The sequence below is a fragment of the Mycobacterium marinum genome, assembly GCF_003391395.1.
GTDB lineage: Bacteria > Actinomycetota > Actinomycetes > Mycobacteriales > Mycobacteriaceae > Mycobacterium > Mycobacterium marinum.
Genome location: NZ_CP024190.1, coordinates 4,833,936 through 4,891,606 on the forward strand (window position 1 = coordinate 4,833,936; position 57,671 = coordinate 4,891,606).

The 57,671-nt window shown below is 62.7% G+C and carries 45 protein-coding genes, 1 tRNA gene and 6 rRNA genes (2 of these 52 cut by a window edge); 17 read left to right on the forward strand and 35 right to left on the reverse strand.

Translation table 11 applies throughout. The features are described 5' to 3' along the window. The 4 genes from CCUG20998_RS20185 to CCUG20998_RS20200 all read left to right on the forward strand — a co-directional run. Window positions 1-176 carry the final stretch of an adenylate/guanylate cyclase domain-containing protein gene (locus tag CCUG20998_RS20185; protein ID WP_020730049.1) on the forward strand. Its footprint begins 1,465 nt before the window's first position, so only the last 176 of its 1,641 coding nucleotides appear in the window; its start codon lies off the left edge, out of view; the stop codon is at window positions 174-176. Window positions 177-307: 131 nt separating this feature from the next. Continuing rightward, window positions 308-1,927, forward strand: coding sequence for an adenylate/guanylate cyclase domain-containing protein (locus CCUG20998_RS20190; protein WP_038580358.1), 1,620 nt, complete (start codon window positions 308-310; stop codon window positions 1,925-1,927). 82 nt (window positions 1,928-2,009) lie between these two features. After that, entirely contained in the window at window positions 2,010-3,497 is a 1,488-nt protein-coding gene (locus CCUG20998_RS20195) for a DNA-3-methyladenine glycosylase 2 family protein (protein ID WP_050674600.1), read from the forward strand. Then, window positions 3,494-4,012, forward strand: coding sequence for a methylated-DNA--[protein]-cysteine S-methyltransferase (locus CCUG20998_RS20200; protein ID WP_020730048.1), 519 nt, complete (start codon window positions 3,494-3,496; stop codon window positions 4,010-4,012). Before CCUG20998_RS20195 ends, CCUG20998_RS20200 begins: the two co-directional genes overlap by 4 nt. 42 nt (window positions 4,013-4,054) lie before the next feature. On the opposite strand, the gene rrf (CCUG20998_RS20205) is transcribed toward CCUG20998_RS20200, so the two are convergent. The 3 genes from rrf (CCUG20998_RS20205) to CCUG20998_RS20215 all read right to left on the reverse strand — a co-directional run bounded on the left by rrf (CCUG20998_RS20205) (window position 4,055) and on the right by CCUG20998_RS20215 (window position 9,170). Beyond that, window positions 4,055-4,168, reverse strand: a 5S ribosomal RNA gene (gene rrf / locus CCUG20998_RS20205). A 91-nt stretch (window positions 4,169-4,259) separates the two neighbouring features. Beyond that, window positions 4,260-7,364, reverse strand: a 23S ribosomal RNA gene (locus CCUG20998_RS20210). 275 nt (window positions 7,365-7,639) lie between these two features. Further along, window positions 7,640-9,170: ribosomal RNA gene (locus CCUG20998_RS20215) — 16S ribosomal RNA — on the reverse strand. A 486-nt stretch (window positions 9,171-9,656) separates the two neighbouring features. On the opposite strand from CCUG20998_RS20215, the gene CCUG20998_RS20220 reads away from it, so the two are divergent. Next, a complete protein-coding gene (locus tag CCUG20998_RS20220; protein WP_020730048.1) occupies window positions 9,657-10,175 on the forward strand; it encodes a methylated-DNA--[protein]-cysteine S-methyltransferase in 519 nt (172 codons plus the stop codon). Between the two features lie 42 nt (window positions 10,176-10,217). Here CCUG20998_RS20220 and rrf (CCUG20998_RS20225) read toward each other — a convergent pair. The 4 genes from rrf (CCUG20998_RS20225) to murA all read right to left on the reverse strand — a co-directional run bounded on the left by rrf (CCUG20998_RS20225) (window position 10,218) and on the right by murA (window position 16,877). After that, window positions 10,218-10,331 (reverse strand): 5S ribosomal RNA (rrf, locus tag CCUG20998_RS20225). Between the two features lie 91 nt (window positions 10,332-10,422). Continuing rightward, window positions 10,423-13,527 (reverse strand): 23S ribosomal RNA (locus tag CCUG20998_RS20230). Between the two features lie 275 nt (window positions 13,528-13,802). Beyond that, window positions 13,803-15,333 (reverse strand): 16S ribosomal RNA (locus tag CCUG20998_RS20235). The 16S, 23S and 5S rRNA genes sit together here, the layout of an rRNA operon. Before the next feature lie 290 nt (window positions 15,334-15,623). Then, window positions 15,624-16,877, reverse strand: coding sequence for a UDP-N-acetylglucosamine 1-carboxyvinyltransferase (murA, locus tag CCUG20998_RS20240; protein WP_012395668.1), 1,254 nt, complete (start codon window positions 16,875-16,877; stop codon window positions 15,624-15,626). A gap of 70 nt (window positions 16,878-16,947) precedes the next feature. Here murA and CCUG20998_RS20245 point away from each other — a divergent pair, with 70 nt between their 5' ends. After that, window positions 16,948-17,541, forward strand: a complete 594-nt coding sequence (locus tag CCUG20998_RS20245; protein ID WP_036456210.1) for a cob(I)yrinic acid a,c-diamide adenosyltransferase — start codon at window positions 16,948-16,950, stop codon at window positions 17,539-17,541. Between the two features lie 90 nt (window positions 17,542-17,631). Here the strand turns inward: CCUG20998_RS20245 and CCUG20998_RS20250 are convergent, their stop codons facing one another. From CCUG20998_RS20250 to argS, 21 genes are all read right to left on the reverse strand, one after another. Then, the gene (locus CCUG20998_RS20250) at window positions 17,632-18,075 is read right to left on the reverse strand and encodes a DUF2550 domain-containing protein (RefSeq protein ID WP_103653987.1); all 444 of its coding nucleotides are present in this window, start codon (window positions 18,073-18,075) and stop codon (window positions 17,632-17,634) included. 7 nt (window positions 18,076-18,082) lie between these two features. Then, on the reverse strand, window positions 18,083-18,448 hold the full coding sequence (locus CCUG20998_RS20255; RefSeq protein WP_012395670.1) for a F0F1 ATP synthase subunit epsilon: 366 nt from the start codon (window positions 18,446-18,448) through the stop codon (window positions 18,083-18,085). Window positions 18,449-18,484: 36 nt separating this feature from the next. Beyond that, a complete protein-coding gene (gene atpD / locus CCUG20998_RS20260) occupies window positions 18,485-19,936 on the reverse strand; it encodes a F0F1 ATP synthase subunit beta (RefSeq protein WP_011741624.1) in 1,452 nt (483 codons plus the stop codon). A 28-nt stretch (window positions 19,937-19,964) separates the two neighbouring features. Further along, a complete protein-coding gene (locus CCUG20998_RS20265; RefSeq protein ID WP_020730045.1) occupies window positions 19,965-20,879 on the reverse strand; it encodes a F0F1 ATP synthase subunit gamma in 915 nt (304 codons plus the stop codon). 18 nt (window positions 20,880-20,897) lie between these two features. Further along, a complete protein-coding gene (gene atpA, locus CCUG20998_RS20270; protein ID WP_020730044.1) occupies window positions 20,898-22,547 on the reverse strand; it encodes a F0F1 ATP synthase subunit alpha in 1,650 nt (549 codons plus the stop codon). 61 nt (window positions 22,548-22,608) lie between these two features. Then, window positions 22,609-23,946: a F0F1 ATP synthase subunit B/delta gene (locus CCUG20998_RS20275; protein ID WP_020730043.1), complete on the reverse strand. Its 1,338-nt coding sequence runs from the start codon at window positions 23,944-23,946 to the stop codon at window positions 22,609-22,611. 6 nt (window positions 23,947-23,952) lie between these two features. Then, window positions 23,953-24,465 (reverse strand): F0F1 ATP synthase subunit B, encoded by a 513-nt coding sequence (locus CCUG20998_RS20280; protein WP_020730042.1) that lies wholly within the window; start codon window positions 24,463-24,465, stop codon window positions 23,953-23,955. A gap of 41 nt (window positions 24,466-24,506) precedes the next feature. Then, window positions 24,507-24,752, reverse strand: a complete 246-nt coding sequence (locus CCUG20998_RS20285) for a F0F1 ATP synthase subunit C (protein ID WP_011741629.1) — start codon at window positions 24,750-24,752, stop codon at window positions 24,507-24,509. 90 nt (window positions 24,753-24,842) lie between these two features. After that, the gene (gene atpB, locus CCUG20998_RS20290) at window positions 24,843-25,595 is read right to left on the reverse strand and encodes a F0F1 ATP synthase subunit A (RefSeq protein WP_020730041.1); all 753 of its coding nucleotides are present in this window, start codon (window positions 25,593-25,595) and stop codon (window positions 24,843-24,845) included. After that, window positions 25,588-26,088, reverse strand: a complete 501-nt coding sequence (locus CCUG20998_RS20295; RefSeq protein ID WP_036456208.1) for an ATP synthase subunit I — start codon at window positions 26,086-26,088, stop codon at window positions 25,588-25,590. Before CCUG20998_RS20295 ends, atpB begins: the two co-directional genes overlap by 8 nt. Window positions 26,089-26,338: 250 nt before the next feature. Next, the gene (rfe, locus tag CCUG20998_RS20300) at window positions 26,339-27,520 is read right to left on the reverse strand and encodes a UDP-N-acetylglucosamine--decaprenyl-phosphate N-acetylglucosaminephosphotransferase (protein ID WP_011741632.1); all 1,182 of its coding nucleotides are present in this window, start codon (window positions 27,518-27,520) and stop codon (window positions 26,339-26,341) included. A 78-nt stretch (window positions 27,521-27,598) separates the two neighbouring features. After that, window positions 27,599-28,249: an L-threonylcarbamoyladenylate synthase gene (locus CCUG20998_RS20305; RefSeq protein ID WP_011741633.1), complete on the reverse strand. Its 651-nt coding sequence runs from the start codon at window positions 28,247-28,249 to the stop codon at window positions 27,599-27,601. A 52-nt stretch (window positions 28,250-28,301) separates the two neighbouring features. Then, window positions 28,302-29,150: a peptide chain release factor N(5)-glutamine methyltransferase gene (prmC, locus tag CCUG20998_RS20310; RefSeq protein ID WP_020730039.1), complete on the reverse strand. Its 849-nt coding sequence runs from the start codon at window positions 29,148-29,150 to the stop codon at window positions 28,302-28,304. Further along, entirely contained in the window at window positions 29,147-30,220 is a 1,074-nt protein-coding gene (prfA, locus tag CCUG20998_RS20315; RefSeq protein ID WP_020730038.1) for a peptide chain release factor 1, read from the reverse strand. Before prfA ends, prmC begins: the two co-directional genes overlap by 4 nt. 87 nt (window positions 30,221-30,307) lie before the next feature. Then, the gene (rpmE, locus tag CCUG20998_RS20320) at window positions 30,308-30,553 is read right to left on the reverse strand and encodes a 50S ribosomal protein L31 (RefSeq protein ID WP_011741636.1); all 246 of its coding nucleotides are present in this window, start codon (window positions 30,551-30,553) and stop codon (window positions 30,308-30,310) included. Window positions 30,554-30,744: 191 nt separating this feature from the next. Further along, window positions 30,745-32,610, reverse strand: a complete 1,866-nt coding sequence (gene rho, locus CCUG20998_RS20325) for a transcription termination factor Rho (protein WP_020730037.1) — start codon at window positions 32,608-32,610, stop codon at window positions 30,745-30,747. Between the two features lie 266 nt (window positions 32,611-32,876). After that, window positions 32,877-33,821 carry a homoserine kinase gene (gene thrB / locus CCUG20998_RS20335; protein WP_020730036.1) on the reverse strand — a complete coding sequence of 315 codons (945 nt, stop codon included), beginning with the start codon at window positions 33,819-33,821 and terminating at the stop codon, window positions 32,877-32,879. A gap of 55 nt (window positions 33,822-33,876) precedes the next feature. Beyond that, window positions 33,877-34,959, reverse strand: a complete 1,083-nt coding sequence (gene thrC / locus CCUG20998_RS20340; RefSeq protein WP_012395683.1) for a threonine synthase — start codon at window positions 34,957-34,959, stop codon at window positions 33,877-33,879. After that, window positions 34,956-36,281, reverse strand: a complete 1,326-nt coding sequence (locus CCUG20998_RS20345; protein ID WP_020730035.1) for a homoserine dehydrogenase — start codon at window positions 36,279-36,281, stop codon at window positions 34,956-34,958. Before CCUG20998_RS20345 ends, thrC begins: the two co-directional genes overlap by 4 nt. 3 nt (window positions 36,282-36,284) lie before the next feature. Continuing rightward, window positions 36,285-37,619, reverse strand: a complete 1,335-nt coding sequence (lysA, locus tag CCUG20998_RS20350) for a diaminopimelate decarboxylase (protein ID WP_231389775.1) — start codon at window positions 37,617-37,619, stop codon at window positions 36,285-36,287. A gap of 80 nt (window positions 37,620-37,699) precedes the next feature. Then, a complete protein-coding gene (argS, locus tag CCUG20998_RS20355; protein ID WP_020730034.1) occupies window positions 37,700-39,352 on the reverse strand; it encodes an arginine--tRNA ligase in 1,653 nt (550 codons plus the stop codon). Between the two features lie 134 nt (window positions 39,353-39,486). Between argS and CCUG20998_RS20360 the strand changes: the two genes are divergently transcribed. The 4 genes from CCUG20998_RS20360 (at window position 39,487) to CCUG20998_RS28220 (ending at window position 41,686) form a co-directional block, all read left to right on the forward strand. Then, window positions 39,487-39,562: transfer RNA gene (locus CCUG20998_RS20360), tRNA-Arg, on the forward strand. A gap of 119 nt (window positions 39,563-39,681) precedes the next feature. After that, on the forward strand, window positions 39,682-39,810 hold the full coding sequence (locus CCUG20998_RS29010) for a hypothetical protein (RefSeq protein ID WP_020730033.1): 129 nt from the start codon (window positions 39,682-39,684) through the stop codon (window positions 39,808-39,810). Between the two features lie 640 nt (window positions 39,811-40,450). Further along, a complete protein-coding gene (locus CCUG20998_RS20370) occupies window positions 40,451-40,741 on the forward strand; it encodes a hypothetical protein (protein WP_020730032.1) in 291 nt (96 codons plus the stop codon). Beyond that, window positions 40,742-41,686, forward strand: coding sequence for a hypothetical protein (locus CCUG20998_RS28220; protein ID WP_020730031.1), 945 nt, complete (start codon window positions 40,742-40,744; stop codon window positions 41,684-41,686). Between the two features lie 535 nt (window positions 41,687-42,221). Here CCUG20998_RS28220 and CCUG20998_RS20385 read toward each other — a convergent pair. Continuing rightward, window positions 42,222-42,752, reverse strand: coding sequence for a PE family protein (locus tag CCUG20998_RS20385; protein WP_036456206.1), 531 nt, complete (start codon window positions 42,750-42,752; stop codon window positions 42,222-42,224). 503 nt (window positions 42,753-43,255) lie between these two features. On the opposite strand from CCUG20998_RS20385, the gene adhE reads away from it, so the two are divergent. Continuing rightward, window positions 43,256-45,925, forward strand: a complete 2,670-nt coding sequence (adhE, locus tag CCUG20998_RS20390) for a bifunctional acetaldehyde-CoA/alcohol dehydrogenase (protein ID WP_020730029.1) — start codon at window positions 43,256-43,258, stop codon at window positions 45,923-45,925. Here the strand turns inward: adhE and CCUG20998_RS20395 are convergent. The 4 genes from CCUG20998_RS20395 to CCUG20998_RS20410 all read right to left on the reverse strand — a co-directional run bounded on the left by CCUG20998_RS20395 (window position 45,891) and on the right by CCUG20998_RS20410 (window position 49,429). Further along, the gene (locus CCUG20998_RS20395) at window positions 45,891-46,298 is read right to left on the reverse strand and encodes a PPOX class F420-dependent oxidoreductase (protein WP_020730028.1); all 408 of its coding nucleotides are present in this window, start codon (window positions 46,296-46,298) and stop codon (window positions 45,891-45,893) included. The genes adhE and CCUG20998_RS20395 overlap by 35 nt on opposite strands. Before the next feature lie 65 nt (window positions 46,299-46,363). Next, a complete protein-coding gene (locus tag CCUG20998_RS20400) occupies window positions 46,364-46,723 on the reverse strand; it encodes a YciI family protein (RefSeq protein ID WP_020730027.1) in 360 nt (119 codons plus the stop codon). Continuing rightward, window positions 46,716-47,588: a haloalkane dehalogenase gene (locus CCUG20998_RS20405; protein ID WP_172607300.1), complete on the reverse strand. Its 873-nt coding sequence runs from the start codon at window positions 47,586-47,588 to the stop codon at window positions 46,716-46,718. The genes CCUG20998_RS20400 and CCUG20998_RS20405 overlap by 8 nt, the downstream gene beginning before the upstream one ends. 50 nt (window positions 47,589-47,638) lie before the next feature. Further along, entirely contained in the window at window positions 47,639-49,429 is a 1,791-nt protein-coding gene (locus tag CCUG20998_RS20410; protein WP_020730025.1) for a CocE/NonD family hydrolase, read from the reverse strand. 141 nt (window positions 49,430-49,570) lie between these two features. On the opposite strand from CCUG20998_RS20410, the gene CCUG20998_RS20415 reads away from it, so the two are divergent. Continuing rightward, window positions 49,571-50,218, forward strand: coding sequence for a TetR/AcrR family transcriptional regulator (locus tag CCUG20998_RS20415; protein ID WP_036456204.1), 648 nt, complete (start codon window positions 49,571-49,573; stop codon window positions 50,216-50,218). A gap of 9 nt (window positions 50,219-50,227) precedes the next feature. Here CCUG20998_RS20415 and CCUG20998_RS29095 read toward each other — a convergent pair whose 3' ends face one another. Further along, complete coding sequence (locus CCUG20998_RS29095) at window positions 50,228-50,740, reverse strand: PE family protein (protein WP_020730023.1); 513 nt, start codon at window positions 50,738-50,740, stop codon at window positions 50,228-50,230. Window positions 50,741-50,870: 130 nt separating this feature from the next. Beyond that, window positions 50,871-51,776, reverse strand: a complete 906-nt coding sequence (locus tag CCUG20998_RS20425) for a LysR family transcriptional regulator (protein WP_012395697.1) — start codon at window positions 51,774-51,776, stop codon at window positions 50,871-50,873. Window positions 51,777-51,866: 90 nt separating this feature from the next. Between CCUG20998_RS20425 and CCUG20998_RS20430 the strand changes: the two genes are divergently transcribed. From CCUG20998_RS20430 to CCUG20998_RS20450, 5 genes are all read left to right on the forward strand, one after another. Continuing rightward, entirely contained in the window at window positions 51,867-53,195 is a 1,329-nt protein-coding gene (locus CCUG20998_RS20430) for an EamA family transporter (protein WP_020730022.1), read from the forward strand. After that, window positions 53,134-53,724, forward strand: a complete 591-nt coding sequence (locus CCUG20998_RS20435; protein WP_231389744.1) for a TMEM175 family protein — start codon at window positions 53,134-53,136, stop codon at window positions 53,722-53,724. Before CCUG20998_RS20430 ends, CCUG20998_RS20435 begins: the two co-directional genes overlap by 62 nt. Before the next feature lie 197 nt (window positions 53,725-53,921). Continuing rightward, entirely contained in the window at window positions 53,922-55,508 is a 1,587-nt protein-coding gene (locus tag CCUG20998_RS20440; RefSeq protein ID WP_020730020.1) for an adenylate/guanylate cyclase domain-containing protein, read from the forward strand. A gap of 165 nt (window positions 55,509-55,673) precedes the next feature. Beyond that, a complete protein-coding gene (locus CCUG20998_RS20445; RefSeq protein WP_012395701.1) occupies window positions 55,674-56,015 on the forward strand; it encodes a DUF732 domain-containing protein in 342 nt (113 codons plus the stop codon). Window positions 56,016-56,222: 207 nt separating this feature from the next. Then, on the forward strand, window positions 56,223-57,671 hold the 5' portion of the coding sequence (locus CCUG20998_RS20450) for a DUF2254 domain-containing protein (RefSeq protein ID WP_373145600.1). It continues 54 nt past the right edge of the window; only the first 1,449 of its 1,503 coding nucleotides appear in the window; the start codon lies at window positions 56,223-56,225; its stop codon lies off the right edge, out of view.

The window sequence follows — 57,671 nt, forward strand, 5'->3', positions numbered from 1 at the left end:
CCGTCAACGAGGCCGCCCGCCTGTGTGAACTCGCCAAAGACCACCCGGGCCGGTTGCTGGCGTCAGGGGCCGCACTCGACGGCGCCAGCCACGACGAACGTGCGCGCTGGTCTGTCGGCAAGACCGTGACACTACGCGGCCACGACCAACCCACCCGCCTGGCCGCACCCATCTGAAACCTGGCCGCGCTGGGAGTCCAGTTCCATACGGCCACCCCAACTCACCTGTCCACACCGAGACGGACCCGGCGATGTGGCGAATAAATTCCGGCCTCAAACAGCCGTCAAGGAACTAGGCTTGCGCCACCATGGTCGCCACAAACACGGTAGTCCAGCGCTTGCGTCGAGCGTTGGAGAAGATTACCCAGCAGAGCGACCAGCTAACAGAAAACTATGCGTACGGCTCCCGGCTGCTCGGACAGTTGACGGAGACTCCACAACGCCGGCGAGTCCGCATCCAGCTCATGCTGACCTCATCCATCATGGCCGCGAACCTGGTCGCGATAGGTGTCGCGTTGCTGCTGGTGTTCGTGGCCATCCCGGAGCCCAACGTCATTACCGAGGCGCCGAGATGGCTCACCTTCGGCGTCGGAGCCGGATATGACGTGACGGCATTTGTGGTCGGAAGCTTCTGGATTACCTCCAACACCGTTCGGGCCCTGCGTTGGTATATCGAGGGCCGCCCGCCCAACCGCGCCGAGAGTCGTGAAACCTTCCTGGTTCCGTCCCGAATCGCGGCTGTCCACCTGTTCTTGTGGGGACTGGGGACGTTGTTGTTCACCACCCTCTACGGCCTGATCGACATCCGCTTTATCCCGAAATATCTCTTCTCGGTCAGCTTTTGCGGAATCTTGGTGGCCACCGGCAGCTACCTACTCACCGAGTTCGCCTTGCGGCCGCTGACCGCTCAAGCTCTTGAAACAGGCCCCCCACCCCGACGGATCGTCTCGGGCATCATGGGGCGAACCATCCTGATCTGGCTGCTCGGTTCGGGCGTGCCGGTCGTGGGCATCGCTTTACTGGCGGTCTTCGAAATAGCGCTGTTGCACCTCACCGAGGTGGAATTCGCCGTGGGCGTATTGATTGCGTCCAGTGCAACCCTGGTCTTCGGGTTGTTGCTGATCGCTATCTCGGCGTGGCTGACGGCTACCCCGGTACGGGTCGTGCGGGCCGCACTCAAGCGCGTCGAACGAGGGGACCTACGGGGAGATGTTGTGGTCTTCGACGGCAGCGAACTCGGCGAGCTGCAGAGCGGCTTCAACTCCATGGTCGAGGGGCTGCGTGAGCGCGAACGCGTCCGCGACCTTTTCGGCCGCCACGTCGGACGCGAAGTTGCCGCGGCCGCGGAACGAAAGCCGCCGCAGCTGGGCGGCGAAGAGCGTTATGTCGCGGTTGTTTTCGTCGATATCATCGGCTCGACACAACTGGTGAGCAACCGGCCGGCCACAGACGTGGTGCAGTTGCTCAACCGATTTTTCGCGGTGATCGTCGATGAGGTGGAGCGTCACCGCGGCCTGGTCAACAAATTCGAAGGTGACGCCTCCCTGGCCATCTTCGGTGCGCCAAATCCACTCGAGTGCCCCGAAGTCGCGGCATTGAGCGCCGCACGGGCCATCGCCGGGCGACTCTGCACCGAGGTGCCGGAGTGCCGGGCGGGCATCGGCGTGGCCGCAGGACAAGTGGTCGCCGGCAATGTCGGCGCCAATGAGAGGTTCGAATACACCGTGATCGGTGGACCGGTGAACGAGGCGGCCCGGCTGTGTGAACTGGCCAAATCGTATTCCGCCCGCCTAGTGGCATCCTCGGAAACGGTAGCCGGCGCAACCGAAACCGAACGTGCCCATTGGAATTTGGCGGAGACGGTGACACTTCGCGGCCGCGACCGGCCGACCCGCCTGGCCATCCCCGCCAGCAGCCCACGCCCGTAGCCGTCGCCGGAGACCGCTGTCAGCTCACTTTGATGTCGTTTTTCCGCCAGTCATGACGCTGCGCAGGTGTAATCCTCTAAGGGTGCACGAAGACTTCGAACGCTGCTATCGGGCGGTCCAATCCAAGGACGCTCGGTTTGACGGCTGGTTCGTGACCGCGGTGCTGACCACCCGGATCTACTGCCGGCCGAGTTGCCCCGTTCGCCCACCGTTCGCCCGCAACGTGCGGTTTCTTCCAACAGCTGCGGCAGCTCAACGTGAGGGCTTCCGGGCCTGCAAACGTTGCTGCCCTGACGCGTCACCGGGTTCGCCGGAATGGAACGTGCGCGGCGACATCGTCGCGAGGGCGATGCGGTTGGTTGCCGACGGCACCGTGGACCGCGAAGGTGTCACCGGGCTTGCCGCGCGTCTGGGCTACACCACACGCCAGCTGGAACGCCTGCTGCAGGCTGAGGTCGGCGCCGGTCCCCTCGCGCTGGCCCGCGCCCAACGGATGCAGACCGCACGGGTGCTGATCGAGACCACCGATCTGCCCTTCGGCGACGTGGCGTTTGCGGCCGGGTTCTCCAGTATCCGGCAGTTCAATGACACCATCCGCCTGGTTTGCGACAGCACACCAACGGCGTTGCGTCGACACGCTGCCGCGCGGTTCGGCGCACCCGCCGCCTCGCCGGGAACGGTATCCCTGCGCCTGCCGGTGCGAACCCCCTTTGCCTACCAGGGTGTCTTCGGCCACCTCGCCGCCGGCGCCGTGCCGGGTTGTGAGGAGGTCCGTGATGGTGCCTATCGACGCACGCTGCGACTGTCGTCCGGCAATGGCATCGTCACGCTGACACCCGCGCCCGACCACGTCCGGTGTCTACTGGTGCTCGACGATTTCCGCGACCTCGCGGCCGCCACGGCCAGATGCCGGCGCCTGCTCGATCTTGATGCCGACCCGGAGGCTGTTGTGGAGGCCCTCAGTGGCGACCCCGCTCTGGGCCCGGTAGTAGCCACGGCACCTGGGCAGCGCATACCCCGCACCGTGGACGAGGCAGAACTCGCCGTGCGCGCCGTGCTCGCACAACAGGTGTCGACCAAGGCTGCGCGTACCCACGCGGCCCGCCTGGTCACCGCCTACGGCCGACCGATCCACGATCAAGGCGGAACCTTGACTCATACCTTCCCGTCGGTGCAGGACCTGGCCGAAATCGACCCGATCCATCTGGCCGTCCCCAAGACCCGACAGCGCACCTTGAGCATGATGGTCGACGCCATCGCCGACCGAAGGGTGAACCTGGACGCCGGATGCGACTGGACTCGGGCGCGAGAGCAGCTGCTCGATATCCCCGGAGTCGGCCCGTGGACCGCGGAAGTCATTGCCATGCGCGGGCTGGGCGACCCGGACGCGTTTCCGGTCGCAGACCTTGGCGTCCGGCTCGCCGCGAAACAGTTGGGCCTGCCCCAGCGTCAACCGGGTCTACTGGAGCGCAGTGCGCGCTGGCGTCCCTGGCGTTCGTATGCAACCCAACACCTTTGGACCACACTCGAGCATTCGGTAAACGATTGGCCACCACGGGAGGTTGCATGACTCACTACCGCATCATTGATAGCCCAATAGGGCCGCTGACCCTGGCCGGGTATGACGGCGTGTTGACCAATCTGCGGATGGTCGACCAGACCTACGAACCCAGCCGCGTCGGCTGGGAAGTTGATGATGAGGCGTTCGCCGATGCGGTGAGCCAACTCGACGCCTATTTCGCTGGTGAGCGTTTCGACTTCGATCTGGCGTTAGACCTGCGTGGGACCGAGTTCCAGCGACGTGTCTGGCGGGCACTGCTGACGATTCCCTACGGCGAAACCCGTTCCTATGGCGAAATTGCGGAGCGGATTGGTGCGCGGGGTGCGGCTCGTGCGGTTGGGCTGGCCAATGGCCGTAATCCGGTAGCGGTGATTGTTCCGTGTCATCGTGTGATTGGTGCCAGTGGGGGGCTTACTGGCTATGGGGGTGGCCTTGATCGGAAGCAGGCGTTGTTGGAGTTGGAGAGGGCGTGTGTGCCGGCGGATCTGACTGTGCGGGCGGATCTGACGTTATTCGATTGTTGACATGCAAAAACACCCCCAGAGTATGGGGGTGTTTTTGTGTATGTTCGGCGGTGTCCTACTTTTCCACCCGAGCTGGGCAGTATCATCGGCGCTGACAGGCTTAGCTTCCGGGTTCGGAATGGGACCGGGCGTTTCCCTGTCGCTGTGGCCGCCGTAACTCTATTTAAATTTGTGCTGATGGGGGGTGTGGTGTTCTTCGACAGTAATTGTCTAAGAACATGGATATGTGGTTGCGAGGCGTTTTTGTGTTGGTAAGTTTTCGGCCGGTTAGTGCCAGTTCCCTTCACACATTACTGTGCTTCCAGGTCTGACCTATCGAACCCGTGGTCTGCGGGGGGCCTTATCCCACCAAGTGGGTGAGAAACCTGATCTTGGAGAAGGTTTCCCGCTTAGATGCTTTCAGCGGTTATCCTTTCCGAACGTGGCTATCCAGCGGTGCCCCTGGTGGGACAACTGGTGTACCAGAGGTTCGTCCGTCCCGGTCCTCTCGTACTAGGGACAGGTTTCCTCAAGTTTCTGACGCGCGCGGCGGATAGAGACCGAACTGTCTCACGACGTTCTAAACCCAGCTCGCGTGCCGCTTTAATGGGCGAACAGCCCAACCCTTGGGACCTGCTCCAGCCCCAGGATGCGACGAGCCGACATCGAGGTGCCAAACCATCCCGTCGATATGGACTCTTGGGGAAGATCAGCCTGTTATCCCCGGGGTACCTTTTATCCGTTGAGCGACACCCCTTCCACTCAGAGGTGCCGGATCACTAGTCCCGACTTTCGTCCCTGCTTGACTTGTAGGTCTCGCAGTCAAGCTCCCTTGTGCACTTACACTCGTCACCTGATTGCCGTCCAGGTTGAGGGAACCTTTGGGCGCCTCCGTTACATTTTAGGAGGCAACCGCCCCAGTTAAACTACCCGCCAGGCACTGTCCGTGAACCCGATTCAGGGTTCGACGTTAGGTGTCCAATACGATCAGAGTGGTATTTCAACAATGACTCCGCCCCAACTGGCGTTGGAGTTTCACAGTCTCCCACCTATCCTACACAAACCGAACCGAACACCAATACCAAGTTGTAGTGAAGGTCCCGGGGTCTTTTCGTCCTGCCGCGCGTAACGAGCATCTTTACTCGTAGTGCAATTTCGCCGAGTCTATGGTTGAGACAGTTGGGAAGTCGTTACGCCATTCGTGCAGGTCGGAACTTACCCGACAAGGAATTTCGCTACCTTAGGATGGTTATAGTTACCACCGCCGTTTACTGGGGCTTAAATTCTCCGCTTCACCCTTACGAGTTAACGGGTCCTCTTAACCTTCCAGCACCGGGCAGGCGTCAGTCCGTATACATCGTCTTGCGACTTCGCACGGACCTGTGTTTTTAGTAAACAGTCGCTCCCCACTGGTTTCTGCGACCGAATCCCGCTCCCACCGCAAGGGTGTTCACGGTATTCCGGTCCCCCTTCTCCCGAAGTTACGGGGGCATTTTGCCGAGTTCCTTAACCATAGTTATCTCGTACGCCTTGGTATTCTCTACCTGACCACCTGTGTTGGTTTGGGGTACGGGCCGTGTGTGTGCTCGCTAGAGGCTTTTCTTGGCAGCAGAGGATGACCGAATTCGCCTCAATCGGCTATGCATCACCTCTCAGGATTAATGAGCGACGGATTTGCCTATCGCTCTCCCTACGGGCTTGCCCCAGTATTACCACTGACTGGTACGGCTGCCTTCCTGCGTCACCCCGTCGCTTGACTACTACCAACGAAGGTTCCACGCAGCCCCGGAACTCCACGCCCCCGAAGGGGAATGATCGATCCGGTTTTGGGTGGTTAGTACCGCTGATTCATCACGGGCGCGCACACACGGGTACGGGAATATCAACCCGTTGTCCATCGACTACGCCTGTCGGCCTCGCCTTAGGTCCCGACTCACCCTGGGCGGACTGGCCTGGCCCAGGAACCCTTGGTCTTTCGGCGGGCAAGGTTCTCACTTGCCTTATCGCTACTCATGCCTGCATTCTCACTCCCCCATCCTCCACCACCGGTTACCCGGCAGCTTCGCTGAATGAGGGACGCTCCCCTACCCAACCTTGCGGTTGTCGCGGCTTCGGCGGTGTGCTTGAGCCCCGCTACATTATCGGCGCACAATCACTTGACCAGTGAGCTATTACGCACTCTTTCAAGGGTGGCTGCTTCTAAGCCAACCTCCTGGTTGTCTCTGCGACTGCACATCCTTTTCCACTTAGCACACGCTTTGGGGCCTTAGCCGGCGATCTGGGCTGTTTCCCTCTCGACGTACGGAGCTTATCCCCCGCCGTCTCACTGCCACGCTTCACACCACGGCATTCGGAGTTTGGCTGACGTCAGTAACCTAGTAGGGCCCATCGGCCATCCAGTAGCTCTACCTCCGTGGTGAAACACGCAACGCTGCACCTAAATGCATTTCGGGGAGAACCAGCTATCACGGAGTTTGATTGGCCTTTCACCCCTACCCACAGCTCATCCCCTCAGTCTTCAACCTAAGTGGGTTCGGGCCTCCACGCGGTCTTACCCGCGCTTCACCCTGGCCATGGGTAGATCACTCCGCTTCGGGTCCAGAACATGCCACTACACCCCTTACGGGGATACGCCCTATTCAGACTCGCTTTCGCTGCGGCTACCCCACTCGGGTTAACCTCGCGACATGTCCCTGACTCGCAGGCTCATTCTTCAAAAGGCACGCCATCACCCCACGAGGAGGCTCTGACGGATTGTAGGCGCACGGTTTCAGGTACTCTTTCACTCCCCTCCCGGGGTACTTTTCACCATTCCCTCACGGTACTAATCCGCTATCGGTCATCGAGTAGTATTTAGGCTTACCGGGTGGTCCCGGCAGATTCACAGCAGATTCCACGGGCCCGCTGCTACTCGGGAGTTGATACTAGGCAGGTGCCGGGTTTTCACGTACCGGGCTCTCACCGTCTACGGCAGACCATCCCAGGCCATTTCCGTTAACTGCGACACTTTCTGACTGCCTCTCAGCCAGGTAGAGCTGAGACATATCATTCCCACAACCCCGCACACACAACCCCTACCCGGTTAAACATGCGTGCGGTTTAGCCATTTTCCGCGTTCGCTCGCCACTACTTACGGAATCACAATTGTTTTCTTTTCCTACGGGTACTGAGATGTTTCACTTCCCCGCGTTCCCCCCCGCACCCTATATATTCAGGTGCGGGTAACACGACATCACTCGTGCTGGGTTTCCCCATTCGGAAATCCTCGGATCCACGCTAGGTTGACAGCTCCCCGAGGCATATCGCAGCCTCCCACGTCCTTCATCGGCTCTCGATGCCAAGGCATCCACCATGCGCCCTTAGACACTTATAAACACAAAAACCAAAGAATAAAATTGCACAACAGAACACGCCACCAAAAGGCAGCGCATCCAATTGATGCTCGCAACCACTATCCAATTCTCAAACACCACACCCCACCACCAAGATGGTGGGACAACATCCCGAAACCAACAGAGATGTTGCCTCAGGACCCAATAGTGTGTCTGGCTTGCTTGTTGTTGTGCACCCGGCTTCCGTCCACTACAGACGAGAACCCCTCACGGCTTACACCCCACCAATTGGAGTGTTTCTCGTGGTGCTCCTTAGAAAGGAGGTGATCCAGCCGCACCTTCCGGTACGGCTACCTTGTTACGACTTCGTCCCAATCGCCGATCCCACCTTCGACAGCTCCCTCCCAAAGGGTTAGGCCACTGGCTTCGGGTGTTACCGACTTTCATGACGTGACGGGCGGTGTGTACAAGGCCCGGGAACGTATTCACCGCAGCGTTGCTGATCTGCGATTACTAGCGACTCCGACTTCACGGGGTCGAGTTGCAGACCCCGATCCGAACTGAGACCGGCTTTAAAGGATTCGCTTAACCTCGCGGCATCGCAGCCCTTTGTACCGGCCATTGTAGCATGTGTGAAGCCCTGGACATAAGGGGCATGATGACTTGACGTCATCCCCACCTTCCTCCGAGTTGACCCCGGCAGTCTCTCACGAGTCCCCACCATTACGTGCTGGCAACATGAGACAAGGGTTGCGCTCGTTGCGGGACTTAACCCAACATCTCACGACACGAGCTGACGACAGCCATGCACCACCTGCACACAGGCCACAAGGGAACGCCTATCTCTAGACGCGTCCTGTGCATGTCAAACCCAGGTAAGGTTCTTCGCGTTGCATCGAATTAATCCACATGCTCCGCCGCTTGTGCGGGCCCCCGTCAATTCCTTTGAGTTTTAGCCTTGCGGCCGTACTCCCCAGGCGGGGTACTTAATGCGTTAGCTACGGCACGGATCCCAAGGAAGGAAACCCACACCTAGTACCCACCGTTTACGGCGTGGACTACCAGGGTATCTAATCCTGTTCGCTCCCCACGCTTTCGCTCCTCAGCGTCAGTTACTGCCCAGAGACCCGCCTTCGCCACCGGTGTTCCTCCTGATATCTGCGCATTCCACCGCTACACCAGGAATTCCAGTCTCCCCTGCAGTACTCTAGTCTGCCCGTATCGCCCGCACGCTCACAGTTAAGCCGTGAGATTTCACGAACAACGCGACAAACCACCTACGAGCTCTTTACGCCCAGTAATTCCGGACAACGCTCGCACCCTACGTATTACCGCGGCTGCTGGCACGTAGTTGGCCGGTGCTTCTTCTCCACCTACCGTCAATCCGAGAAAACCCGAACCTTCGTCGATGGTGAAAGAGGTTTACAACCCGAAGGCCGTCATCCCCCACGCGGCGTCGCTGCATCAGGCTTGCGCCCATTGTGCAATATTCCCCACTGCTGCCTCCCGTAGGAGTCTGGGCCGTATCTCAGTCCCAGTGTGGCCGGACACCCTCTCAGGCCGGCTACCCGTCGTCGCCTTGGTAGGCCGTTACCCCACCAACAAGCTGATAGGCCGCGGGCCCATCCCACACCGCAAAAGCTTTCCACCACAGGACATGAATCCCGTGGTCCTATCCGGTATTAGACCCAGTTTCCCAGGCTTATCCCGAAGTGCAGGGCAGATCGCCCACGTGTTACTCACCCGTTCGCCACTCGAGTATCTCCGAAGAGACCTTTCCGTTCGACTTGCATGTGTTAAGCACGCCGCCAGCGTTCGTCCTGAGCCAGGATCAAACTCTCCAAACAAAAACCCCTCGATAACGAGGTGAATTCACAATCAGAGATACCTGACAAGACGCCAATCAACTGGCATCTAAAAAAACGACTACTCCCTCACACGGGGGTGATAAGGTGTAGTCAAAAAACAACAACAAAACATAACACCAAACACACTATTGAGTTCTCAAACAACATTTCTTACTTGCACTCGCCCCTCTTCGGGGCAACCCTGCCAGCTTAATACAGATCCGGCAGGAAAGTCAAACCCGGATTTTCGATCTTCTCAGTGAAGTCCGCGCCTTCGAGCTTGGCCTTGGCTACTGTACCCGCTCAATCTCCGCTCCCAAAATCCCCAGGTACTCGACGAAAAGTGGGTAGCCACGGTCGAATTCCGGAGGGGACTGGTAAGGCCCCCACCATGGCCCGTAGGCCTCCCCGCTCGCACCTCACCGCTATTGGTTGCGCGGGGTGCGGCTTGTGCGGTTGGAACGATTGGCCACCACGGGAGGTTGCATGACTCACTACCGCATCATTGATAGCCCAATAGGGCCGCTGACCCTGGCCGGGTATGACGGCGTGTTGACCAATCTGCGGATGGTCGACCAGACCTACGAACCCAGCCGCGTCGGCTGGGAAGTTGATGATGAGGCGTTCGCCGATGCGGTGAGCCAACTCGACGCCTATTTCGCTGGTGAGCGTTTCGACTTCGATCTGGCGTTAGACCTGCGTGGGACCGAGTTCCAGCGACGTGTCTGGCGGGCACTGCTGACGATTCCCTACGGCGAAACCCGTTCCTATGGCGAAATTGCGGAGCGGATTGGTGCGCGGGGTGCGGCTCGTGCGGTTGGGCTGGCCAATGGCCGTAATCCGGTAGCGGTGATTGTTCCGTGTCATCGTGTGATTGGTGCCAGTGGGGGGCTTACTGGCTATGGGGGTGGCCTTGATCGGAAGCAGGCGTTGTTGGAGTTGGAGAGGGCGTGTGTGCCGGCGGATCTGACTGTGCGGGCGGATCTGACGTTATTCGATTGTTGACATGCAAAAACACCCCCAGAGTATGGGGGTGTTTTTGTGTATGTTCGGCGGTGTCCTACTTTTCCACCCGAGCTGGGCAGTATCATCGGCGCTGACAGGCTTAGCTTCCGGGTTCGGAATGGGACCGGGCGTTTCCCTGTCGCTGTGGCCGCCGTAACTCTATTTAAATTTGTGCTGATGGGGGGTGTGGTGTTCTTCGACAGTAATTGTCTAAGAACATGGATATGTGGTTGCGAGGCGTTTTTGTGTTGGTAAGTTTTCGGCCGGTTAGTGCCAGTTCCCTTCACACATTACTGTGCTTCCAGGTCTGACCTATCGAACCCGTGGTCTGCGGGGGGCCTTATCCCACCAAGTGGGTGAGAAACCTGATCTTGGAGAAGGTTTCCCGCTTAGATGCTTTCAGCGGTTATCCTTTCCGAACGTGGCTATCCAGCGGTGCCCCTGGTGGGACAACTGGTGTACCAGAGGTTCGTCCGTCCCGGTCCTCTCGTACTAGGGACAGGTTTCCTCAAGTTTCTGACGCGCGCGGCGGATAGAGACCGAACTGTCTCACGACGTTCTAAACCCAGCTCGCGTGCCGCTTTAATGGGCGAACAGCCCAACCCTTGGGACCTGCTCCAGCCCCAGGATGCGACGAGCCGACATCGAGGTGCCAAACCATCCCGTCGATATGGACTCTTGGGGAAGATCAGCCTGTTATCCCCGGGGTACCTTTTATCCGTTGAGCGACACCCCTTCCACTCAGAGGTGCCGGATCACTAGTCCCGACTTTCGTCCCTGCTTGACTTGTAGGTCTCGCAGTCAAGCTCCCTTGTGCACTTACACTCGTCACCTGATTGCCGTCCAGGTTGAGGGAACCTTTGGGCGCCTCCGTTACATTTTAGGAGGCAACCGCCCCAGTTAAACTACCCGCCAGGCACTGTCCGTGAACCCGATTCAGGGTTCGACGTTAGGTGTCCAATACGATCAGAGTGGTATTTCAACAATGACTCCGCCCCAACTGGCGTTGGAGTTTCACAGTCTCCCACCTATCCTACACAAACCGAACCGAACACCAATACCAAGTTGTAGTGAAGGTCCCGGGGTCTTTTCGTCCTGCCGCGCGTAACGAGCATCTTTACTCGTAGTGCAATTTCGCCGAGTCTATGGTTGAGACAGTTGGGAAGTCGTTACGCCATTCGTGCAGGTCGGAACTTACCCGACAAGGAATTTCGCTACCTTAGGATGGTTATAGTTACCACCGCCGTTTACTGGGGCTTAAATTCTCCGCTTCACCCTTACGAGTTAACGGGTCCTCTTAACCTTCCAGCACCGGGCAGGCGTCAGTCCGTATACATCGTCTTGCGACTTCGCACGGACCTGTGTTTTTAGTAAACAGTCGCTCCCCACTGGTTTCTGCGACCGAATCCCGCTCCCACCGCAAGGGTGTTCACGGTATTCCGGTCCCCCTTCTCCCGAAGTTACGGGGGCATTTTGCCGAGTTCCTTAACCATAGTTATCTCGTACGCCTTGGTATTCTCTACCTGACCACCTGTGTTGGTTTGGGGTACGGGCCGTGTGTGTGCTCGCTAGAGGCTTTTCTTGGCAGCAGAGGATGACCGAATTCGCCTCAATCGGCTATGCATCACCTCTCAGGATTAATGAGCGACGGATTTGCCTATCGCTCTCCCTACGGGCTTGCCCCAGTATTACCACTGACTGGTACGGCTGCCTTCCTGCGTCACCCCGTCGCTTGACTACTACCAACGAAGGTTCCACGCAGCCCCGGAACTCCACGCCCCCGAAGGGGAATGATCGATCCGGTTTTGGGTGGTTAGTACCGCTGATTCATCACGGGCGCGCACACACGGGTACGGGAATATCAACCCGTTGTCCATCGACTACGCCTGTCGGCCTCGCCTTAGGTCCCGACTCACCCTGGGCGGACTGGCCTGGCCCAGGAACCCTTGGTCTTTCGGCGGGCAAGGTTCTCACTTGCCTTATCGCTACTCATGCCTGCATTCTCACTCCCCCATCCTCCACCACCGGTTACCCGGCAGCTTCGCTGAATGAGGGACGCTCCCCTACCCAACCTTGCGGTTGTCGCGGCTTCGGCGGTGTGCTTGAGCCCCGCTACATTATCGGCGCACAATCACTTGACCAGTGAGCTATTACGCACTCTTTCAAGGGTGGCTGCTTCTAAGCCAACCTCCTGGTTGTCTCTGCGACTGCACATCCTTTTCCACTTAGCACACGCTTTGGGGCCTTAGCCGGCGATCTGGGCTGTTTCCCTCTCGACGTACGGAGCTTATCCCCCGCCGTCTCACTGCCACGCTTCACACCACGGCATTCGGAGTTTGGCTGACGTCAGTAACCTAGTAGGGCCCATCGGCCATCCAGTAGCTCTACCTCCGTGGTGAAACACGCAACGCTGCACCTAAATGCATTTCGGGGAGAACCAGCTATCACGGAGTTTGATTGGCCTTTCACCCCTACCCACAGCTCATCCCCTCAGTCTTCAACCTAAGTGGGTTCGGGCCTCCACGCGGTCTTACCCGCGCTTCACCCTGGCCATGGGTAGATCACTCCGCTTCGGGTCCAGAACATGCCACTACACCCCTTACGGGGATACGCCCTATTCAGACTCGCTTTCGCTGCGGCTACCCCACTCGGGTTAACCTCGCGACATGTCCCTGACTCGCAGGCTCATTCTTCAAAAGGCACGCCATCACCCCACGAGGAGGCTCTGACGGATTGTAGGCGCACGGTTTCAGGTACTCTTTCACTCCCCTCCCGGGGTACTTTTCACCATTCCCTCACGGTACTAATCCGCTATCGGTCATCGAGTAGTATTTAGGCTTACCGGGTGGTCCCGGCAGATTCACAGCAGATTCCACGGGCCCGCTGCTACTCGGGAGTTGATACTAGGCAGGTGCCGGGTTTTCACGTACCGGGCTCTCACCGTCTACGGCAGACCATCCCAGGCCATTTCCGTTAACTGCGACACTTTCTGACTGCCTCTCAGCCAGGTAGAGCTGAGACATATCATTCCCACAACCCCGCACACACAACCCCTACCCGGTTAAACATGCGTGCGGTTTAGCCATTTTCCGCGTTCGCTCGCCACTACTTACGGAATCACAATTGTTTTCTTTTCCTACGGGTACTGAGATGTTTCACTTCCCCGCGTTCCCCCCCGCACCCTATATATTCAGGTGCGGGTAACACGACATCACTCGTGCTGGGTTTCCCCATTCGGAAATCCTCGGATCCACGCTAGGTTGACAGCTCCCCGAGGCATATCGCAGCCTCCCACGTCCTTCATCGGCTCTCGATGCCAAGGCATCCACCATGCGCCCTTAGACACTTATAAACACAAAAACCAAAGAATAAAATTGCACAACAGAACACGCCACCAAAAGGCAGCGCATCCAATTGATGCTCGCAACCACTATCCAATTCTCAAACACCACACCCCACCACCAAGATGGTGGGACAACATCCCGAAACCAACAGAGATGTTGCCTCAGGACCCAATAGTGTGTCTGGCTTGCTTGTTGTTGTGCACCCGGCTTCCGTCCACTACAGACGAGAACCCCTCACGGCTTACACCCCACCAATTGGAGTGTTTCTCGTGGTGCTCCTTAGAAAGGAGGTGATCCAGCCGCACCTTCCGGTACGGCTACCTTGTTACGACTTCGTCCCAATCGCCGATCCCACCTTCGACAGCTCCCTCCCAAAGGGTTAGGCCACTGGCTTCGGGTGTTACCGACTTTCATGACGTGACGGGCGGTGTGTACAAGGCCCGGGAACGTATTCACCGCAGCGTTGCTGATCTGCGATTACTAGCGACTCCGACTTCACGGGGTCGAGTTGCAGACCCCGATCCGAACTGAGACCGGCTTTAAAGGATTCGCTTAACCTCGCGGCATCGCAGCCCTTTGTACCGGCCATTGTAGCATGTGTGAAGCCCTGGACATAAGGGGCATGATGACTTGACGTCATCCCCACCTTCCTCCGAGTTGACCCCGGCAGTCTCTCACGAGTCCCCACCATTACGTGCTGGCAACATGAGACAAGGGTTGCGCTCGTTGCGGGACTTAACCCAACATCTCACGACACGAGCTGACGACAGCCATGCACCACCTGCACACAGGCCACAAGGGAACGCCTATCTCTAGACGCGTCCTGTGCATGTCAAACCCAGGTAAGGTTCTTCGCGTTGCATCGAATTAATCCACATGCTCCGCCGCTTGTGCGGGCCCCCGTCAATTCCTTTGAGTTTTAGCCTTGCGGCCGTACTCCCCAGGCGGGGTACTTAATGCGTTAGCTACGGCACGGATCCCAAGGAAGGAAACCCACACCTAGTACCCACCGTTTACGGCGTGGACTACCAGGGTATCTAATCCTGTTCGCTCCCCACGCTTTCGCTCCTCAGCGTCAGTTACTGCCCAGAGACCCGCCTTCGCCACCGGTGTTCCTCCTGATATCTGCGCATTCCACCGCTACACCAGGAATTCCAGTCTCCCCTGCAGTACTCTAGTCTGCCCGTATCGCCCGCACGCTCACAGTTAAGCCGTGAGATTTCACGAACAACGCGACAAACCACCTACGAGCTCTTTACGCCCAGTAATTCCGGACAACGCTCGCACCCTACGTATTACCGCGGCTGCTGGCACGTAGTTGGCCGGTGCTTCTTCTCCACCTACCGTCAATCCGAGAAAACCCGAACCTTCGTCGATGGTGAAAGAGGTTTACAACCCGAAGGCCGTCATCCCCCACGCGGCGTCGCTGCATCAGGCTTGCGCCCATTGTGCAATATTCCCCACTGCTGCCTCCCGTAGGAGTCTGGGCCGTATCTCAGTCCCAGTGTGGCCGGACACCCTCTCAGGCCGGCTACCCGTCGTCGCCTTGGTAGGCCGTTACCCCACCAACAAGCTGATAGGCCGCGGGCCCATCCCACACCGCAAAAGCTTTCCACCACAGGACATGAATCCCGTGGTCCTATCCGGTATTAGACCCAGTTTCCCAGGCTTATCCCGAAGTGCAGGGCAGATCGCCCACGTGTTACTCACCCGTTCGCCACTCGAGTATCTCCGAAGAGACCTTTCCGTTCGACTTGCATGTGTTAAGCACGCCGCCAGCGTTCGTCCTGAGCCAGGATCAAACTCTCCAAACAAAAACCCCTCGATAACGAGGTGAATTCACAATCAGAGATACCTGACAAGACGCCAATCAACTGGCATCTAAAAAAACGACTACTCCCTCACACGGGGGTGATAAGGTGTAGTCAAAAAACAACAACAAAACATAACACCAAACACACTATTGAGTTCTCAAACAACATTTCTTACTTGCACTCGCCCCTCTTCGGGGCAACCCTGCCAGCTTAATACAGATCCGGCAGGAAAGTCAAACCCGGATTTTCGATCTTCTCAGTGAAGTCCGCGCCTTCGAGCTTGGCCTTGGCTACTGTACCCGCTCAATCTCCGCTCCCAAAATCCCCAGGTACTCGACGAAAAGTGGGTAGCCACGGTCGATGTGGAACACGTCGTGAACCTCGGTATCTCCGTCAGCGACCAAGCCCGCCAACACCAAACCGGCGCCGGCGCGGATGTCGGAACACCAGACTGGAGCGCTCGACAACTGAGGCAGACCACGCACCACGGCATGGTGTCCGTCGGTGCGGGCGTCCGCTCCCAGCCTGATCATCTCTTCAACGAATCGGAACCTGGCCTCGAACACGTTCTCGGTGATCATCGACGTGCCGTCGGCGATCGACGCCAGCGCGATCGCCATTGGCTGCAGATCGGTCGGAAACCCCGGAAACGGCAAGGTCGCGACATTGACAGCCTTGGGCCGCTCGTACTGCACGATGCGAAAACTGTCGTCGGTCTGCGTAACGGTGGCACCGGCGTCGTACAACTTGTGCAAAACCAGCTGCAGATGCGATGGATCAATACCCGTCACGGTGATGTCGCCACGGGTCATCGCCGCAGCGATACCCCAGGTAGCGGCGACGATGCGGTCGCCAATCACACGGTGCTCGGTCGGGTGCAATCGGGGAACGCCGGTAATCGTCATCGTCGGCGAGCCGGCACCCTCGATCTGCGCCCCCATCTGATTGAGCATCGTGCACAGGTCAACCACATCGGGCTCGCGCGCCGCATTGTGGATGGTCGTCACGCCCTCGGCGACCACCGCGGCCATCAAGATGTTCTCGGTAGCCCCGACCGAGGGGAATTCCAGCTGAATCTCCGCGCCGCGCAGGGTGTCTGCCTGGGCCACCACACACCCATGCTCGATATTGCACTGCGCGCCCAGTTGACGCAGGCCAGCCTGGTGCATGTCCAACGGCCGGGACCCGATCGCATCTCCGCCCGGCAGCGCAACCTTGGCCCGTTTACATCGTCCGACCAGGGGGCCGAGCACACATACGGAAGCCCGAAACTGCCGCACTGCGGCGAAGTCTGCGTCGTATTTCGGCTCGTCGGGCGAGGTAATGCGGGCCACATCTCCGTCGAGTTCGACGGTGGCGCCGAGCCCGCGCAACACCTCTGCCATCAGCGGCACATCGAGGATGTCGGGGCAGTTGGTGATTGTGCTGGTTCCCTCGGCCAGCAGCGTCGCCGCCATGAGCTTGAGCACACTGTTTTTAGCGCCCCCAACAGCGACTTCGCCTGACAACCGGTTCCCACCGGTGACCACGAATCGCTCCGCCACCCGCGTCAGTCTAGTGAAGCGCTATCAGCTTGTCAGTCAACCAGGTAAGTCATCCGGGTACCGTTTGATCATGGCGATCCATCTGACCCGTATCTACACCCGGACCGGCGACGACGGAACTACAGGATTGAGTGACTTCTCCAGGGTTTCCAAGAACGATCCGCGCCTGGTGGCCTACGCAGACTGTGACGAAGCCAACTCCGCGATCGGCGTTGCAGTCGCGATGGGCAGCCCCGATCCACAACTCGCCGACGTGTTGCGGCAGCTCCAAAACGACTTGTTCGACGCCGGCGCGGACCTATCGACACCGCTGAAACGCTCCCAAGACCAGCCAGAGCACGCTGCGCTGCGCATCACCGAGGCCTACATCCAACGGCTCGAGGGCTGGTGTGACAAATATAACGAGACCCTGCCCGCCTTGAATTCCTTTGTGCTGCCGGGTGGTTCGCCTTTGTCCGCACTGCTGCACGTCGCCCGGACAGTCGCACGGCGGGCCGAGAGGTCAGCCTGGGCCGCTGTCGAAGCGGACCCCGAAGGCGTCAGTGCGCTGCCCGCGAAATATCTGAACCGGCTCTCGGATCTACTGTTTATTCTGGCGCGAGCCGCCAACCCGGACGGCGACGTGCTGTGGCGACCGGGCGGCAACAGGCCCGGCGCCGGATAGATCAGAAGCTAAGCGCTCCAACAGGAACTGCCGACCGGCGCGTCGAGCAGCCACTGTTCGGGCCGCTACTTACCGCGCGAACGAGAGCCGTCAGCGGCTTCGCTTTTGGGCACGAGGCGAAGGACGAGACTCGAGCCAAGACAGAAATGCGGTCAACGCACCCTGATCGAGCGCGAGTTCGGAGCCGGGTCTGCGGTCCTGGCTGCTGTCGCGCAGTTCGAGAACCACGATCTTGTCGGTCATGATGTCATACTCGTCGCCGCGGGGTCCCCGCCGAGCGATGATCTCGACACCTCGTCGGCTGAGCCGCCGATCTGGCCATAAGCGCAAACTCGACAAGCGGTAGAACCGCGCTTCGCCGCCGCGGTAGCGGATGACGCCGTGACGCCACCCGTGCCCTCCGATAGCCGGGATATCACGCATGATCCCGGCGGTGCCGCCCTGGCGCAGCTTCCATAACCGGTAGCTCAGCGCAAGCACCGCCATACCCAACAGGACAACCAGCACGACCATGCCGACCATGGGCGCGCTCACCGGGCTGTTAGTCGATCGCGCCGACGGCGCGCAATCTAGCGCGACCCCTGGCGGCGGTACGGGGATCGTCGGATTCGGAGTCCTGCCTCGCCACAGCCTCATCGATCTCGGACTCGAACTCCGCGGATTCAGCCAGAATGCTGACCCCGGCGTCCGTCACCGACATGAAGCCACCGTCCACTGCGATCCGCAGATCCTTGTCGCCGTCGCGTTCAACGCGCACCATCGCGTCGTCGACCAACTGGGCCACCAACGGGATATGGTTCGGGAGAATTCCGATCTCACCGACGGTAGTGCGGGTGAAAAGAAACGTTCCCGCGCCCGACCAGATCTTCCGATCAACAGCAACGATCTCGACGTTCAATTCGGCCATGTCACACCACCTTTCGACTTAGCAGGAGACCAGCCACTACAGTTTGGCGCCGAGGCTCTCGGCCTTCTTAGCCAAGTCGTCGAGCCCACCGATGAGGAAGAACGCCTGCTCAGGCACGTGGTCGAACTCGCCCTTGCACAACCGGTCAAACGCCTCGATGGTCTCCTTGACCGGCACCGTCGAACCCGGCTGACCAGTGAACTGCTCGGCCGCCATCATGTTCTGGGACAGGAACCGCTCGATCCGGCGGGCCCGGTTGACCAGCTGCTTGTCCTCTTCGGACAGCTCGTCGATACCCAGAATCGCAATGATGTCCTGAAGGTCCTTGTAGCGCTGCAGGATTCGGATGACTTCCTGCGCCACCCGATAGTGCTCGTCACCAACCACACCGGGGTCCAGGATGGTCGAGCTGGATGCCAGCGGGTCCACCGCGGGGAAGATGCCCTTGGAGAACACCGCACGCGAGAGCTCGGTGGTGGCGTCCAGGTGCGCGAACGTGGTGGCCGGCGCCGGGTCGGTGTAGTCGTCGGCGGGCACATAGACGGCCTGCATCGACGTAATCGAGCGTCCCCGCGTCGAAGTGATTCGCTCCTGCAGCTCGCCCATCTCGTCAGCCAGCGTGGGCTGGTAACCCACGGCTGACGGCATGCGGCCCAGCAGTGTGGACACCTCCGAGCCGGCCTGGGTGAACCGGAAGATGTTGTCGATGAACAGCAGCACGTCCTGGCCGGCCTCATCGCGGAACCACTCCGCCATGGTCAGCGCGGACAGCGCAACGCGCATACGGGTGCCGGGCGGCTCGTCCATCTGGCCGAACACCAGCGCGGTGTCCTTTAGCACGTTGGCTTCCTGGAGCTCGACCCACAGGTCGTTGCCCTCACGGGTGCGCTCCCCCACGCCGGCGAACACCGACGTACCACCGAAGTTACGAGCGATACGGTTGATCATCTCCTGGATCAGCACCGTCTTGCCCACGCCGGCACCGCCGAACAGCGCGATCTTGCCACCACGCACATATGGAGTCAGCAGGTCGACGACCTTCAGGCCGGTCTCGAGCATCTCGGTGCGAGGCTCGAGGTCCTCGAAGGCCGGCGGCTTGCGGTGAATCGACCAGTGCTCGAAGTCTTCTCCGTAGCCGGGTTCATCCAAGCAGTCCCCGAGCGCGTTGAAAACGTGACCCTTGACACTCTCACCGACTGGAACCGAGATCGGTCGGCCCGTGTCAGTGACCTCCGTACCACGGACCAGGCCGTCGGTGGGTTGCAGCGAGATCGTGCGCACCAAGCTGTCGCCGAGGTGCTGCGCCACCTCCAACGTGAGGGTTTTTGCGAGCGACCCGAAGTCGATCTTCGCATGCAGAGCGTTAAACAGCTCGGGAACAGAACCGCGGGGGAACTCGACGTCGACGACCGGCCCGGTGACCCGCACCACGCGGCCGCTGGTCTCTGAACTTGCAGACTTGTCAGTCTTTTCGGCTGTAACAGTCATATCTTTCTTCGCTTCCTCGTGGGCCTGTCTAGCGAGCGTCCGCCAGCGCGTTTGCGCCACCGACGATTTCGCTAATCTCCTGGGTGATCTGGGCCTGGCGCTCCCGGTTTGCCATCAGTGTCAGCGCCTTGATCAGGTCGTCGGCGTTATCGGTCGCCGACTTCATCGCCCGCTGACGCGACGCTAGCTCCGATGCCGCAGATTCGAGCATTGCCGCATACACGCGGGTAGTCAGATACCTCGGCAAAAGAGACTCGAACAGCGTGGTCGCATCCGGTTCAAATGAGTAGAGCGTCCTCGGGCCGGTTTCCTCGACGTACTCCACGACCATGGGTGCCATCCGGCGTGCCTCGGTCGACTGCGACAGCATCGATTTGAACTCGGTGAACACGATGTGCAGTTCGTCAACGCTCTGCTCGTTGTCGGACTGCAAGTCCTCGCCTTCGCCAGCGCCCAGCATGAACGCATCTACCAGCGTGGAAGCGATCTCCGCGGCATTCTCGTACTTCGGCTGCTCGGAGAAACCCGTCCACGATTGGGCGATGTCCCAATTGCGGAATGTGTAGTAAGCCAACGCCTTGCGGCCCACAACGTAGAGAACCGGTTGCTTGCCCTCCTCACGCAGAAGTGAGAAGAGTTCCTCGGAACGCCGGAAGACATTGGCGTTGTACGCACCGCATAGACCGCGGTCAGAGGACACCACCAAAACCCCCGCCCGCTTCGGCTCCGGGTGCTCAACCAACAAGGGATGGTCGAGAGCAGCGTCCGCAGCCAGGGTGGTGAGCATCTGAGTGATCTGGTCGGCGTAGGGCCGGGCGGACTCGAGTCGAGCCTGCGCCCTGGCGATGCGCGACGTCGCGATCAGCTCCTGAGCCTTGGTGATCTTCTTGATCGATCCGGCCGAGCGGATCCGTCCGCGCAGTTCGCGAAGTGTGGCAGCCATCTCATATACCTATGTGTGCTATTTCTTCTTCTGCGGCGCGGGCTTCTTGACCTTCACCGATTCTTTGCCCAGCTCTCCCTCATCCATGGCCTCGACATGCTCGTCGGGGACCACGGATTCACCACTGGACGACGCGAAGCCCTTCTTGAAGTGGTTGATCACTTTCGTCAGTGCTTCCTCAGTTTCCTCGGTGAGCTTCTGCGTGTCACGGATGGTGCTCAGCAGTGTCTCTTCGGAGGCCCGAATGTGGTCCAGCAGTTCGGTTTCGAAACGCCGGACGTCCTCGACGGGCACCGAGTCCAGGTGACCGCCGGTGCCCAGGAAGATGGAAACGACCTGCTCTTCGACGGGCATCGGCTGGTACTGCGGCTGCTTGAGCAGCTCTACCAGCCGGGCACCGCGGTCCAGCTGTGCCTTCGACGTGGCGTCAAGGTCGGAGGCGAAAGCGGCAAAGGCTTCCAGCTCGCGGTACTGCGACAGGTCCAGACGGAGGCTTCCCGCCACCTCTTTCATTGCCTTGATCTGTGCCGCACCACCGACTCGGGACACCGAGACGCCGACGTTGATGGCCGGGCGAACGCCCTGGTTGAACAGATCGGTCTCGAGGAAGCACTGCCCGTCCGTAATCGAAATGACGTTGGTCGGGATGTAGGCCGAGATGTCGTTGGCCTTGGTCTCGATGATCGGAAGACCGGTCAACGAGCCGCCACCGAGTTCGTCGGACAGCTTTGCGCAGCGCTCCAGGAGCCGCGAGTGCAGATAGAACACGTCGCCCGGATATGCCTCACGGCCAGGCGGACGGCGCAGCAGCAGCGAGATCGCCCGGTATGCCTCGGCCTGCTTAGTCAGATCGTCGAAGACGATCAGGACGTGCTTACCGGCGTACATCCAGTGCTGAGCGACGGCCGAACCAGTGTAAGGGGCAAGCCATTTGAAGCCGGCGGAGTCCGACGCGGGGGCCGCGACGATGGTCGTGTAGTCCATCGCGCCGCCCTCTTCCAGGGCGCGCCGCACCGAAGCGATCGTGGTGCCCTTCTGCCCGATGGCCACGTATACGCAGCGCACCTGCTTCTTGGGATCACCGGTCTCCCAGTTCTGGCGCTGGTTGAGGATGGTGTCGACGCAGACCGCGGTCTTGCCGGTCTTGCGGTCGCCGATGATCAGCTGACGCTGACCGCGGCCGATCGGGGTCATGGCGTCGATCGCCTTGATGCCGGTCTGCAGCGGTTCCTTGACGCTTTGACGCTGAACCACCGACGGTGCTTGCAACTCGAGGGCCCGCCGCGTCTCGGCCTCGATGTCTCCCCGGCCATCGATCGGCTGTCCGAGCGGGTTGACCACCCGCCCCAAGAAGGCGTCGCCGACGGGAACCGACAACACCTCGCCGGTGCGCTTGACCTGCTGGCCTTCTTCGATCTTCTCGAAGTTACCCAGGATCACCGCGCCAACACTGTGTTCGTCGAGGTTGAGGGCCACGCCGAGCACACCGCCGGGGAACTCGAGCAGCTCCTGCGTCATCACGGACGGTAAACCTTCGACGTGCGCGATACCGTCCCCGGCGTCGACAACGGTGCCGACTTCCTCGCGGGAGGTATCCGCGGTGAAGGAGCCTACGTACTCTTCGACCGCGCTCTGAATGTCATTAGCGGAGATTGTCAACTCGGCCATGGCTGCTGTCTTCCTACTTTTGGGTTGTGCTGGCTGGTTCGTGTTCAGTCGGGCTTCGTCATCAATCAGGCAACTGAGCCTCGGCAGCGGTCAAACGCGACGAGAGCGTTCCGTCGATCACTTCGTCACCCACGGCAATCGACAGACCCCCCAACAACGTGGGATCCGTTTGGAGCTGCACGGTCACGGGGTGACCGTAGATGCGACTCAGCACCTCAGTAACGCGGGTGCGCTGCGAATCGCTGAGCTCGGCGGCCGCGCTGACTTGTGCGACAACTTCCCCGCGGCGGGCCACGGCCACCTCGGCCAACAGCAGCACGGCGTCCTCGGCCGGCTGACCTCGCAGGAGTTCGACCGTCTGGGACAGCAATGCGACTGCAATCGGACTGATGTCGCCCGCGCTGTCGAGGACTTTGCGCAGCAATCCAACTCGGCCCTCGGCCGGAACCACATAGTCGCCGAGCAAGATGGAGAGGCGCGGTTGCGCGTCCAAGATGCGGGAGAACCGGAACAGCTGGTCCTCGACCTCGTCGACCTGTCCGTCACGCTCGGCGACTTCCAGAAGGGCCTGCCGAGACACGTGCTCGATGGCGTCGATCAGATCGGAGCTTGCCGACCACCGCTCCGTGACGGCGGCTCGCAGTACATCCAGCGCGGGATTGCCGACCTGGCCGGATATCAGCCGCTCCAACAGCCGAATCCTGGGTGCTGCGTCTTCGGCGGGCACCGTGAGGTAGCGGGTGACGGTGACTTCGCGTTGTAGCAGTTGGGCTACCGACACGAGGTCGCTGGCCAGAGCGGAAAGTGCCGCATTGTCCAGGCCCTTGGCCAAACCGGCGCCCTTGTCGACCAAGCTGCCCAGCGCCCGCCGGCTGGCCGACCGCATCTTGGCCGCCACCGGACGCTCGACTTCTGCCGCTGCCGGCGCCATCGCGTCGAGCTCGTCGAGGAAGCGGTCGACCGTGGCCGCCTGCTGCGCCGGGTCGGCAACGTAATTGCGCACCAATTCGCTTGCCTGGCGGACTGATTCGTGGCCCAGCTCCAAGCGCAGCTGACGGGTCAGCTGAGTTCGGAGCAGCTCGACCTGACGAGAACCTTGGACCTTGATCCGTTCGGCTTCGACACCCGCCTGGGTCTGCATCTGCGCCGTGATGCGCTTGGCATCTTCCTTGGCCTCTTCGACGACCTGCTCAGCCTCCGCCTTGGCGGCCTCCACCGCTTTACTGTGCGCGGTGGTCGACTCCGTGAGCCGCTCGGCGGCGGTAGCCGCGTCTGCCAGTTGCTGCCGAACCGTGTCCTGGCGGGCTGCCATCATGCGCCGCACGGGCGGCACGACGTAACGCCACACCAGAAAAACGATGGCCGCGAAACCAACTAGCTGTCCGATGAATGTCGACATGGTTTGCTACCCCGTCGCAGCTGGAGTAGTCACGTCGACACCGACGATCCGGCTGGCCAGCGTCGCCGACATTGTTCCCACGTTGGCACGCAAATCCAGTTCCACAGCGTCCCTCTCGCGCTTCAGTTGCTCGTTGGCCTGCTGCAATGTCGATGCCACTTCCTGTTCAGCGTGGGCACGCGCATCCTCGACGACCTTACGACCCTCGGCCCGGGCGTTGTCCCGATAGGACGACGCCTGTACCCGGGCTTCGGCCATGGCTGCCTCGTAGTCCGCCTGGGCGGCCGTGAACTGCTCGGCCGATTTCTTGTTGTCGGCCAGCGTCTTGGCAACCATGGCGTCGCGTTCACGCAACACCTTCAGGATCGGCGGTACGACAAATGTGCCGATGACCGCAAGCACCACCAAGAAGATGGCCAGCACGAAGAAAAACGTCCCGTTGGGAACGAGGAAGTTGTTTGTGCCGCCTTCCTCTGCTGCCTGGCCCGCAGCCAGGACAATAGAGTTCACGTCATCCATTACTACCCATCACAACCATTTCAACGGTTACAGCTGCCGAATTACTTAACGGGCGTGGCGAAGACGAACAGCGCCATGAACGCCAGGTTGATAAAGTAGGCGGCCTCAACCAGACCGACGGTGATGAAGAACGGCGTGAACAGCCGTCCCTGCGCCTCGGGTTGGCGGGCAACGCCGGAGATCAGAGCGTTACCGGCGATACCGTCACCGATACCGGCGCCGATCGCGCCACCAGCCATGATGAGTCCACCGCCGATGAGGGCGCCGGCAGCGATAGTGGGGTCCATTACTTTATCCTCCTTGATAACTCTGGTAGCGGTTTACCAGGTTCCGGTACTGGTATGGGGTCGGGATTTTCTAGGCAGTTTCTCGCAGTATTAGTGGTGGTCCTCTTCTAGCTCCATTGCTTGGCTGAAGTACAAGATCGTCAACAGCGCGAAAATGAAGGCCTGGATCGCGCCGACGAACAAGTCAAAGGACTTCCAGATTGCATTCGGTGCCCACATGATGTAGGGCGGGAAGAGCGCGATGAGCGCGACCAAAATTCCGCCGGCAAAGATATTGCCGAAAAGACGCAGCGACAGCGAGATCGGCTTGGCGATTTCTTCGACGAGGTTGATCGGCGCCAGGATTGCCACGTGCCCCTTGAGCAGCTTGATGGGGTGGCCGACGATGCCGCGACGCCAGAAGCCGGCCGCGTGGTAGCAGACGAAGACGAACAGCGCCAGCGCCAGCACGTAGTTGATGTCTGCGGCCGCGGGCTTGAGCAACTCGGTGGTCTGCCCGTGTTCGTCGGTGTACTGCACCGGGAGGACTGACAGCCAGTTCGAGATCAAGATGAAGACGAAGATGGTTACCGCGAGCGGCAGCACAAAGGGCGCGATCCGCATCCCGATTGCGCTTTCGACCTGGCCGCGCATCTGGATGGTGATCGCTTCGAAGAACAGCTGCACCCCACCGGGCACCGCGGTCGAGGTGACCTTGGAGCGCAGGTAGAACGCCAACGCGAGCACAATGAGCGCGGCGATCGCCGTCGACAGCACCGTGTCGGTGTTGACGGTCATGCCCAGCCAGGTCGCGGTGTGGTGCTCGCCGACCTCAATCTGGGCAGCCAGGATCGACTCAGTCATCGCTGGCGGTACTCCCTTCCGATCCCTTGAAAACGCCACTGTCCGAGCCGACGGGCTGGTTCTCCGCATCGTCGGCCGCAAAGTCCCCGGTACGTAGCTTCTTCCAGACCGGCAGTGCCGTGGATGCCACCAGCAGCAGCTGGAAGAGCGCCAACCCGAACACCACGCCAAGTCCGGCCGGCCGGAAAATATACGCGATGATCAGCGCCATGATGGTAATGACCGCGACCCGAGCGGCCGAGTTGAGTGCCATCGACCTTTTCAGCGGGTGGTCCCGGCCGGTGATCGACTCCACCGATCGCCGGACCAACAGGGCGTTGAGCAAACCGAGCAGCAGCCCAATGCCGAGAAACACTCCGACCATCAGGTGACCGACGAGTCCGGCGACCACAGTGGCAACCGCGGTGAGTCCAAGGCTGATCACCAATAGACGAACCGGACGGAAAGCAACAGAGGGAAACACCAACGGCGCGTCCTGCGCTGGTGTTGTCACTGCAGCACCTCAATCCCCGGTTAGTGGAGCGGAAACCGCCCGATCGACTGATCGGTGGCCCGCCGAGCGTATCGCAACGGTTGGGCTGGTTTCACCCAAGGGGTAGCTCCCTGTGTCGGTCGTTAACTGGCGCGGTCAGATAGGCATCCGCCGGGCCGGGGGGCCGGCAACCCACGAGGTTTATTTCGGGGCTCTACCAGGACCGTACCACAAGGTAGATGCCACTACTACCGCCTGTCGTAGACGTGCCCTAGTCCGGGTCGTAGTAGTCGTCGCGACGACGCAGCAACGGGATCGCTGTCACAACCCCGGCGACTACCAGTGCGCCGAGCATCACCGCCGCGGTGTGGCGAGGGTCCACGAAGATCGTGCTGGCCGCCCCGAAGGCGACGATGCCCACCCATAGGTAGATGAGCAGCACGACCCGGCGATGCGAATGGCCGATCTGCAGCAAGCGGTGGTGAAGATGCATCTTGTCGGGGCTGAATGCGCTTCGTCCGGCGCGGGTGCGGCGCACGATTGCCAGTAACAGGTCCAGCATCGGCACGAACATCACCGCCACCACCAGCAAGAACGGCGATAGCAGGGCAAACACGTCCCGGGCCCCGTAGGCGTTCTGGGAGATGGGCCCCGCGGCGGTGGTGGAGGCCGCGGCCAGCATCAACCCGACCAGCATCGAACCGGAATCGCCCATGAAGATCTTGGCTCGGTGGAAATTGTGCGGCAAGAACCCGAGACAGGCCCCTGCGAGCACCACCGAGATCACCGCTGGCGGATAGAACAGTACGTCGCCGCCATGGTCACGAAGCAACCCCACCGAGAAGGTGCAGATCGCCAAGGCCGTGATGAGGCCCAGCCCAGCCGCCAGCCCATCGAGTCCGTCGACGAAGTTCATGGCGTTGACGATGGACACGGTCAACGCGAGGGTGAGCAAAATGGACGAGGCTTGGTCCAAGACGATGGTCCCGACACCACCCAGCGGGATGTAGAGCACGCTCCAGGCGACGCCCATGGTGACCAGCACGCTAGCTGCGGTGATCTGACCGGCAAACTTCGTCAGGGCATCCAGACCCCACCTGTCATCGATCAGACCGATACCCATGATCACCGCACCCGCGACGAGCACCGCGGGCATGCCGGTCGAATAGACGAACCCGCGGGTGAGGGCGGGAAGTTGGGAGGCGAGAAAGACCGCGGCGAGCACCCCGAGGAACATCGCCAGCCCACCCATGCGAGGGGTGGGTGTCACGTGGACGTCGCGTTCGCGCGGGTAGGCGACCGCGCCCAGGCGAGTCGCCAAGACGCGAACCGGCCCGGTCGCGAAATACGTGATGATCGCTGCGGTTAACCCGACGAGCGCAAGCTCACGCAGCGGGACACCGGCGCTGCGAACCGAAAGGGCGAGCAAGCCGTCGGCAACGCTGGACACCACGAGACCCTACTTCACCAACCTGAGAACCCGAATAGCCGCGCCCGGCCGCAGCGCCCAGCGGCAGCCACCACGACGGTGCTATGCGGTCAGCGTTGTCGCGTCCACTCCGAGCACGTCAGCGATCCGCTCGGCGCTGACCGGTCCCGGACGCAGGATGCGCGGGGCCCCGGTGAGGTCGACGATCGTCGAGGCGGCCTGCTGCGCCGCGGGACCACCATCCAGGTAGACGTCGACCAGATCGCCGAACTGATTACGTGCATCCGCGACGTCGACCGCCGGCGGCTGCCCCGAGACGTTGGCGCTGGAAACCGCCATGGGGCCCACCTGGCGCAACAACTCGATGGCCACCGGGTGCAACGGCATGCGCAGCATCACGGTGCCGTGCGCGTTGCCGAGGTCCCACTGCAGGGACGGCGCTTGCACCACAACCAGGCTCAAGGCGCCCGGCCAGAATGCACGGATCAGTTCACGCGCTCCAGCGGGCATCGAGAAAACCAGCCCCTCGATGGTGTGCCAGGAGCCCACCAGCACGCCCACCGGCATATCGCGCCCGCGCCCCTTGGCTGACAGCAGCGCGTTCACCGCGGCACTGTCGAATGCGTCGGCACCGATCCCATAGACGGTGTCCGTCGGCATTACGACCAGCCGACCGGCTTTGAGCGCCCCTGCCGCAGAAGCGATCCCGTTGGAACGCTGGTCGGGGTCGGCGCAGTCGAACACCTCACTCATGGGCGCTGGCCCTCCTTCGCATTCGCTTCGCCCCGCATCCTCACCGCAGCTGTCACCGAACCAGCCTCTTGACGGCGGTCACGAACCTTGGCCGTCCGGCCAGATCTTGCCGAGCCACGATGTCCTCGAAAACGCCTGCGCTTTCGATACATTCAACGGTCTGCCGCGCGGTGGTGTCGTCGTGTTCGACGGCGAACCGCCCGCCGGGACGCAACCAACGGCCGGCCAGCCGTACGACGTGGGGTATCACCGCCATCCCGTTCGGCCCTCCAAACAGCGCACGATGCGGATCATGCTGTGCTACTTCAGGTTCCAGAACAGCGCCGTCGGGAATGTATGGCGGGTTGGCCACCACGAGGTCGACCTGTCCATCGAGTTCGGGCATCAGCCCCGGAGTGGTGACATCGGCTCGCACCAGTTCCACCTTGGTGCCCACGGAATTGCGGTGTGCGTACTCGAGCGCAGCGGCCGAATCGTCGACGCCAAGAATCCGCGCCGCGGGCCAACGGTTGGCCAACGCGACTGCCAACGCGCCGGATCCGGTACACAGGTCAACAATGACGGGGTCTTCGGAAAGCTGTTGTGCACCAGCCCATTCCAACACTGCCTCGGTCTCTGGGCGCGGCACGAAGACACCCGGACCGACCTGCAACTCCACCGGCCCAAACTGCACCGTGCCGATGAGATGCTGCAACGGCACCCTGCGTGATCGGGCGGTCACCATGTCTTGGTACTGACCGAGAGCATCGGTATCAAGCGGATCGCCAGGCAGGTACAGCAGACCGCGGTCGGTGCCGGTCAGGTGAGCGGCCAACCATTCGGCATCACCACGTGCAGAGTCGATCCCGGCTTCGGCAAGAAGCGCCGCAGCGGAGTCGATCGCGTGGCGCAGCGAGGTCATGACTGCTGCAGCCGGGCCTGTTTGTCAGCGGCAGCCAGTGCGTCGAATAGAGCGTCCAGATCGCCATCGAGGACCTGGTCGAGGTTGTGGGACTTGTAGCCGATTCGGTGATCGGTGATCCGGTTCTCGGGGAAGTTGTAGGTGCGGATGCGTTCGCTACGGTCCACGGTTCGTATCTGGCTGGCCCGATCCGCCGAGGCGTCAGCCATCGCCTGCTCTTCGGCGATCGCCTGCAGACGAGCCCCGAGCACCTGCATGGCACGGATCTTGTTCTGCAGCTGCGAGCGTTCGTTTTGGCAGGTGACCACGATCCCGGTGGGCAGGTGGGTAATCCGCACCGCGGAGTCGGTGGTGTTGACCCCCTGGCCGCCCTTGCCCGACGACCGGTAGACGTCGATGCGCAGGTCCGACTCGTCGATCTGCACCTCGCCGACTTCCTCGGGCTCGGGGTAGACAAGTACGCCGGCCGCCGAGGTATGCACGCGACCTTGAGATTCGGTTACCGGGACCCGCTGCACCCGGTGCACCCCGCCCTCGAACTTCATCCGCGACCACACGCCGTCGGCCGTGTCGCCCTTGCTTGCGATGGCCAGCGTCGCGTCCTTGTAGCCGCCCAGATCCGAGGTGGTCTCCCCGAGCACCGTCACGGTCCAGCCGTGGCGTTCGGCATAGCGGATATACATTCTGGCCAGGTCGGCAGCGAATAGCGCCGATTCTTCGCCACCCTCGCCAGACTTGACTTCGAGCACGATGTCGTCGGCGTCATGCGGGTCGCGCGGCGCCAACATGTCGGTGAGCTGCGAGTCCAGTTCGGCGACCCGGGCCTCCAGTTCGGCGGCTTCGGCGGCAAACGACTCGTCGGTGGCCGCCAATTCGTGCGCGGTCTCCAGATCTTCGCGCGCGGCTACCAGCTTGCGGTAGGTGGCCACGATCGGTGCCAAGCGGGCAAACCGACGTCCGGCTTTGCGCGCCTCGTCGGGCCTGCTGTGCAGTTCTGGATCCGCCAACGCGCGCTCAAGGTCTGCGTGTTCGGCGAGCAGGACGTCAATCGTCTGCACCGGCGCTGCCATCTCACACCTCCTGCCAGCTCTTACCGCAAACACGAACCGACGCCCGGCCTGTGCTGCTCATGCACAGTTCGGGCGTCGGTAATCCAGCTACTTGTCGGCCGCCGCCTGGTCCTTGTCGGCTCCGGCCTTGCGCTTGCCGTAGCGACGCTCGAAGCGGGCAACCCGACCACCGCTGTCGAGGATCTTCTGCTTGCCGGTGTAGAACGGATGGCACTGCGAGCAAACCTCGGCCACGATACGGCCGCCCTGCTTGGTGCTCCGCGTCTGGAACGTGTTTCCGCACCCGCAGACCACAGTGGTCTCCTCGTAGGTGGGATGAATGTCAGATTTCATGCTGTCCTCTTCGATCGTCAGCCGCTCGTGGCCTCCGGTGCTCCCCGATGTTCAAGCGGCGGTCAGGCTTGACTCAAGAACCTGAGGCGGTTCTGGGTGGTCGAGCCTCGATTATGCCAGGTCAACCACCATCACCCCAAACACCGAGATCTGCGCGCGCATTCCCTGGCACCCGCAGCCGGTGTATTGCTCTAGTCGTTGTCCATATTTCCTGGTGTGGTCTTGGAGACCTGCACGAGGAACTCGTAGTTGTTCTTGGTCTTCCGCAGCTGCGACATCAGCAGGTCGATGGCCTGGTGGGAATCCAGGCCGGACAGCACGCGACGCAGCTTGTGGACGATGGCGAACTCGTCAGGTGAGAGCAGCAGCTCATCTTTACGGGTACCCGACGGGTTTACGTCGACCGCGGGGAAGACGCGCCGTTCGGCGATCTTGCGGTCCAGCTTGAGCTCGGCGTTGCCGGTGCCCTTGAACTCTTCGAAGATGACGGTGTCACCGGTGGAGCCAGTCTCGACCATCGCGGTCGCGATGATGGTCAGCGAGCCGCCTTCTTCGATGTTGCGTGCCGCGCCCAGGAATCGCTTGGGCGGGTACAGCGCGGTGGAGTCGACACCACCGGACAGGATCCGGCCCGATGCCGGTGACGCGTTGTTGTAGGCACGCCCCAACCGGGTGATGGAGTCCAGCAGCACCACGACGTCTTTGCCCTGCTCCACGAGGCGCTTGGCACGCTCGATGGCCAGCTCCGCGACCGACGTGTGGTCGGATGGCGGTCGGTCGAACGTTGAGGCGATGACCTCACCCTTGACCGAACGCGTCATGTCGGTGACCTCCTCGGGCCGCTCGTCGACGAGCACGACCATGAGGTGGCATTCCGGATTGTTCTTGGTAATGGCGTTGGCGATGTCCTGCAGGATCGTCGTCTTACCGGCCTTGGGGGGCGAGACGATCAGCGCGCGCTGGCCCTTGCCAATCGGCATGATCAGATCGATGACCCGTGTGGTCAGCCGCTCTGGGGTGGTTTCCAAGCGAAGACGCTGGTTGGGGTAGAGCGGCGTCAGCTTGCCGAATTCGGGCCGCTTCTTGGCGTCTTCGACCGATCCCCCGTTGACGCTGTCCAACCGCACCAGCGGGTTGAATTTCTGCCGCTGGTTGGGCTGCTCGCCTTCGCGCGGAACCCGAACGGCGCCGGTGACCGCGTCGCCGCGGCGCAGGCCGTTCTTGCGCACCATGTTCATCGACACGTAGACGTCGTGCGGGCCGGCAAGGTAGCCGGAGGTACGCACAAAGGCGTAGTTGTCGAGCACGTCAAGAATGCCGGCGACCGGCTGGACGACGTCATCCTCACGCAACTCGGAGTCGGAACCGTCACCCGAGCGCTCCCCACGACGCCGGCGGTCGCGGAATCGGCGTCCTCGCCGGCCCTGCCGCCCTTCGCCATCGTCTTCGCCGCGCGATTGCTGGCCACCCGAGCCCTGCTGGCCGGTGCCTTGGTCACCGCCCGACTCCGCTGCTCCCCCGTCAGTCTTGGCGTCTTCTGGATTCTTTTCCGGCGCCTTCTGATTGTTGTCGGCATCGCCGCCGGCGGCCCGTTTCCCTCGTCTATCTGTGCTTTCGCCAGCCGAGTCGGCGCCGTCACGTGACGACGTTCCCGAGTCACGCGAGGATCTGCGCCGCTCGCGGCGCACCGTGGCGTCAGATGAGGCGTTTTGCTCCTGTTGAGGAGCGTCTTTGGTGGCCTCGTCGACCGCCGGGGCCTCGGGACTCGCCGAGGACTTCTGTTCGCCGGAATCCGAGGTCGGCTCGGCGGCCGCGGGCGTGCCGTTGGCGCGGTCCCGAAATTCTTGGATCGCGGCGATCAGCTCGTTCTTACGCATGCCCGACGTCCCCTTGACACCAACTTGGTTGGCCAGCGCACGCAGTTCGGGCAGCACCATGGTGGCCAGCGCGCCGGTCGGCGCAGCAGTATTGAGGTCGGAACTGTCTTTTGTCACGGAATCCGACTTCTTATCAGCGTCGGTGCTTTCGCCAGCCGTGATGAGGTCCGTATCAGTCACGGAATTCCTTTCTTTCCCCCGCTTGATTACGTCATACGAGGGTTCGTTGCATTCAGCCAAATTGCCGAGTGCGCCCAATCATCGACTCCCCAACGGTGGTCGCCAGGATCTGCGGCGAATACGGCGAACCTCGTCCCCGAGAAGAATTGGTGGTGCCCTAGCTGCAAGGCAGTATGTGTGCAGAAGCAGATGCTGCGATTGCTGGACGGCTCCGAGGATAGCCCGCTTCCTGGCCGGAAGCAAGCAAACCCCCCGCAAGTTGTCAATCAGTCGCCGAATGCCACTCCGGGCTTCCACCGGACCCTGTCACCCGCGGTCATCGCGGTAATTGTGAATCCATTTGCGGCACCGTACTCGACCGCTTCCGGGGGCAAGTCCGGGTCGGTGCTCAACGCAATCAGCGCCGGTCCAGCCCCGGAAAGAGTCGCTGCCACTTTATGACGCCGCAACAGCTGCAAATATTCCGCCGAGGCCGGCATTGCCGAGGCACGCTGGGGCTGATGGAGGACGTCTTCGGTGGCCGCCATCAACAAATCGGGCCGTTGGGTGAGGGCAACCACGAGCAATGCGGCGCGGCTGATGTTGAATCGCGCATCGTCATGGCTGACCAGGTCAGGCAGCAGCACCCGAGTCTCCGCGGTCGAGGAGCGCACCTCGGGAATCGCCGAGAACAAGTGAATATCGGGGTGAAGATCTAGCTGCACGGCCGAGTAGTCGGCACGGTCACCGCAACGCTCAATCCAAGAAACCACCGCACCGCCGAGCACAGCGGCCGCGGCGTTGTCGGGGTGGCCTTCAAATTCCGAAGACAGCTGGATCAGCTGCTGGTCGCTCAATGGCACCCAACCAGCTTGTGAGACAAGGCCGTTGACGGCGGCGAGGCCACCAACTACCGCCGACGCGGACGATCCGAGACCACGGGAATGCGGAATATCATTGCGGCAGCGCACAATTAGGCCAGCCGCGGTAACACCCACGGCTCGCAGCCCGTGCTGGATGGCGCGCACAACCAAGTGTTCAGAGTTGAGCGGAACCTGGCCGGCCCCCTCGCCTTCGACCACCACTTCCAACCCGGAATCGGTTGTCTCAAGCACGATTTCGTCGTAGAGACTCAATGCGAGGCCGAGACTGTCGAACCCCGGGCCGAGGTTGGCACTTGATGCCGCTACGACGGCACTCGCCACCAGACCCGAGGGCAATACCTGTGTCACCGACAGGCCTCAGCAAACTGCGCTGCGCCCGGCTGCGCCGCGCTGGCGATCACCACTACGCCAACCCCAGCTTCTCAACCACCGCGACTGGGTCAACGGGTACCGGAGACACCTTCGGCATGTCTTTGAGCGCGGTGTCGGGGTCCTTCAGGCCGTTGCCGGTGACCGTGCACACCACGGTTGACCCGCGGGCCACCCACCCGTCGTCGATGGCCTTGAGCAGACCGGCGATGCTGGCCGCCGAGGCGGGCTCGACGAACACCCCCTCGGCGCGCGCGACCAGGTGATAGGCGGCAAGGATTTCCTCATCAGTCGCCGCCAGGAAGCGCCCCTTGGACTGCTGCTGCGCCTCCACGGCCGACGTCCACGACGCCGGCGAGCCAATGCGAATCGCGGTGGCGATGGTCTCCGGGTGGTTCACCGGTTCGCCGAGAACCAACGGCGCCGCACCCGCGGCTTGGGTGCCCAGCATGCGAGGCAACTTCTCGATAATGCCGTCTCGGTGATACTCGGTGTATCCCTTCCAGTACGCGGTGATGTTGCCCGCGTTACCGACTGGAAGTGCGTGCACATCCGGTGCGACGCCCAGCGCGTCGACGATCTCGAACGCCGCGGTCTTCTGGCCCTCGATACGCACCGGGTTCACGGAGTTGACCAATGAGATGGTCGGGAAGTCGGCAGCCATCTTGCGCGCCAGTTCCAGACAGTCGTCGAAGTTGCCGTCAATCTGGATGATCTTGGCCCCGTGCATGACCGCCTGAGCCAGCTTGCCCATCGCAATCTTGCCCTGCGGGATCAGCACCGCACAGGTGATCCCAGCGCGGGCGGCGTAGGCCGCCGCCGACGCCGACGTGTTCCCGGTCGATGCGCACAACACGGCCTGTTGCCCACGCGCCAGCGCGTCGGTCACCGCCATGGTCATGCCCCGGTCCTTGAAGGATCCGGTGGGGTTGAGGCCCTCGACCTTGAGGTGGATCGTGCACCCGGTCTGCTTGGAGAGCCTCGGAGCCGCGATCAGCGGAGTACCGCCCTCGAGCAGGGTGACAGGAGCCCAGTCATCGGCCACCGGGAGGCGGTCCCGGTACGCCGCGATCAAACCGGGCCAGGGCTTGTGGACCGCGGTCGGCGAGGCGCTCACAGGTCGTTGCCTTCCAGTCGCAGCACGCTGGCCACATTTTCGACGACGTCCAAGTCCGCAAGCGCTTCAACGGTTTCCGAAAGTGCGGCATCGGTAGCCAGGTGGGTGACCACCACGATCCGGGCCCCGATGCGTTGGCCGTCTTGGTCCACGACCCCTTCTTGACGCACCTCGGCGATGCTTACGTCGCGCTTGGCGAACTCGGCCGCTACCGCCGACAACACACCCGCCTTATCGGCGACATTCATGCTGACGTAATAGCGCGTAGAGATGAAACCCATTGGTGCCACCGGTAGTTGAGCATATTTGGATTCGCGTGGGCCACGGCTACCGAGGACCCGGTTGCGCGCGGCCATCACCAGGTCGCCGGTCACCGCCGAGGCGGTTGGCGCCCCACCGGCGCCCTGACCGTAGAACATCAATCGCCCAGCGGCCTCGGCCTCGACCACCACGGCATTGAACGCACCGTTGACCGTGGCCAACGGGTGCGACAGCGGCACCAACGCCGGATACACCCGGGCCGAGACCCGTTGCTGACCTTCGTCAGTGGTGAGGCGCTCACAAATCGACAGCAGCTTGATGGTGCAGCCCAGAGCGCGGGCCGAGGCGAAGTCCGCGGGCGTGATCTTGGTGATGCCCTCGCGGTAGACGTCATCCGCGGTCACCCGGGTATGGAACGCGATCGAGGCCAGGATCGCGGCTTTGGCCGCGGCATCAAAGCCCTCGACATCTGCGGTGGGATCGGCTTCGGCATAGCCGAGCGCGCCCGCATCGGCCAGCGCTTTCGCGTACTCGGCCCCGGTGCTGTCCATTTCGGACAGGATGTAGTTGGTGGTGCCGTTGACGATGCCGGCCACCCGCAACACCGTGTCGCCGGCCAGCGACTGGGTCAACGGACGGATGACGGGAATGGCGCCGGCCACCGCGGCTTCGAAATAGAGATCGACATGTGCGCTTTCGGCCGCCTGCGCCAGTTCACCAGTAGAGGTGGACAGCAACGCCTTGTTGGCGGTCACGACGGATTTGCCGTGCTCGAGCGCGGTCAGGATCGCCTTGCGTGACGGCTCCACCGGACCCATCACTTCGACGACGATGTCGACGTCCTCACGCGAAACGAGCTTCTCAATGTCGTCGGTCAGTAGGTCGATGGGTACACCGCGGTCGTCCGCAACTCGACGCACTCCGACGCCGCGCAGCACCAGTGGGGCGCCGACACGGGCCGCGAGATCATCAGCGCTTTCCTCGATGATGCGGACAACTTCGCTACCAACGTTGCCCAATCCGAGCACCGCTACACCGACCGGCTTTACGTCACCGGACACGGGTTACCTCACCTCCAGACTCAAAAGATCATCAACCGTCTCACGGCGCAGGACCAGACGCGCCTTACCCGCGCGCACCGCCACCACCGCGGGACGGCCAATCATGTTGTAACGACTTGACAGCGAATAGCAGTAGGCACCGGTCGCAGCCACGGCCACCAAATCGCCCGGCTGCAGGTCGTCGGGCACCCACGTGTCACGCACGATGATATCGCCACTTTCACAGTGTTTTCCGACCACGCGAGCCAGCGTCGCCGGCGCATCACTGACACGCGAGACCAACCGGACGTCGTACTGAGCGTCATAGAGCGCGGTGCGGATGTTGTCACTCATGCCGCCATCCACGCTGACGTAGCGCCGGTTCGCCGTGGCGCTCACGTCAACGTCCTTGACCGTGCCGACTTCGTACAGCGTGATGGTGCCCGGTCCGGCGATAGCGCGTCCGGGCTCGACCACCAGCCTGGGCGCGGGCAGGCCCACGGCCGCCGACTCATTGCTCACGATCGCGCCCAGCTTGTCGGCCAACTCCCCTACCGGCGGCGGGTCGTCGGATGACAGATACGAGATACCCAGGCCGCCGCCAAGATCGACCGTCGCAAGCTGCGCGGTCTTTTCCGAACCGAATTCAGCGACCACCTCGCGCAGCAGGCCGATGACACGGTGGGCGGCCAGTTCAAAACCATCCACATCGAAGATCTGGGAACCGATGTGGCTGTGCAGTCCGACCAGCCGCAAGTGGTCGGTCGCAAAGACCCGGCGCACCGCTGCCATCGCCGCGCCGCTGGAGATCGAGAGCCCGAACTTCTGGTCTTCGTGCGCGGTGGAGATGAACTCGTGGGTGTGCGCCTCGACCCCGACGGTGAGACGAACAAAGACGTCCTGGACGATGCCCGCCTCACCCGCGATGGCGTCGAGACGCTCGATCTCGATCATCGAGTCCAGCACGATGTGACCGACGCCGGCCTTGACCGCGGTCGTCAACTCTGCGACCGACTTGTTGTTGCCGTGCAGGGTAATCCGCTCCGGCGGAAAATTGGCGTGCAGTGCGACTGCCAGCTCTCCACCGGTGGATACGTCGATCGAGAGTCCCTCTTCGTTCACCCAGCGCGCGATCTCGCTGCACAGGAAGGCCTTGGCCGCGTAGTTGACGTTGTGGCCACCGCCGAATGCCGCCGCGATCTCTTGGCACCGCGAGCGAAAGTCGTCTTCATCGATGACAAACAGCGGCGTCCCGTATTCCCGGGCCAGCTCGGTAAGCGGTACCCCGGCAATCCGGGCACAACCCTGTTCATCACGGGTTGTGTTACGCGGCCAGACATTCGGCGCCAGGTACAACAGCTCTTCGGCAGACTGCGGCCGCTGCGGGCTTTCCGGGTGGCGGCTCTCTTCGGCGTGCCGGGGGCCGGCTGGGTGGACGTTCACATTCTCTCCGGGGCAGTCACTCCGAGAATTCCCAGACCGTTGGCGATGACTTGCCGCGTGGCCTGGCACAGGGCCAAGCGCGCGGTATGCAGCTGCGTGGGCTCCTCGTCGCCCTGCGGCAAGACCCGGCAGGAATCGTAGAACCGGTGGTAGTCACCGGCCAGGTCCTCCAGGTAGCGGCACACCCGGTGCGGCTCCCGCAGTGCGGCAGCGGTCTTGAGCATCCGCGGGAAATCACCGAGGGTGCGCAGCAGCACGCCCTCCTTCTCGTGGCTGAGCAGCTCGAGATGGTCGGTGTCCGGGATCAACCCGAGTTCGGCCGCGTTGCGGGCCAGCGCCGAGAGCCGGGCATGCGCGTATTGCACGTAGTAGACCGGGTTCTCATTCGACGCCGAGGACCACAGCGCCAGGTCGATGTCGATGGGAGTGTCCACCGAGGAGCGGATCAGGCTGTAGCGCGCCGCGTCCACGCCGATCGCCTCGACCAGATCGTCGAGGGTGATCACGGTGCCGGCGCGCTTGCTCATCCGGACCGGCTGACCGTCACGGACCAGGTTGACCATCTGTCCGATCAGCACTTCGACGGTGGCCGGGTCCTCGCCGAAGGCAGCTGCGGCGGCCTTGAGCCGGGCGATGTAGCCGTGGTGATCGGCGCCGAGCATGTAGATGCACAGATCGAAGCCACGTTCCCGCTTGTCCAGGTAATACGCGAGGTCACCGGCGATATAGGCCGGCTTGCCGTCACTCTTGATCACGACACGGTCCTTGTCGTCACCAAAAGAACTGCTGCGCAACCACGTTGCGCCATCTTTTTCGTAGATGTTGCCGGTCTCGCGCAGCCGCGCGACGGCCTGATCAACCCGCCCCGTGCTGTGCATCGAGTCTTCGTGGGTATAGACGTCGAAATCCGTGCCGAACTCGTGCAGGGACTCTTTGATGTGACTGAACATCAGGTCGACGCCGATCTCGCGGAACGTCTCGTGCATCTGGGCGTCGGGCAGGCTCAGCGCGTCGGGTGCCTTTTGCAGCACCCGTGCGGCGATGTCGTTGATGTAGGTACCCGCGTAGCCATCGTCGGGAGTCGACTCACCCTTGGCGGCGGCAATCAGGGAGTTGGCGAATCGGTCGATCTGGGCGCCGTGGTCGTTGAAGTAGTATTCGCGCACCACGTCGGCGCCCTGCGTGGACAGCAGCCGGCCCAGGGCGTCGCCAACTGCGGCCCAGCGGGTCCCCCCGATGTGGATGGGTCCGGTCGGGTTGGCCGAGACGAATTCCAGGTTGACCTTGTGCGCGGCCATCAGCTCGGAGTGCCCGAAGCCCGAACCGGCGTCGATGATCGCGTTGACGATCTTGGCCTGCGCCGAGGTCTCGAGGCGCAGGTTGATGAAGCCCGGTCCGGCCACCTCGGCAGACGCGATGCCGTCGGCCTTCGTCAGCGCCTCGGCGATCCATCCGGCCAGCTCACGGGGGTTGGCACCGACCTTCTTGGCGAGTTGCAGGGCCACATTGCTGGCGTAGTCGCCGTGCTCGGGATTGCGCGGCCGCTCCACCACGACGGTCTGAGGCAGAGCAGACGTGTCGAGGGCATGTTCGCTCAACACCGCGGTAGCGGTGGTTTTGAGCAGCTCAGCCAGGTCGGCGGGGGTCACGATCGTCCATCCTATGGTCTGAGGTGCTCGCACCCCGAATCCATAGCGGTGGCAACGCAGTCACCGCGATGCGCTAGTCTGGCGGAGCTTGTTCATGCCCTATGGCGCAGCGCGAAGCAATATGCAGTCGATGCGCCCCCGTAGCTCAGGGGATAGAGCGTCTGCCTCCGGAGCAGAAGGCCGCAGGTTCGAATCCTGCCGGGGGCACCACGGGCTTAGGCAGCTAGAAGCCGTTTTCGGCCACCCGCCTAAACATCGAATGCCCCGGCGTGCACTTCGGAATCCAATCCGTCTGGTATCAGCAAGTGCAGCACTGGCGGAAGGCTCCAATGACGCACAACACCACCACCCCGACCGAGGCGCACACCGCGCTCAACAACGCTCCGCAGCACCTACGGCACGCGAGCCGTTGCGCCGCCCTGGTGTGCTCGGTGTCCGGCGGCTACGACTTGGCCTAGCGGACGAGTACGGCGGCATCCTCGCGGCCGCTGGGACAACCGCGAACCTGATTGACCGCCTCAACGGCTACGTGCCCACACCATCGGTTGACGGTCGTCACGAAGCGATCGACGCCGCGAAAGACCGCCACCCCGCGGGAAGTGCGCCGTGCCCCGCCGCGGATGGGCGGCGTTCGCCGTAGCCGCCAATCACGGGCGCGGCGTGGGTGCTGCTGCACGCTGACCCGGCCGCGTTCGACCCGGCCATCGTCGGCTGGCCCCACGCCCTGTTCGGGCAGCTCGCGGAGCTAGCCCGGTGACCGACAAAACACTCCGGACACAACAGTCGGGGCGGCTATTAACCCCACTGACGTGCTGCCCACCAGGCGCATGACGGGCCCGCGTTGGCCTGGGCGAACGACGACCCCTGCGACAACGACGCAACTGTCCCAGTGTCGTGGGGCACAAGCCTGCTTGCAGCGTGTGCGAAGCGCAGTTCACCGACAACAACGCAGATCACGGCAACGCTGCGGCACGGGACAACGCATTGGCTGAATGATCACAACCAACGCCACTCACTAAACAGACTGGGGCCAAGGCACGCCACCGCACCGCGCGGTGAATATCGACCCACGGGGTAAACGCCTAGACTTCGGTGGCTATGGGACAGGGATTGCAGGTAGTTCCCGCCGAGCTGGCAGCTACGGCCGCCCAATGGTCGGCGCTCAGCTCCCAACTCGTCGGGACGCCGCCGACATCGGGGCAACCATTCCAGGCCACCACAGCGGCGGTGAACGCCGTCAACGCCGCGATCGACGTTGCCGCAGCGGCCTTTACCGCGCGGACGCAGACAACGGCCAGCGGGGTAACCGCGGCTAGCGGCGGATATACCGCCCAAGAAGCCGCTTCAGCCGCCGAGATGGGCGCCATCACAGGGGTGACGGTGGTCTAGATGCCAGCAACGTTGTCACAAATCCAGACATGGTCCACTGAGCACCTCATCGACGCGGCCACCTACTGGACACAAACCGCCGACCGTTGGGAAGACGCCTTTTTTACGATGCGCAACCAGGCGCAATCCGTCACCTGGCACGGCGCCGGCGGCGATGCACTACGACGACGCACCGGCGCCGACCTATCCGTCGTCAGCGGCAAGGCCGACCAGCTACGCCATGCAGCCAAGGTCGCGCGTACCGGTGCCAGTGACATCAGCGCAGCCCAACGAAGCGCCCTCTACGCCGTTCAAGATGCACAGAACGCGGGATTCGATGTCGGCGAAGACCTCTCTGTCTCCTACACTGACCATGGCGGCACAGCCGCAGAACAGGCCGCCCGCCAAGCACGAGCCGAACAGATGGCCAGCGAAATATGTTCCCGCGCTGCGCAATTAGAGGGTGCCGACCAAAAAGTTGCGGGCCAACTCACCGCCACCGCAGGCAACGTCGGCAACGCCACCTTTAAACCGGCGCACAACGGCAACGGAATCCAGTTGGTCGACAACACCGAGCAACACGACGGCCCACAGCCCCCGCCCCCGGCTAAGCCCGGATCACCACCCGACCCGATCAGCTCCATGCTGCTGCCGCCCACTGACACGGCACCGATGTCAGACGCCACGAAACAATGGGTCGACAACATGGTCAAAGCGTTGGCCTCCCGGCCCCCGGACGACCCGATCGCCGTCGAAGCACGCAGGCTCGCATACGAAGCCATGCACCAGCCGTGCAACTCCGCCGAATGGACAGCGGCCGTGACCGGCTTCGCAGGATCATCGGCTGGTGCGCTCGGTACCGCCATAGCGATTCCGGCTGGCCCCGCAGACTGGGCGCTACTCGGCGCGGCGCTACTCGGCGTTGCCGGATCAGGAGCAGGATTGGTCAACTGTGCCACCAAATAGCACCACATACCTCGTCATCGCAGTCGCGGTCGTCGCCGCATGCCTAGCCAGCGCCATCGCAGGGTTCGCCCGACTTCGGCCAGGCGTGCTGCACGCGCGTCGCTACGTCGCAATCATGGGTGTCGCCTGGCTTCTACTGGCCGTCAGTGCAATCGCCAACGCAATACGGGGATCGCTGTGGGGGACTGTTTGCAGCCTTGTACTTCTGGTCCTAATACCCACAGCGGTGTACTCGAAGCTACGTAACAGTTCCCCAAGCTAGAGCAGGTCACCACCCGGGGAGGGCGGCATCCTCGAATCCTGCCCGGGGCACCACCCAAACGCCGCAGTTCACATCCGCTATTCATCCCCCGCCGCGGACCTCACCATCACTCCTGTATCCCAACGAGAGCCCCACTGTCGGCCCAGCGCCAGAAGGCTATCCCGACCGGCGACCGCACCCGAGAACACTTTGTTGCCGCGGCCGGTGCGGACCGGGCGCCACCCTGACATTCGACGACACAGAAGCCGTCTCGAGACATCAGCACGCGCCGGGCTAGATAAACACGTACGGACGCCCATTCACCAGCGAATAGAGTCCGACAAACGCAATCAGCAAGAGAAATAGGGCACTGGACGCCACCTGAGCCAACGCGGTTGCCACATACTGGCCGCCGTACCGCCACAACAGATCCCAAGCCGATTTAACGCCCGCCGACAGGCCGGACAAAGCGTTGGAGACGGCGGTTCCCGCGGCGACCACGACAAGATGCGGGTTATCGAACAAAGCCTGCAACGAGACGGCGTTGGCGGCCTCCGCGCTGGCATACCCACCGGCGCTGGCGTTCACCTGCGCGGCAAACCGATCGTGAAAAGCCGCCACTTGGCTGGCCACCTTCTGATAGTCCTCGGCATGCTCGGAGAACAGGTGCGCGATGCCGGCCGACACTTCGTCGGCGGCCGCGGGCAGCAACTCGACCGTCGAGGCAGCCGCAGCCGCATGCGCCTCGCCCAGCAACACGCCAATCTTCGCGTAATCGTTGGCCGCGGCCGCCACCAGTTCCTGGGCCACCATTACATCTGACATATCGGCCCTCCCACCCAATCGTGGTTTGATCCATCGCCCAGGGGCCAATATCACACCAAGCCGGCAGCCCAGCAGGCCCTTGTAGCAAACTTTTCTGCCCGATGACAGGCCGGCACCTCGGACTGGGTGTGGCCCTCGACGATCACGGCAGTGAAAACCAGGCGAGCCTTCGACACCCACCGGCAGTCACGCAATGACCCGATTCGGAAGTCTTGAGACACGCCATTCGCACGATGCCTCACGTGACCGCCATCACCCCTGATATTGAAATCCGTAGGGCCTGATGCAGCGAGCGGGCGACGTGCGTGATTCGATCAGGGCGCTGTGCCAGCGGCGCGCAGGCATTCGGCTCCCACAGTGCGTTCCCCACCCGCCCCGTCCGATCAGCCCATTAGTACCCGCAACGTAGGGCCTTCGGACCCTCGTTAGGCCTGACCACGGATGCGTAGCATCGGCTCATCCGCGAGGCACACCGCGCCTCTTCCCGGCTTGAGGACCCGATCATGACAACGACACCAACCGAGTCCGCCTCCCCCGTCGAAGCACCCGCGATCGACAACCTACGCACCGCCGAAATCGACGCCATTGTTGATACCGCCGCTGAGGCGGCCCGCGCCTTCCGCAAGCTTGACCAGCAGCAGGTCGACGCGATCGTCGAGGCGATGGTGCGGGCCGGGGTGCGCGCGGCCGGCGAACTGGCCGGTGTGGCGATCGAGGAGACGGGCTTCGGCGTCTTCGAGGACAAGGTCGTCAAGAACTACGTGGCCACCGAATTCCTGCACGACTATCTGCGCGACAAGAAATCGGTGGGCGTCATCGACGAGGACGTCGAGCACAACATCGTCTACGTGGCCGAACCGATCGGGGTGGTGCTGGGCATTACCCCGGTGACCAACCCGACCTCGACGGTGTTGTTCAAGGCGATCGTGGCCGCAAAGACCCGCAACGCCATTCTTTTCCGACCGTCACCGTATGCGGTGCGCTGCTGCGAACGAAGCATCGAGATCCTGCGCACCGCGGCCGAAGCGGCCGGGATGCCTCCCGGGGCGCTGCAGGTCATCCCCGATGCCGCTCACGAGGTGACGCACTACTTGTTCACACACCCGAAGGTCGACTTCATCTGGGTGACCGGCGGGCCAAAGATCGTCGCGTTGGCGAACTCGGCGGGAAAGCCGGGGCTCAGTGTCGGTCCTGGGAATGCGCCGATCTACATTCACAAGACCGCCGACCTCAAGGGCGCGGTGGTCGACATACTCATCTCGAAAACGTTTGACTCCTCGGTCATCTGCCCGGCCGAGCAGACCTGCATCATCGACGACGAGATCTACGACGAGATGATCGCCGAGTTCGAGCGGATGGGGGCCCAGTTGCTCACCGCCGACCAGGCGAAGGCGGTGGCCGACTTCGCGTTTGGTTGTGGCGACAAGGTCTCCCTCGATGCGGTCGGGCAGAAGGCGCCAGAACTGGCCGCCCGGGCCGGATTCAGCGTGCCTCCCACGGTGAAAGTACTGCTGGCGCAGTTGCCGTCGGACTTGGACGAACTCGCCGCCCACCCACTGGTGCAGGAGAAGCTGATGCCGGTGCTCGGGGTGGTGCGCGCGCACAGTGTGCAGCACGGCATCGACGCCGCCGTCTTGGTCACCGAGCACGGCGGGTTGGGCCATACCTCGGCGATCTACGCCAACGACGACGACGTCATCGAGGCATACGGGTTGGCGGTTCGCACCGGCCGCATCCTGGTCAACGCGCCAACCGCGGTCGGAGCGCTCGGCGGGGTCTACAACAATCTGACACCCACGTTCTCGCTGGGCTGTGGCACCTGGGGCGGATCGAGCACCACCGAGAACGTCAACTATCGCCAGTTGCTCAACATCAAGACGGTGTCGCGGCGGCGCACGCCGCCGCAATGGTTCCGCGTGCCGTCCAACACCTACTTCAACGAAGGCGCATTGGACAATCTGCGCGAGCTCGACTGCGAGACCGTCGTGGTGGTCACCGACGCACTGACCGAGGAGCGCGGCGTGGTCGAGGCGCTGCGTGGCAAGTTGCGCGCCCAGCACGTGCAGGTGTTCAGCGAAGTGACACCCGAGCCCGACGAGACGACCATCCGCCGCGGTGTCGCGCTCATGCAGCGGGTGCAGCCCGATCTGCTGATCGCCATCGGCGGCGGTTCGGTGCTCGACGCCGGCAAGGCGATGCGGCTGTTCTACGAGCACCCGGAGAAAAGCCTCGACGCTTTGACGATGCCCTTCCTCGACCCGCGCAAGCGGGTGGCCGACTATCCGACCGACCGTCATCGCATCCAACTGGTTGCTGTCCCAACGACATCGGGCACCGGGTCGGAAGTTTCGCCGGCGGCGGTGTTGACCGTTGGCGGAAAGAAGGAAACGCTCGTCGACTACAGCTTGGTCCCCGACCTGGCGATCGTGGACCCGGTGCTGACCTCGTCAATGCCGCAGAAGCTGACCGCGGACACCGGCATCGACGCGCTGACCCACGCGCTGGAGGCGATCGTGTCGATCTTCGCCTCGCCCTACACGGATGCGTTGTGCGCCCAGGCGGTACGGCTGATCTTCGACGCTCTGCCCAGGGCGTACGACGATCCCGACGATCTGTCCGCGCGAACGAGCATGTCCAATGCGGCGACGCTTGCCGGCCTGGCCTTCTCGAATGCCTTCGTCGGGACCAATCATGCCCTCGCCCACGCCGTTGGTGCGAAATTCTCGGTCCCGCATGGCCGGGCGAACGGCATCTTCCTGCCGCACGTGCTGCGTTACAACGCAAGTCTGCCTACCAAGTTCATGCCCGCGCCTGGATATTCGGCGTACATCGCACCGGACAAATACGCGCAACTCGGTCAGCTGGTGTTTGGTGGCCATCTTCCCGACGACAGCCGCCAGCGATTGTTCGCAGGGGTCGACGATCTGCTGGACCGACTGGACATGCCGAGATCGCTGCGGGAATTCGGGGTTGACGAGCAGGAGTTCCTGGCCGCGCTGCCGACGCTGGCGATGACTGCGTTCGAGGATCTCAGCAACCGCACCAACCCGCGGATGCCCCTGGTCAGCGAGATCACCGATTTGCTTCGGCTGGGCTACTACGGTGACACGGGCGTTGGGGAGCCGGCCCCGGCGCCAATCAAGCCCGGGGATGTTGATGGACGGTCCGTTTAGGCGGCGCCAATGATTCGTCATTGGCCACCGGTTCGCCGCGCAGGTTCAAACTCCACGAGATCTTCGGAGTCACCCGCAGATACGGCTGATCACCGGCTACCACCTCGGCCATACCGTACACACGCAGAAACCGGGGACTCCAGGGCTGCGTGGACACCAAATCGTCAATGACCAATGCGATCTTGTCGTTGCCGGCCAAGACGTTGTGGTGGCGCCGCGTCTTCGACGGCTGATAGCCGCCGATGTTGATGTAGGTCCCATCGAACTCGAAACCGACCGGGACGACATCGGGTTGACCGTCACCGTCGACCGTCGCGACCCTGGCCAGCGGCTGGCTCTTCATGAATGCGACCTCATCACTACTGAAACTCATCGAAATGCCTTTCTGGATGGTGCAGAAATTACTTGGCCCGGAAAAGATCAACGTTCATGGCGCCACTAGGAGAGGCGGTTCGCGATGGTGCCGTCATGGACAAACCACGGCCTGATCCGATAGGTCCTGGCTCCGCTGGCGTGCATGGGATCGGCGTCGGCGATCGCCTGGGCCTCGACCACCGAGCCGGCGCGGTAGATCAGCAATCCGTCGCCTTCGAAGTAATCGCCGTCGTCGGTCCACAACGGGCCGGCGGCAAAGAGCACGCCACGGTCTTCCAACTCCCGCAGGTAGCCGAGGTGATCCTCGATATGCGCTTGCACGGCGTCCAATCCCTGCGCCACCGAGGTGACCACGTAGAGCGTCAACCCAACCGGGCCGCCGAAATCCTGGATGACTTTGCGTGATTCGAGTCGGTCAGGCACGATCGGCTCCATTTTGGCGTTCGCGCACGTCGAGGACGAAGGCGCGCACGGCCGCGCCAATCGCGTCCGGGGAGTCCTCTTGCAGGAAGTGACGGCCGGCGACCTTCACTTCGCGCTGGTTGGGCCACGAGCGCGCGAAGTCGAGCTCGCTGCCCCCTTCATGCAGGATTGCGCCCGGCTCCGCGACTATGAGAAGTTTCGGAATGTCGCTGCGCGATAAGAAGTCTGCATACTCCTGTACCATCGCCTGCACGTCAGCCGGCTCACCCTCGACCGGGATCTCACGGGCCCAGAGCAGCGTGGGGATGCGGCTCTGGGGCGTGGGGTAGGGCTTGCGATAGACGGCCATCTCCTCCTCGGTCAGCTGGCGTTGCACACCTCCAGGCACCACCTTCTCCACAAAGACGTTCTCCGCCAAAGCCATCCGCTCGCCCTGTTCGGTGCGCAGCGCCCGCATCAGGGGCTCATAGTCGGTGAAGCCCGCCCAGGTCCTGGGCTGCACGAGCGCATCCATGTAAGCGATACCGGCAATCTGTTCCGGATAGCGCAGCGCGCGGTAGAAACCCAGCGCCGAACCCCAGTCGTGCACCACCAACACCACGTTCTCGGTAATCCCGACGGCCTCGAACCACGCGTCGAGGTACCGGACATGGTCGGCGAACCGGTAGGAGAAGGTCGGCGAGGTGCCGGAGGCCCCCATGCCGATCAGGTCCGGCGCCAGGCACCGACCCACGTCGCTGAGATGCGGGATCACGTTGCGCCACAGGTAGGACGAAGTCGGGTTGCCGTGTATGAAGACAATGGGATCGCCCTGCCCCACGTCGATATAGCTCATCGCGCTGTCGAGCACGTCGACCCGTTTCATCGGCCCGGTGACCGCTTCCCGAGGGGCTCCCGCGCTGCCCTGGCCGACACTCACGACTGCAGCTCCGACGACTGGGCGGGCAACACTGGAAGGTGCAACCGCGACGAGGAACGGATGGTGTTGCGGCTACTGGTGCCGACGCTGGCGTGCCGGAAGCTCATGATGGCCGGAGTCGCCGGGTCCTGGTCGTCGCTGGTGAGGATCAGCCGAATGCGGCAACCGGCCTTGAACCGTCGTGCGTTGGCCACCAACGGTATCCGGTAGACGACATCCTCACCGATGGGAACGGCCTCCATATCTCGGCAAGGCAGAACCGGCGCGCCGCGCTGGCTGGCCTTCTCATCGACGCGGCGCATGCTGGCCCGAAGCCACCCGGCGGTGACGTCGGAGACGGTGCCGTCTTGGGCAACTTCGTGCAGCGTCGCGATCCACGCGGTGTCCATTGCGGTGGCTGCGGCGACGAGACGCAGTTCGATATCGCCGACTACATCGAGGTCTTGGGTCAGCGACGCACTGGTCCAGGTGAGCATCGAGGGCGGATCAATCGCGCTGGGGGCGGCCCGATTCAAACCACCGCCGAGGACCAGGTACTCACGAGCACCCGGCTCACCCTCGTCGGCGCCGAGTTCCCCGTCAGCGCGCAGCGCAAACTCCCGGTAGACGACGCCGGGCGGCGGCCACGTCGCGGTGGTCCGCCATCCCTGGGCGCCGGGCAATACGTAGCGGATGGCCGGCCCGTCCAGGATCCCGGTGTCGCGGCTCTTGAGCCAATGGTCAAACCACGCCAAGGCCTCGAGATGAAGGCTCTCCCACGGCCAGGTCAAACCGAACTCCCCGAGTATCCCCATCCGGGTAGAGGGCCTGTCCGCCAGCGCCTTCCATGCCGCGAAGGTAGACGGAAGGTGCAACGGGACGTTCTGCCAATCGCAACCCAGATATACCGGCACATCGATCCGTTCCAGCAGAGGGTTGAGATCGCGTTCGTCCCACCACTCATCGCGGGTGGGATGCTCGACCGCCGCCGAGAGCCACAACTGGTCCCACGGGCGCGGATTGTGCCGAATCTTGGTCAGTTGGCGCAGCATGGCCAGGGCGGCTTCCCCGTTCGCCGTCGCGAACTTCCGGTGCAGCCGTGGGGTATTGAGCACCTGTCGGGCCAGGCCGACCAGCTTGCCCCGCCACAGTGCGTCACTTCGCTCCGACGCAATGCCCACCATGGCCAGAAACGGGCTGACAAACGACGAGCTGAACAGGCCATGGTGCATGGCCGCCTCGTAGAGGTCTGTGGTCACCGCCACCGGGAAGATGGCTTTCAGATGCGGTGGCCGCTCCACGGCCGCCTGTAGCTGGGTCATGGCGAAGTAGCTGATGCCGATCATCCCCACGTTGCCGTCGCACCAGGGCTGCGCGGCCGCCCACTCCACCAGATCGTGCATGTCGCGGCGTTCGGTGGCGTCGAAGAACCCGAAGGTACCCCCCGAACCCCCGGTACCACGCACGTTCGCGATCACGTGGACATAGCCCCGAGGCACCCAGAAATCGGTGACGCCGGCTTCGATGAACCCCATCGGGGCACCGAGATCTTGGATTTGCCGCGGATACGGCGAGGCGGCGATCAAGGCGGGAAAACGGCCCTGAGCATCGGGCCGGTGCACATCGGCCAGCAACACGGTGCCATCCCGAACCGGGATGGCAACATTGTTCTCCTGCATCGTGTTGTATTGCAGCTCACTAAGATTGGTGTATTCGCGGCCGGTTGTCTGCGGCCCGTTGAGTAGCCGCTCACCCTCGACCAAGCCGGATGCCTTTTCCAACCGACGAGCACTGCCCTGCACGGCCATGAGGCCTCCCGCCTTGCGGCTTTAGTTTCATCACTCGTTGAGACTATGGCTACAGTACTTCCGGGATAATTTCAACGCAAGTGGTAACTTTGTTTGTCATCGGCCGGCACTGGCGCGCCGTGGGCAGGGGGCAGATTCACGATGGGCAGCAGACGGGTGAAGCCGGGTCCGCGCGACGAGAAGGGCGTACTCGCCGCCCAGATCCTTTCCGTAGCTCGGGATTCCTTCGCTGAAAACGGTTCGGCCGGAACCACTGTCCGCTCGGTTGCGCGGGCCGCCGACGTCGACCCTTCGCTGATTTATCACTATTTCGGTTCAAAGGAAGGGCTGCTCGACGCAGCGACCACTCCACCGCAACGGTGGCTCGACACGGTCGCCGAGACATGGACCACCCCGAAGGCCGACCTGGGCCGCCGGCTCTTGCAGACCCTCCTGGGCAGCTGGGCAGACGACGAGATCGGCCCGTCACTGCGGGCCATTTTGTTGACGGCTGCGCATGAGGACGCCACCCGCCTGAAGTTGCGACGCATTGTTGAGAGTTCTTTGATCGGAGTGTCGCAGCTCGACACCGACGAAGATGACCGCCTCACGCGAAGCGGGCTGATCGCCAGTCAATTGATCGGCCTAGCCATGACCCGGTACGTCTGGCAGATCGAGCCAATCGCGTCAATGAGCGATTCCGAAGTCCTCGCGGCGATAACGCCGAACCTGCAGCGCTATATCGACGGCGACCTGCATCCCGCGAAGAAGTCGCCCGCCCAACGTCCTCGACACACACGCAGACCGTGAGTCGCGCGACTAGATCAAAGCCACTTGCCCGGTAAGCACCTCGGTCGCCGCCTCGATCATGGCCACAAGAAGCGTGGCGACGACAGCGCTCAGCAAAATGAAGCCCAGCAGGGCGGGATACAGACTCTCGGGAGCCGAAGTGAGCAGTCCCATCAGCACCGTACCGGTGACTCGGACTATCTGAGCCTCCACAGCGGTCCCGAACGAACGCACCATCGTCTTCAACCCGTCCAACAGCGAGGCCAGCGCCGCATCAATGCCGACATACGAGCTCGCGCTCGCCGTCAGATTCTGGACAAACCGCTCATGAAATGCGGCCGCCTGCCCGGCCAGCGTCTGATAGTCCTGGGCGTGGGCGGAGAACAGTTGCGCGATCCCCACCGACACCTCGTCGCCGGCGGCGGCCAGCACCGCAGCGGTTGGGGCCGCCGCCAGGTGCGCCGCACTCAGTGTCGAACCGATAGTCGCCAAATCCGTTGCCGCCGCGGCCATCAACTCCGGCTCTGCTATCACAAACGACATTGCGACCTCCAGGCAAACCAGACAGCCCAGCCATGGGCCGCCGATCCGTCACCGAAATCGTAGGCCGGATTTCGACCACAACGTGGGAAAACCGAATTTCACCTGACCCGCACGAACGGAAGATTGAATTTCAATCGTATTGATGTTGCGCGTCGAAGCCCTCGGCCAACGCGGTGCGAAACGCCACCACCGCCGGGTGGGCGGTGCGTGATGTACGGGTCAACGTAAACAACTGGCGTTTCGGCGAAGCGGGCAACGGGGCAAGCCGCACCCCGCGCATCCGGTCTTGGCCGAGCAGGGCGGGCAAGATGGCAACCGCGAGCCCTGCCTGCACCATCTGCAGATGCACCAGCAGATCCACTCCGTCGAAGCGCACATCCGGTTCGAAACCGGCGGCGCGACACACGCTGCGCGCCCACCGGCCGGGCACAGTGGGTTCTGGGTCCAGGGCCCACGACGCGTATTCCAGGTCGGACAGCGTCGTCGCGTCGCTCCAGGGCCCGATCCTTGGCATCGCGAGAAACAGCTCGTCAGTTCGCAGGTCCACGCGATCCAGACTCGGGCTCGGCGGCAGCGGCCCGCCCGGATACTCCTCCCCCAGCACCACATCGAAGGTGCCGGCCAGCAGACCCGAAGTCGCCTCATCAGCCTCGCGCTGCGCGACTTCGACGCGCAGGTCGGGGTAATCGCGAGCCAGCGCATCAAGCACCCTGGGCAGGAGTGAGAGCAGCAACGTCTGAAATGCCGCGACCCGCAACCGACCGGCTACCCGCCCTTGGCTGGCTGCCAGCAGGGCCTCGGCCCGCTCCAAGGTAGCGATCGCCAACCTGGTGTGCTCGACGAGTGCCTCACCCGCATCGGTCAGCCGCACGCCCCGGCCCACGGGTTCGATCAGGGCCATCCCGCATTCGCGCTCGAGCTGCGCCAGCTGCTGTGAGACCGCCGATGGACTGTATGAAAGCGCCTTCGCCACCGCGGCCAGCGTGCCCCGTCGCTGCAGTTCGTGCAGCACGACCACCCGCTGCAAATTCAACATTCGCCGACCCCATATTCATCACATTTGCTTACTAGATTAGATCAGAATCATTCGCTGGACTATTCAATCAACGCCTGACAGGCTCATTGCATGGCGTCACGCACACCGTTGCCCGTTCTCATGATCCTGGGATCGTGCATTTCACTACAGCTGGGCGCGGCGATCGCGACGCCGCTGCTGGCGCACTTCGGCGCCGGGCTAACCACCGGCGTGCGACTGTTGTTTGCCGCCACCTTGCTGATGGCAATCCACCGGCCCCGCGCGTTCGGCTGGGACCGACAACAGTGGAGATCAGCAGCGCTGTTTGCGGTGGCATTGGCGGGCATGAACGGCTTCTTCTTTGCCGCGATCGCCCGCATCCCGCTCGGTGTCGCAGTCACCATCGAGTTCGCTGGACCGCTGATGCTCGCGGCGGCATTCTCCCGCCGCCCACGCGACCTCGGCTGCGTGATGGCGGCCGCGGCCGCCATCGTGGTCCTCAGTTGGGACGGCTCGAAATCCGCAGCGCTGAGTCCCGATCTGGCGGGCGTAGCCTTCGCCCTCGTCGCGGCATGCTTCTGGGCGCTCTACATCTTGGCCGGCAAACGCATCACCGGTCAGCAAACGGGTCACGGAGCCCTTTCCGTCAGCATGTTCATCGCAGCCATTGTGGTGCTGCCCTTCGGGATACCCGCCGTACCCACATTGACCGGGCAACCAGAGAAGCTGATCCCCCTGCTGGGGGTCGCGGTGCTGTCGTCGATGCTTCCGTACTCGTTGGAATTCGCGGCGATGCGCCGCTTCAGCGCACACACATTCGGCGTGCTGCTCAGTCTCGAACCCGTGGTCGCCGGGCTCGCAGGCTGGATACTGCTGGGCCAGACGCTCAGCTGGGTCCGGGGGCTGGCGATGGTTGTCGTTGTCGCCGCATCCATCATCTGCACCCTCAGCCAGCCATCGCCCGCCTCGGAGCCATCTCCCGCGAAGGAAAGGACCCCAACACGCGATCGAGCGCAAGGCAGCGCTGTGGGCCGCCCGCTCGCCCGGGTTCGCAACGGGCTTCAAAAGTCACAGCGCCGCGAGCCCGTGGCCGGGCGAGACGGTGTTCCGTCGCCTGCCGCCGAATGGCTGGACGCCGATGTATCCCTAGGAGATTCGGGGCGCTTTGGTGACAAGATCGCCCGAATAAGCCACCGCGCCAACCCAGTCGGCGGCGGCCGCGGCGAGAAGGCACCCATTCGGTCGGCGGCCCAGGTTGGACCCCACTTCGGTGCAACCGGCTCAGCCACTAATCATTCGGCCACAGATGTGCCACGTTGGGCAGATGAGCACCATTCGCCTGCTACCCACGTCACGTCTCAAAGCATTCTCCGACGGCGTGTACGCCATCGTCATCACCCTGCTCGTCCTGGACCTGAAGGTGCCGGAATCCAGCAATGACCTTGGCGGGGCGCTGCTGCGGTCCTGGCCGGCCTTTCTCGCCTATCTGGTCAGCTTCGTGTTCATCGGCAGCTCGTGGCTCGCGCATACCAGATTGACCGTTGCGCTGGTGACCGCGGACGAGGTGTTCAACACCATGAACTTGTTGTTGCTGCTCCTGGTCACCTTCCTGCCATTCAGCTCCGCCCTGATGTCCCACTATCTCGTCGGACCGGGGCAGCGGCTGGCGGTCGGTTTGTTCGGCGTGAACGTGATGCTGGCGACAGCGGCAAGCGCCGTCCTGGCCAGCTACGGTCGCTACAAGAGCGAGCTGTCCAGCGCGAAGGATCGCGCGACGCTGGCCGAAATTGCCCAGTCGCGTTGGATGTTCAGGGCGCTGATGGGCCTATCGGTAGTGGCGGTGCTGCCGCTGCCGAGCGTGGCCGTGGCGTTTTACCTCTTTCTCTCGGCGCTGATGCTGATGCGCCCGCTGCGCATCTTGACGCTCGGCGGCCGACGGCAGCACGATTCCCGCGAAAACGGTGCCTAGGCCGCGGCGTCCGGGTCACTGCCATCGCCGCCGTGAGCGGTCCTGGCTGGGCAGGTCGATGGACGCGTCATCATATCGACGCGGTAGGGACCATCCTCTCGCCGCAACGGCCAAAATGCCACGTTCAGACGCTCCTGAATAAACTAAGCTGACGCCACCATGTTGGCCAATGAGACAGTGTGGACTAGGCGGACTCGGTGGTGAAGACGGTTTCGCGTCACGACAGCCCGTTATTGGAAAGCCCGGCCTACGGTTCCTGGCTGCTCGGGGATCTGAACGAAAACCAGCGCGACCGTCGGATCCGCATCCAAGGCATGTTGACCGCTGTCATTGCGGCCACGAACGTCATTGGAATCTGCGTCGGATTGGTACTGGCGACCGTGGCCGCGCCGCCACCACACGTGTTGTCAGACGCCCCGTTGTGGATCACCTTTGCGGTCATACCGGCCTACGTCGTGATTGCATTTGCCCTTGGCAGCTATTGGCTTACCCGGCGAACCACGCAAATGTTGCGCTGGGCAATCGAGAGACGAGCACCCAGCCCCACCGACCAGCGCAATACACTACTGGCCCCATTTCGGTTTGCCATCTTTCATCTCCTGGTTTGGGGGGCCTTCACCATCCTGCTGACCGCCCTCTACGGCATGGCCAACAGCATGTTCATCCCGAGATTCCTTTTTGCGCTGAGCTTTTGCGGTCTTGGCGTCACCACCGCCAGCTATATGTTCACCGAGTTCGCGCTACGCCCGGTGGCAGCCATGGCGTTAGCGGCAGGACCACCACGGCTACGCTGGGCCCCGGGGATCAGGGGCCGAACGATAGTCGTCTGGTTCACCGGTTCCGCCGTACCGCTGATTGGCATGAGCTTGGTGGCGATCTTCGATGAATCACTATGGCAAATTAGCCAAGCCGAGTTCGTGTTACCGGTCACGGTCGTAACGTCGGCAATGCTGGCGCTTGGCTTGCTACTGATGTGGGTCCTGTCTTGGCTCACCGCGACACCGGTCAGGGTGGTGTGCGCGGCACTCAAACGCGTCGAGATGGGCGATCTGCCGGGCGATTTGGTGGTATTCGACGGAACCGAACTTGGCCAGCTGCAGCGCGGTTTCAACGCCATGGTCGCCGGGCTGCGCGAGCGTGAACGGGTACGGGATCTGTTCGGCAGGCACGTCGGGCGGGAAGTCGCTGCCGCTGCCGAACGCGAACGCCCCAAGCTGGGCGGGGAGGATCGCCACATCGCGGTCGTCTTCATCGATATCGTCGGCTCCACGCAGCTGGTGACCACCCAGCCTCCCGCCGAGGTGGTCAAACTGCTCAACCGGTTCTTCACCATCGTGGTCGATGAAGTGGACCGCCACCACGGCCTGGTGAACAAATTCCTGGGTGACGCCGCACTTGCGATCTTCGGCGCCCCGAACCGTCTCGAGCAGCCGGAAGACCAGGCGCTGGCCGCCGCGCGTGCCATCGCCCGACGGTTGGCCGCCGAAGTTCCCGAATGCCAGGCCGGGATCGGGGTGGCGGCAGGTCAAGCCGTCGCCGGCAATGTCGGCGCCAACGAGCGGTTCGAGTACACAGCGATCGGCGAGCCGGTGAACGAGGCGGCCCGACTCTGTGAACTGGCCAAATCGTTCCCCGGCCGGCTACTGGCATCGTCGGAGACACTTGCCGGTGCCAGCGAAAGCGTCAGGGCCCAATGGTGTTTGGGCGACTCGACGCTGCTGCGTGGGCTGGGCCAGCCCACGCGGTTAGCGACGCCGATCGAAACCGCCGAGCTAGACGGGTAGTCGCGCTCAGCGACCACGCCCCGGTTCTGGCATTACGGGCTCATCCTGCCTGTCCACCCGATGTCTCGATCTCGACAAGAAGTTATTGAGGATTCGTAAAGACGCCGCGCTGATTCTGAGGTCAAGCCAAAGAGCTAACCAATCAAATCAGCAAAGGAGTCCAAAATGTTCACTCGCCGCTTCGCCGCCTCCCTGGCCGGAACCACCCTGACCGCGGCCAGCCTGGGCCTGGCCGCACTCGGCTTCGCCGCCACCGCCACCGCCAGCGCAGGCTCAACCGACGACGCCTTCCTGGCCCAGATCCAAGCCGACGGGATCACACCGCCCAGCGCGGCACGCGCCATCAGCGACGCACACGCCGTCTGCACCGCGCTCGACGAAGGCAACTCACCCACCACGGTCATCAACGCGGTCGCCGAGTCGACCGGTCTGAGCTCCAAGGGCGCCAAGACGTTCGCGATTGACGCCGCTTCGGCCTACTGCCCCGAATACGTCACCTCGAGCTAGCAACAACCACAGTGTGGGGACCCCGGACGACGGGTCCCCACATTCGTCTGCGCCGTCGACCGCAATCCCAACCTCCACCCGCCCAGCGAGCCGGCCGTCACCGTGGGCCGTGCCCCGATTCCAGACCGGGGCACTTTCGCGAAACGAACTGCCGGTGCGCCCCCTCGGTTGCGGCCATATGACTCCGGCAAACCTCCCACGTGAGCTATCGGACGGGTGCATGCTGGATCGGTGAGCGCAAATAGCCTGATCAGCCGCCGCAAAGCAATACTCGACTACCTGCAGGGCACGGTCTGGGTGCTACCGCTGGTCGGCGTGGTGGTCGGCCTGGGATCCGGCGCCATCCTGTCCCTGATTCCCGTCAAGCCTGACTCACTGATCGACAAGTTGATGTTCCAGGGCACGGCCGGCGATGCCCGCGGCGTACTGATCGTGGTGTCCGCCACGATGATTACCACCACCGGAATCGTCTTCTCGCTGACGGTCCTGTCCCTGCAGATCGCGTCGAGCCAATTTTCGGTGCGGTTGCTGCGCACCTTCCTGCGCGACATGCCCAACCAAATGGTGCTGGCAATCTTCGCCTGCACCTTCGCCTACAGCACTGGCGGGCTGCACACCGTCGGCCAGCACGCCGACGGGAGCGCGTTCCTTCCCAAGGTCGCGGTCACCGGATCACTGGCGCTGGCATTCCTCAGCATCGGGGCGCTGATCTACTTCCTGCACCACCTCATGCATTCGATCCAGCTGGACACGATCATGGACAACGTCGGGCAGCGAACACTGGGGCTGATTGACGACTTGTATCCCCGCCCGGACACCCCGGATCGGCGAAGGGAAACACCGCCAACCCCTCCCACTGAGGCGGTTGCACTGCTGGCCCCGCAATCGGGCTATCTGCAGATCGTCGACACCCACGACATTGTGGCGGCCGCGGCGGCCAGTGGGCACACGGTGCTGCTGGTCACTTTCGTCGGCGACTACGTCACCGCCGGGGGCCTGTTGGGGTGGTGCTGGCGCCGCGGCAGCCCGCCGAGCCCGGCGGGGTCGAACTTTCGGCAGGACTGCTTACGCCACCTGCACATCGGCTACGAACGCACCCTGCAACAGGACGTTCGGTTTGGCCTGCGCCAGCTGGTTGACATCGCGCTGCGAGCCCTGTCCCCAGCGGTCAACGACCCGTACACGGCAATCCAAGTCGTGCATCACCTTTCGGCCGTCGAATCGGTGCTGGCGTCCCGTGCGCTGCGAGACACGGTGCGTCGCGATCGCGCCGGGGAGCTGCTGCTGTGGCTGGTCCGACCGGATTTTGCCGCCTATCTGCACGTCGGATGTTCTCAGATCCGCCGCTACGGGGTGCGTGAACCGCTGGTGCTGACGGCGCTGCTACAGCTGTTGAGCGCCGTCGCCCAAAACTGCGCGGACCCCGCACGCCGGGCCGCCGTGCAGACCCAGATCGCCCTGGTGGTGCGGGCGGCCCAACGTGAATTCGCCGACGAATCCGACCGGGCCATGGTGCTCGGCGCAGCCGCCCGGGCAACCGAGGTCGTCGACAGACCTGGGACCTTAGCGCCGCCGTCCTCCGCGTTCGGCCAAGTGGCCGCCGCTCAGGCGGCAGCGTCGACGGTCGCGCCAGCCAACGCAGCGTCGTTGGCCAGG

What these genes read in the sequence shown, in the direction of transcription:
- CCUG20998_RS20190 (WP_038580358.1), top strand. Translation starts at nt 308, where the DNA reads ATGGTCGCCACAAACACGGTAGTCCAGCGCTTGCGTCGAGCGTTGGAG.
- CCUG20998_RS20275 (WP_020730043.1), bottom strand. Translation starts at nt 23,946, where the DNA reads ATGTCGACATTCATCGGACAGCTAGTTGGTTTCGCGGCCATCGTTTTT.
- CCUG20998_RS20410 (WP_020730025.1), bottom strand. Translation starts at nt 49,429, where the DNA reads ATGGCCGTGCAGGGCAGTGCTCGTCGGTTGGAAAAGGCATCCGGCTTG.
- CCUG20998_RS20200 (WP_020730048.1), top strand. Translation starts at nt 3,494, where the DNA reads ATGACTCACTACCGCATCATTGATAGCCCAATAGGGCCGCTGACCCTG.
- CCUG20998_RS20265 (WP_020730045.1), bottom strand. Translation starts at nt 20,879, where the DNA reads ATGGCTGCCACACTTCGCGAACTGCGCGGACGGATCCGCTCGGCCGGA.
- CCUG20998_RS20255 (WP_012395670.1), bottom strand. Translation starts at nt 18,448, where the DNA reads ATGGCCGAATTGAACGTCGAGATCGTTGCTGTTGATCGGAAGATCTGG.
- CCUG20998_RS20405 (WP_172607300.1), bottom strand. Translation starts at nt 47,588, where the DNA reads ATGAAACGGGTCGACGTGCTCGACAGCGCGATGAGCTATATCGACGTG.
- CCUG20998_RS20385 (WP_036456206.1), bottom strand. Translation starts at nt 42,752, where the DNA reads ATGTCAGATGTAATGGTGGCCCAGGAACTGGTGGCGGCCGCGGCCAAC.
- CCUG20998_RS20280 (WP_020730042.1), bottom strand. Translation starts at nt 24,465, where the DNA reads ATGGATGACGTGAACTCTATTGTCCTGGCTGCGGGCCAGGCAGCAGAG.
- adhE (WP_020730029.1), top strand. Translation starts at nt 43,256, where the DNA reads ATGACAACGACACCAACCGAGTCCGCCTCCCCCGTCGAAGCACCCGCG.
- atpA (WP_020730044.1), bottom strand. Translation starts at nt 22,547, where the DNA reads ATGGCCGAGTTGACAATCTCCGCTAATGACATTCAGAGCGCGGTCGAA.
- CCUG20998_RS20445 (WP_012395701.1), top strand. Translation starts at nt 55,674, where the DNA reads ATGTTCACTCGCCGCTTCGCCGCCTCCCTGGCCGGAACCACCCTGACC.
- CCUG20998_RS29095 (WP_020730023.1), bottom strand. Translation starts at nt 50,740, where the DNA reads ATGTCGTTTGTGATAGCAGAGCCGGAGTTGATGGCCGCGGCGGCAACG.
- CCUG20998_RS20395 (WP_020730028.1), bottom strand. Translation starts at nt 46,298, where the DNA reads ATGAGTTTCAGTAGTGATGAGGTCGCATTCATGAAGAGCCAGCCGCTG.
- CCUG20998_RS20415 (WP_036456204.1), top strand. Translation starts at nt 49,571, where the DNA reads ATGGGCAGCAGACGGGTGAAGCCGGGTCCGCGCGACGAGAAGGGCGTA.
- CCUG20998_RS29010 (WP_020730033.1), top strand. Translation starts at nt 39,682, where the DNA reads ATGACGCACAACACCACCACCCCGACCGAGGCGCACACCGCGCTCAAC.
- CCUG20998_RS20370 (WP_020730032.1), top strand. Translation starts at nt 40,451, where the DNA reads ATGGGACAGGGATTGCAGGTAGTTCCCGCCGAGCTGGCAGCTACGGCC.
- CCUG20998_RS28220 (WP_020730031.1), top strand. Translation starts at nt 40,742, where the DNA reads ATGCCAGCAACGTTGTCACAAATCCAGACATGGTCCACTGAGCACCTC.
- CCUG20998_RS20305 (WP_011741633.1), bottom strand. Translation starts at nt 28,249, where the DNA reads ATGAGTGAGGTGTTCGACTGCGCCGACCCCGACCAGCGTTCCAACGGG.
- rpmE (WP_011741636.1), bottom strand. Translation starts at nt 30,553, where the DNA reads ATGAAATCTGACATTCATCCCACCTACGAGGAGACCACTGTGGTCTGC.
- CCUG20998_RS20285 (WP_011741629.1), bottom strand. Translation starts at nt 24,752, where the DNA reads ATGGACCCCACTATCGCTGCCGGCGCCCTCATCGGCGGTGGACTCATC.
- CCUG20998_RS20220 (WP_020730048.1), top strand. Translation starts at nt 9,657, where the DNA reads ATGACTCACTACCGCATCATTGATAGCCCAATAGGGCCGCTGACCCTG.
- CCUG20998_RS20425 (WP_012395697.1), bottom strand. Translation starts at nt 51,776, where the DNA reads ATGTTGAATTTGCAGCGGGTGGTCGTGCTGCACGAACTGCAGCGACGG.
- CCUG20998_RS20245 (WP_036456210.1), top strand. Translation starts at nt 16,948, where the DNA reads ATGGCGATCCATCTGACCCGTATCTACACCCGGACCGGCGACGACGGA.
- atpB (WP_020730041.1), bottom strand. Translation starts at nt 25,595, where the DNA reads ATGACTGAGTCGATCCTGGCTGCCCAGATTGAGGTCGGCGAGCACCAC.
- prmC (WP_020730039.1), bottom strand. Translation starts at nt 29,150, where the DNA reads ATGACCTCGCTGCGCCACGCGATCGACTCCGCTGCGGCGCTTCTTGCC.
- prfA (WP_020730038.1), bottom strand. Translation starts at nt 30,220, where the DNA reads ATGGCAGCGCCGGTGCAGACGATTGACGTCCTGCTCGCCGAACACGCA.
- CCUG20998_RS20430 (WP_020730022.1), top strand. Translation starts at nt 51,867, where the DNA reads ATGGCGTCACGCACACCGTTGCCCGTTCTCATGATCCTGGGATCGTGC.
- atpD (WP_011741624.1), bottom strand. Translation starts at nt 19,936, where the DNA reads ATGACTGTTACAGCCGAAAAGACTGACAAGTCTGCAAGTTCAGAGACC.